Source organism: Dactylosporangium sp. NBC_01737, assembly GCF_035963215.1.
Lineage (GTDB): Bacteria > Actinomycetota > Actinomycetes > Mycobacteriales > Micromonosporaceae > Dactylosporangium.
In genome coordinates, this window is the sequence record NZ_CP109153.1 from 972,523 (window position 1) to 1,029,990 (window position 57,468).

At 72.4% G+C, this 57,468-nt stretch carries 50 protein-coding genes, 1 pseudogene and 1 riboswitch (2 of these 52 cut by a window edge); of the genes and pseudogenes, 20 read left to right on the forward strand and 31 right to left on the reverse strand.

From position 1 onward, the window contains the following. Positions 1-597, forward strand: the 3' portion of a protein-coding gene (gene sigJ, locus OHA72_RS04450) for an RNA polymerase sigma factor SigJ (RefSeq protein ID WP_327006576.1). It extends 303 nt beyond the left edge of the window; the window shows 597 of its 900 coding nt (coding positions 304-900); its start codon lies beyond the left edge, outside the window; the stop codon is at positions 595-597. Here the strand turns inward: sigJ and OHA72_RS04455 are convergent. Beyond that, the gene (locus OHA72_RS04455; RefSeq protein WP_327006577.1) at positions 580-1,074 is read right to left on the reverse strand and encodes a DUF402 domain-containing protein; all 495 of its coding nucleotides are present in this window, start codon (positions 1,072-1,074) and stop codon (positions 580-582) included. The two genes, sigJ and OHA72_RS04455, sit on opposite strands and share 18 nt — an antisense overlap. A gap of 130 nt (positions 1,075-1,204) precedes the next feature. Between OHA72_RS04455 and OHA72_RS04460 the strand changes: the two genes are divergently transcribed. Further along, on the forward strand, positions 1,205-3,190 hold the full coding sequence (locus tag OHA72_RS04460) for an ATP-dependent DNA helicase (protein ID WP_327011458.1): 1,986 nt from the start codon (positions 1,205-1,207) through the stop codon (positions 3,188-3,190). 1,326 nt (positions 3,191-4,516) lie between these two features. Here OHA72_RS04460 and OHA72_RS04465 read toward each other — a convergent pair. Next, positions 4,517-5,773 (reverse strand): AI-2E family transporter, encoded by a 1,257-nt coding sequence (locus OHA72_RS04465; RefSeq protein ID WP_327006578.1) that lies wholly within the window; start codon positions 5,771-5,773, stop codon positions 4,517-4,519. Between the two features lie 138 nt (positions 5,774-5,911). On the opposite strand from OHA72_RS04465, the gene OHA72_RS04470 reads away from it, so the two are divergent. After that, positions 5,912-6,241 carry a GroES family chaperonin gene (locus OHA72_RS04470; RefSeq protein ID WP_327011459.1) on the forward strand — a complete coding sequence of 110 codons (330 nt, stop codon included), beginning with the start codon at positions 5,912-5,914 and terminating at the stop codon, positions 6,239-6,241. Here the strand turns inward: OHA72_RS04470 and OHA72_RS04475 are convergent. Then, positions 6,232-7,878, reverse strand: coding sequence for a PrsW family intramembrane metalloprotease (locus tag OHA72_RS04475; RefSeq protein WP_327006579.1), 1,647 nt, complete (start codon positions 7,876-7,878; stop codon positions 6,232-6,234). The genes OHA72_RS04470 and OHA72_RS04475 overlap by 10 nt on opposite strands. 32 nt (positions 7,879-7,910) lie before the next feature. After that, positions 7,911-8,027, forward strand: a riboswitch (SAM riboswitch). A 12-nt stretch (positions 8,028-8,039) separates the two neighbouring features. Here OHA72_RS04475 and OHA72_RS04480 point away from each other — a divergent pair. Further along, a complete protein-coding gene (locus OHA72_RS04480) occupies positions 8,040-9,233 on the forward strand; it encodes an aminotransferase class V-fold PLP-dependent enzyme (protein ID WP_327006580.1) in 1,194 nt (397 codons plus the stop codon). A 127-nt stretch (positions 9,234-9,360) separates the two neighbouring features. On the opposite strand, the gene ligD (OHA72_RS04485) is transcribed toward OHA72_RS04480, so the two are convergent. Both ligD (OHA72_RS04485) and ligD (OHA72_RS04490) read right to left on the reverse strand, forming a co-directional pair. Beyond that, positions 9,361-10,224: a non-homologous end-joining DNA ligase gene (ligD, locus tag OHA72_RS04485; RefSeq protein ID WP_327006581.1), complete on the reverse strand. Its 864-nt coding sequence runs from the start codon at positions 10,222-10,224 to the stop codon at positions 9,361-9,363. After that, the gene (gene ligD, locus OHA72_RS04490; RefSeq protein ID WP_327006582.1) at positions 10,217-11,149 is read right to left on the reverse strand and encodes a non-homologous end-joining DNA ligase; all 933 of its coding nucleotides are present in this window, start codon (positions 11,147-11,149) and stop codon (positions 10,217-10,219) included. Before ligD (OHA72_RS04490) ends, ligD (OHA72_RS04485) begins: the two co-directional genes overlap by 8 nt. 97 nt (positions 11,150-11,246) lie before the next feature. Between ligD (OHA72_RS04490) and ku the strand changes: the two genes are divergently transcribed. Then, on the forward strand, positions 11,247-12,236 hold the full coding sequence (gene ku, locus OHA72_RS04495; protein ID WP_327006583.1) for a non-homologous end joining protein Ku: 990 nt from the start codon (positions 11,247-11,249) through the stop codon (positions 12,234-12,236). Here the strand turns inward: ku and OHA72_RS04500 are convergent. The 5 genes from OHA72_RS04500 to OHA72_RS04520 all read right to left on the reverse strand — a co-directional run bounded on the left by OHA72_RS04500 (position 12,233) and on the right by OHA72_RS04520 (position 16,979). After that, on the reverse strand, positions 12,233-12,700 hold the full coding sequence (locus OHA72_RS04500; protein ID WP_327006584.1) for a hypothetical protein: 468 nt from the start codon (positions 12,698-12,700) through the stop codon (positions 12,233-12,235). The genes ku and OHA72_RS04500 overlap by 4 nt on opposite strands. Continuing rightward, positions 12,697-14,340, reverse strand: coding sequence for a fatty acid--CoA ligase (locus OHA72_RS04505; RefSeq protein WP_327006585.1), 1,644 nt, complete (start codon positions 14,338-14,340; stop codon positions 12,697-12,699). Before OHA72_RS04505 ends, OHA72_RS04500 begins: the two co-directional genes overlap by 4 nt. An 80-nt stretch (positions 14,341-14,420) precedes the next feature. Next, positions 14,421-15,983, reverse strand: a complete 1,563-nt coding sequence (locus OHA72_RS04510) for an MDR family MFS transporter (protein WP_327006586.1) — start codon at positions 15,981-15,983, stop codon at positions 14,421-14,423. Next, positions 15,980-16,483, reverse strand: a complete 504-nt coding sequence (locus OHA72_RS04515) for a MarR family winged helix-turn-helix transcriptional regulator (RefSeq protein WP_327006587.1) — start codon at positions 16,481-16,483, stop codon at positions 15,980-15,982. Before OHA72_RS04515 ends, OHA72_RS04510 begins: the two co-directional genes overlap by 4 nt. A gap of 103 nt (positions 16,484-16,586) precedes the next feature. Continuing rightward, positions 16,587-16,979, reverse strand: a complete 393-nt coding sequence (locus OHA72_RS04520) for a GntR family transcriptional regulator (protein WP_327006588.1) — start codon at positions 16,977-16,979, stop codon at positions 16,587-16,589. A 213-nt stretch (positions 16,980-17,192) separates the two neighbouring features. On the opposite strand from OHA72_RS04520, the gene OHA72_RS04525 reads away from it, so the two are divergent. Continuing rightward, positions 17,193-17,429 carry a hypothetical protein gene (locus OHA72_RS04525; RefSeq protein WP_327006589.1) on the forward strand — a complete coding sequence of 79 codons (237 nt, stop codon included), beginning with the start codon at positions 17,193-17,195 and terminating at the stop codon, positions 17,427-17,429. Positions 17,430-18,040: 611 nt separating this feature from the next. On the opposite strand, the gene OHA72_RS04530 is transcribed toward OHA72_RS04525, so the two are convergent. After that, positions 18,041-19,162 carry a hypothetical protein gene (locus OHA72_RS04530; protein WP_327006590.1) on the reverse strand — a complete coding sequence of 374 codons (1,122 nt, stop codon included), beginning with the start codon at positions 19,160-19,162 and terminating at the stop codon, positions 18,041-18,043. Here OHA72_RS04530 and OHA72_RS04535 point away from each other — a divergent pair. Then, positions 19,161-19,532: a hypothetical protein gene (locus OHA72_RS04535; protein WP_327006591.1), complete on the forward strand. Its 372-nt coding sequence runs from the start codon at positions 19,161-19,163 to the stop codon at positions 19,530-19,532. The two genes, OHA72_RS04530 and OHA72_RS04535, sit on opposite strands and share 2 nt — an antisense overlap. 333 nt (positions 19,533-19,865) lie before the next feature. After that, positions 19,866-20,699: a PSP1 domain-containing protein gene (locus OHA72_RS04540; RefSeq protein ID WP_327006592.1), complete on the forward strand. Its 834-nt coding sequence runs from the start codon at positions 19,866-19,868 to the stop codon at positions 20,697-20,699. Here the strand turns inward: OHA72_RS04540 and OHA72_RS04545 are convergent. Further along, positions 20,696-20,917, reverse strand: a complete 222-nt coding sequence (locus tag OHA72_RS04545) for a molybdopterin-binding protein (protein WP_327006593.1) — start codon at positions 20,915-20,917, stop codon at positions 20,696-20,698. The two genes, OHA72_RS04540 and OHA72_RS04545, sit on opposite strands and share 4 nt — an antisense overlap. A 222-nt stretch (positions 20,918-21,139) precedes the next feature. On the opposite strand from OHA72_RS04545, the gene OHA72_RS04550 reads away from it, so the two are divergent. Next, complete coding sequence (locus OHA72_RS04550; RefSeq protein ID WP_327006594.1) at positions 21,140-21,373, forward strand: hypothetical protein; 234 nt, start codon at positions 21,140-21,142, stop codon at positions 21,371-21,373. Positions 21,374-21,476: 103 nt separating this feature from the next. On the opposite strand, the gene OHA72_RS04555 is transcribed toward OHA72_RS04550, so the two are convergent. The 3 genes and pseudogenes from OHA72_RS04555 to OHA72_RS04565 all read right to left on the reverse strand — a co-directional run. Continuing rightward, positions 21,477-21,632 carry a fasciclin domain-containing protein gene (locus OHA72_RS04555; RefSeq protein ID WP_327006595.1) on the reverse strand — a complete coding sequence of 52 codons (156 nt, stop codon included), beginning with the start codon at positions 21,630-21,632 and terminating at the stop codon, positions 21,477-21,479. A gap of 36 nt (positions 21,633-21,668) precedes the next feature. Then, entirely contained in the window at positions 21,669-22,235 is a 567-nt protein-coding gene (locus tag OHA72_RS04560; protein ID WP_442788695.1) for a cellulose binding domain-containing protein, read from the reverse strand. Then, positions 22,227-23,963, reverse strand: a pseudogene (locus OHA72_RS04565) (cellulase family glycosylhydrolase); the annotation flags it as partial. The gene OHA72_RS04560 and the pseudogene OHA72_RS04565, both read right to left, overlap by 9 nt. 203 nt (positions 23,964-24,166) lie before the next feature. On the opposite strand from OHA72_RS04565, the gene OHA72_RS04570 reads away from it, so the two are divergent. Both OHA72_RS04570 and OHA72_RS04575 read left to right on the forward strand, forming a co-directional pair. Then, on the forward strand, positions 24,167-24,772 hold the full coding sequence (locus OHA72_RS04570; protein ID WP_327006596.1) for a response regulator: 606 nt from the start codon (positions 24,167-24,169) through the stop codon (positions 24,770-24,772). Between the two features lie 130 nt (positions 24,773-24,902). Then, entirely contained in the window at positions 24,903-25,523 is a 621-nt protein-coding gene (locus OHA72_RS04575; RefSeq protein ID WP_327006597.1) for a LuxR C-terminal-related transcriptional regulator, read from the forward strand. Here OHA72_RS04575 and OHA72_RS04580 read toward each other — a convergent pair. The 3 genes from OHA72_RS04580 to OHA72_RS04590 all read right to left on the reverse strand — a co-directional run bounded on the left by OHA72_RS04580 (position 25,495) and on the right by OHA72_RS04590 (position 31,063). Then, positions 25,495-27,087, reverse strand: a complete 1,593-nt coding sequence (locus OHA72_RS04580) for a cellulose binding domain-containing protein (RefSeq protein WP_327006598.1) — start codon at positions 27,085-27,087, stop codon at positions 25,495-25,497. The two genes, OHA72_RS04575 and OHA72_RS04580, sit on opposite strands and share 29 nt — an antisense overlap. Before the next feature lie 39 nt (positions 27,088-27,126). Further along, entirely contained in the window at positions 27,127-29,481 is a 2,355-nt protein-coding gene (locus OHA72_RS04585) for a putative bifunctional diguanylate cyclase/phosphodiesterase (RefSeq protein ID WP_327006599.1), read from the reverse strand. 136 nt (positions 29,482-29,617) lie between these two features. Beyond that, positions 29,618-31,063 (reverse strand): family 43 glycosylhydrolase, encoded by a 1,446-nt coding sequence (locus OHA72_RS04590; protein WP_327006600.1) that lies wholly within the window; start codon positions 31,061-31,063, stop codon positions 29,618-29,620. 237 nt (positions 31,064-31,300) lie between these two features. Here OHA72_RS04590 and OHA72_RS04595 point away from each other — a divergent pair, with 237 nt between their 5' ends. The 4 genes from OHA72_RS04595 to OHA72_RS04610 all read left to right on the forward strand — a co-directional run bounded on the left by OHA72_RS04595 (position 31,301) and on the right by OHA72_RS04610 (position 35,505). Further along, the gene (locus tag OHA72_RS04595) at positions 31,301-31,558 is read left to right on the forward strand and encodes a hypothetical protein (RefSeq protein ID WP_327006601.1); all 258 of its coding nucleotides are present in this window, start codon (positions 31,301-31,303) and stop codon (positions 31,556-31,558) included. Next, positions 31,555-32,085, forward strand: coding sequence for a hypothetical protein (locus OHA72_RS04600; RefSeq protein ID WP_327006602.1), 531 nt, complete (start codon positions 31,555-31,557; stop codon positions 32,083-32,085). The genes OHA72_RS04595 and OHA72_RS04600 overlap by 4 nt, the downstream gene beginning before the upstream one ends. Positions 32,086-32,193: 108 nt before the next feature. Then, positions 32,194-32,502 carry a trypco2 family protein gene (locus tag OHA72_RS04605; RefSeq protein WP_327006603.1) on the forward strand — a complete coding sequence of 103 codons (309 nt, stop codon included), beginning with the start codon at positions 32,194-32,196 and terminating at the stop codon, positions 32,500-32,502. Positions 32,503-32,508: 6 nt separating this feature from the next. After that, positions 32,509-35,505, forward strand: a complete 2,997-nt coding sequence (locus tag OHA72_RS04610) for a tetratricopeptide repeat protein (protein ID WP_327006604.1) — start codon at positions 32,509-32,511, stop codon at positions 35,503-35,505. An 8-nt stretch (positions 35,506-35,513) separates the two neighbouring features. Here the strand turns inward: OHA72_RS04610 and OHA72_RS04615 are convergent, their stop codons facing one another. Continuing rightward, complete coding sequence (locus OHA72_RS04615; RefSeq protein WP_327011461.1) at positions 35,514-37,070, reverse strand: Rieske 2Fe-2S domain-containing protein; 1,557 nt, start codon at positions 37,068-37,070, stop codon at positions 35,514-35,516. Positions 37,071-37,237: 167 nt separating this feature from the next. On the opposite strand from OHA72_RS04615, the gene OHA72_RS04620 reads away from it, so the two are divergent. Together OHA72_RS04620 and OHA72_RS04625 are read left to right on the forward strand one after the other, a co-directional pair. Beyond that, the gene (locus tag OHA72_RS04620; protein WP_327006605.1) at positions 37,238-38,185 is read left to right on the forward strand and encodes a hypothetical protein; all 948 of its coding nucleotides are present in this window, start codon (positions 37,238-37,240) and stop codon (positions 38,183-38,185) included. Between the two features lie 109 nt (positions 38,186-38,294). Next, the gene (locus OHA72_RS04625) at positions 38,295-40,859 is read left to right on the forward strand and encodes a hypothetical protein (RefSeq protein ID WP_327006606.1); all 2,565 of its coding nucleotides are present in this window, start codon (positions 38,295-38,297) and stop codon (positions 40,857-40,859) included. Between the two features lie 7 nt (positions 40,860-40,866). Here the strand turns inward: OHA72_RS04625 and OHA72_RS04630 are convergent, their stop codons facing one another. The 10 genes from OHA72_RS04630 to OHA72_RS04675 all read right to left on the reverse strand — a co-directional run bounded on the left by OHA72_RS04630 (position 40,867) and on the right by OHA72_RS04675 (position 55,074). Further along, positions 40,867-41,880, reverse strand: coding sequence for a UDP-N-acetylmuramate dehydrogenase (locus tag OHA72_RS04630; RefSeq protein WP_327006607.1), 1,014 nt, complete (start codon positions 41,878-41,880; stop codon positions 40,867-40,869). 40 nt (positions 41,881-41,920) lie between these two features. Then, positions 41,921-42,286, reverse strand: a complete 366-nt coding sequence (locus OHA72_RS04635; protein ID WP_327006608.1) for a hypothetical protein — start codon at positions 42,284-42,286, stop codon at positions 41,921-41,923. Positions 42,287-42,448: 162 nt separating this feature from the next. Further along, complete coding sequence (locus tag OHA72_RS04640) at positions 42,449-43,699, reverse strand: hypothetical protein (protein WP_327006609.1); 1,251 nt, start codon at positions 43,697-43,699, stop codon at positions 42,449-42,451. Further along, positions 43,681-44,682, reverse strand: a complete 1,002-nt coding sequence (locus tag OHA72_RS04645) for a hypothetical protein (protein ID WP_327006610.1) — start codon at positions 44,680-44,682, stop codon at positions 43,681-43,683. Before OHA72_RS04645 ends, OHA72_RS04640 begins: the two co-directional genes overlap by 19 nt. After that, positions 44,679-46,709: a TRAFAC clade GTPase domain-containing protein gene (locus OHA72_RS04650; protein ID WP_327006611.1), complete on the reverse strand. Its 2,031-nt coding sequence runs from the start codon at positions 46,707-46,709 to the stop codon at positions 44,679-44,681. Before OHA72_RS04650 ends, OHA72_RS04645 begins: the two co-directional genes overlap by 4 nt. Next, positions 46,690-46,866 (reverse strand): hypothetical protein, encoded by a 177-nt coding sequence (locus tag OHA72_RS04655; RefSeq protein WP_327006612.1) that lies wholly within the window; start codon positions 46,864-46,866, stop codon positions 46,690-46,692. The genes OHA72_RS04650 and OHA72_RS04655 overlap by 20 nt, the downstream gene beginning before the upstream one ends. After that, positions 46,863-49,214 (reverse strand): hypothetical protein, encoded by a 2,352-nt coding sequence (locus OHA72_RS04660; RefSeq protein WP_327006613.1) that lies wholly within the window; start codon positions 49,212-49,214, stop codon positions 46,863-46,865. The genes OHA72_RS04655 and OHA72_RS04660 overlap by 4 nt, the downstream gene beginning before the upstream one ends. Continuing rightward, positions 49,211-52,396, reverse strand: a complete 3,186-nt coding sequence (locus OHA72_RS04665) for a tubulin-like doman-containing protein (protein WP_327006614.1) — start codon at positions 52,394-52,396, stop codon at positions 49,211-49,213. Before OHA72_RS04665 ends, OHA72_RS04660 begins: the two co-directional genes overlap by 4 nt. 8 nt (positions 52,397-52,404) lie before the next feature. Further along, entirely contained in the window at positions 52,405-54,645 is a 2,241-nt protein-coding gene (locus OHA72_RS04670; RefSeq protein ID WP_327006615.1) for a choice-of-anchor X domain-containing protein, read from the reverse strand. 240 nt (positions 54,646-54,885) lie between these two features. Beyond that, on the reverse strand, positions 54,886-55,074 hold the full coding sequence (locus OHA72_RS04675) for a hypothetical protein (RefSeq protein WP_327006616.1): 189 nt from the start codon (positions 55,072-55,074) through the stop codon (positions 54,886-54,888). A 55-nt stretch (positions 55,075-55,129) separates the two neighbouring features. Here OHA72_RS04675 and OHA72_RS04680 point away from each other — a divergent pair, with 55 nt between their 5' ends. Genes OHA72_RS04680 through OHA72_RS04690 form a run of 3 tightly spaced genes read left to right on the forward strand, consistent with a single transcriptional unit; the run spans position 55,130 to position 56,789 of the window. Beyond that, the gene (locus tag OHA72_RS04680; protein WP_327006617.1) at positions 55,130-55,561 is read left to right on the forward strand and encodes a hypothetical protein; all 432 of its coding nucleotides are present in this window, start codon (positions 55,130-55,132) and stop codon (positions 55,559-55,561) included. Then, entirely contained in the window at positions 55,537-56,004 is a 468-nt protein-coding gene (locus tag OHA72_RS04685; RefSeq protein ID WP_327006618.1) for a hypothetical protein, read from the forward strand. Before OHA72_RS04680 ends, OHA72_RS04685 begins: the two co-directional genes overlap by 25 nt. Further along, the gene (locus OHA72_RS04690; RefSeq protein WP_327006619.1) at positions 55,914-56,789 is read left to right on the forward strand and encodes a CHAT domain-containing protein; all 876 of its coding nucleotides are present in this window, start codon (positions 55,914-55,916) and stop codon (positions 56,787-56,789) included. Before OHA72_RS04685 ends, OHA72_RS04690 begins: the two co-directional genes overlap by 91 nt. A 1-nt stretch (position 56,790) precedes the next feature. Here the strand turns inward: OHA72_RS04690 and OHA72_RS04695 are convergent, their stop codons facing one another. Next, positions 56,791-57,273 (reverse strand): hypothetical protein, encoded by a 483-nt coding sequence (locus OHA72_RS04695; RefSeq protein ID WP_327006620.1) that lies wholly within the window; start codon positions 57,271-57,273, stop codon positions 56,791-56,793. Positions 57,274-57,286: 13 nt separating this feature from the next. Further along, positions 57,287-57,468, reverse strand: partial view of a CHAT domain-containing protein gene (locus OHA72_RS04700; protein WP_327006621.1) — the 3' portion only. Its footprint extends 1,537 nt past the window's final position; only the last 182 of its 1,719 coding nucleotides appear in the window; its start codon lies off the right edge, out of view; the stop codon is at positions 57,287-57,289.

Sequence of the window (57,468 nt, forward strand, 5' to 3'; positions counted from 1 at the left end):
GGCGAGCGGGTGTCGTTCCGCGACAGCGTCAGCACCGCGCTGCTGCTCGTCCTGGACGCGCTGACCCCGGAGCAGCGGGTCGCCTTCGTGCTGCACGACGTCTTCGCCGTGCCGTTCGCGGAGGTGGCGGCGACGCTCGGTACCACCACGGAGAACGCCCGGCAGCTGGCCTCCCGCGCCCGGCGGGCGGTCGCCGACGGTGAGCGCCGCCACACCACCGACCGGGTCAGGCAGCAGGAGGTGCTCGCCGCCTTCACCGCGGCGGCGGCCGGCGGCGACCTCGACGCGCTGCTCAAGGTCCTCGCCCCGGACGTCGTCGCGCTCGGCGACGGCAACGGCGCCGGCTCCGCGGCCCGGCGGCCGGTCGTCGGCGCCCTGGCCGTGGCCCGCTTCGTGATCGGCCTCTTCCGGCGGGCGCTGCGCGAGGGGTATGAGATGCGGACCGTCCTGGTCAACGGCGACCTCGGCCTGGTGGTGCGGATGCCGGGCACCGGCGAGACCGCGGTCGCCAGCCTGGCGATCGACCCGTCCGGGCTCGTCACCGGCGTCTACAACCAGCTCAACCCGGTGAAGATCGGGCTACTGGACGAGTTCTAGCCAGTCGAGGTACTTGCGGCCGAACGGCTCCGTGCGCTGCGTCACCGCGCCGAACAGCCAGTCGGCGCTGGCCTGGGCCTCGGCGATGACGTCGGCCGGGTAGGAATACTTCACCTGGTGCGCGGCGAACTCGTCCTCGTCGAGCAGCTCGATCGCGCCCGTCCGGCGCCGCCGCACGTCGAGATCCAGGTCGATCATCGTGACCTCGGTCTCCTCGATCCAGTGCGGCACCGTCGTGATGTCGCAGTAGATCTCGGTGCGGTGCGGCGCGGCGTTGAAACACGCCGTCCACCACGCCTGCCGCGGGAAGAGCAGCACGTGCGGCGCCTCGACCGGGCCGGTGCGCAGCGGGCCCCGGTGCACGATCGTGCCGCTGTCGGCGCCGACCCAGATGCCGTGGTCGTCCTCGCCGAGCAGTCTGGTCTCGTAGTTCCAGTGCAGCGATCCGTCGAACTTCCGGTAGACCACTTTTGGCATGCGCCCACAGTACTGATCGTGCTCTTGGTGGCGGGATTCTGTCGTACCGAGGCGGTAGCTTCTTCGGGTGACTGCCACGCTTCCCACTTCGAAACTGCTCTCCGCCGCCGTCGGCGCGGTGCCCGGCGGCATGGAGCGCCCCGGCCAGCAACAGATGGCCGAGGCGATCGCCGACGCGGCGAAGCGGGAGGAGCACCTGCTCGTGCAGGCCGGCACCGGCACCGGCAAGTCCCTGGCCTATCTCGTGCCGTCGCTGCTCATCGACGGCCCCGTCGTGGTGTCCACCGCCACACTGGCGCTGCAGTCGCAGCTGGTCGACCATGACCTGCCCAGGCTCGCCGACGCGGTCGAGCCGCTGCTGAAACGGCGCCCGACCTTCGCCGTGCTCAAGGGCCGGCACCACTATCTCTGCCTGGCCCGCCTGGAGGGCACGTCCGTCGACGAGCCCGAGGACGCGCTCTTCGACGTCGGCGAGGCCAAGCCGACCCGCTGGCTCGGCGAGGCCGGACGGCTCGGCAAGCACATCGAGCGGCTCCGCGACTGGGCGATGGAGACCGACACCGGCGACCGCGACGAGCTCGACCCGGGCGTCGACGACTCGGCCTGGAAGCTCGTCTCGATGCCCGCCCGCGAGTGCGTCGGCGCGGCCCGCTGCCCCTATGGCGCGGAGTGCTTCGCCGAGGCCTCCCGCGCCCGGGCCCGCGAGGCCGACATCGTCGTCACCAACCACAGCCTCCTCGCCGTCGACATGCTCAGCGGCCGCATGATCATCCCGCCGCACAAGCTCCTCGTCGTCGACGAGGCGCACGAGCTCGCCGACCGGGTCAGCTCCGCGTCGCAGGCCGAGCTCACCCCCGAGCTGCTGGAGCGCGCCGCCCGCCGCTGCCGCCCCTATGTCGACGACGACGTCGCCGACCGGCTCATGGAGGCCGGCGACACCCTCACCGTCGCGCTCGCCGACGCCCCTGCCGGCCGCATCACTGACGGCCTGCCCACCACGCTCGGCGAGGCCCTCACCCTGCTCGACGGCGGCGGCCGCAAGGCCGTCGAGGCCATCGGCGACGTGAAGGCCGACGACCCCGACCCGGTCCGCAAGCAGCAGGCCAAGACGATGGTCAGCGACCTCACGAAGATCGCCCAGCGCATCCTGTCGGGCTCCGAGCACGACGTCACCTGGATCGAGCGCGACGACCGGGGCCGCCGCGCGGTGGTCGTCGCCCCCCTCTCGGTCGCCGGCACCCTCAACACCCACCTGTTCCACGAGCGCACGGTCGTCGCCACGTCGGCGACCCTGGCCCTCGGCGGCCAGTTCGACACCGTCGCCCGCTCCCTCGGCCTGCCGGTCACCATCCCGTCGCCCGCCCTCGCCACCGGGGCGTCCCCGGCCGAGGCCGCCCGCGAGGCGGTCCTGCGCGCCGCCGCCAACCGCGACGAGGCCGACCTCGCGTGGAGCTCGCTCGACGTCGGCTCCCCCTTCGACTACGCCAAGCAGGGCATCCTCTACGTCGCCGCGCACCTGCCCCGGCCGCAGACCTCCGGCCTGTCCGAGCCCGCGGCCAACGAGATGGTCGAGCTCGTCCAGGCCCTCGGCGGCCGCACACTGGGCCTCTTCTCCTCCCGCAAGGCCGCGGAGCGCGCCGCCGAGGTCCTGCGGGCCCGCGCCCCCGGCATCACGATCCTCCTGCAGGGCGAGGAGTCCCTGCCGATCCTCGTGCGCAAGTTCCGCGAGGACCGCAACAGCTGCCTGCTCGGCGTCATGTCCCTCTGGCAGGGCGTCGACGTGCCCGGCGACGCCTGCCAGCTCGTCATCATCGACCGGCTCCCTTTCCCCCGCCCCGACGAGCCCCTCGCCGCCGCCCGCTCCGCCGCCGTCGACTCCTCCGGCGGCTCGGGCTTCGCCGCGGTCAGCGTGCCGATCGCGGCGGTCCGGCTCGCCCAGGGCGTCGGCCGCCTGATCCGCGCCGGCTCCGACAAGGGCGTCGTGGCGGTGCTGGACTCCCGCCTGGAGACCGCCCGCGGCTACGGCCCGTATCTGCGCGCCTCACTCCCCCCGTTCTGGTACACCACCAAGCCCGACCTGGTCCGCGGCGCCTTGCGCCGCCTCGCCTCCTCGTAGGTCCCGCGACCCTGCCCCGTCCACCCGGTGGTGCTTGCCTCCTGCGCCCGCATCGCCCGCATCGCCCGCAGCAGCCGCGGGCGCGGTGGAGGTGGCGAAGATTGGGATCCGCACCGGCCAGCCGGCGTTGCCCAGCACCGGCCAGATCAGCGCGCCGCGACGGCGACGGCCGGCAGTCGATCGCCGGCCTGGCCGGGTCTTCCGGCCCGCTGGCCTGGCCAGGTCTTCGTTCCGGCCCGCTGGCCTGGCCGGGACTTCGTTCCGGCTCACTGGCCTGGCCGGGACTTCGTTCCGGCTCACTGGCCTGGCCGGGACTTCGTTCCGGCTCACTGGCCTGGCCGGGACTTCGTTCCGGCCCACTGGCCTGGCCGGGACTTCGTTCCGGCCCACTGGCCTGGCCGGGACCTCCTTCCGGCCCACTGGCCTGGCCGGGACCTCCTTCCGGCCCACTGGCCTGGCCGGGACCTCCTTCCGGCCCACTGGCCTGGCCGGGACCTCCTTCCGGCCCACTGGCCTGGCCGGGACCTCCTTCCGGCCCACTGGCCTGGCCGGGACCTCCTTCCGGCCCACTGGCCTGGCCGGGACCTCCTTCCGGCCCACTGGCCTGGCCGGGACCTCCTTCCGGCCCACTGGCCTGGCCGGGACCTCCTTCCGGCCCACTGGCCTGGCCGGGACCTCCTTCCGGCCCGCCGGGCTGGCCGGCTTCCGGCCGCCGGGCTGGCCGGGACTTCCAGCTGGCCCGCCGGGCTGGCGACGCTCCTGCGCCCGCCCGGCGGACAGCGGCAATCGCCCCAGATCCATCCCTCGATCCCGAACGCCACCCCACCGATCCTGGGCTGCACCCACCTCGTGATCACGGAGCTTCGATGGCACCCGAGCCGTGAAGTTCCGCGATCAGGAGGCCATGGTCAGAGTCGACGGCCGAACCAGGAAGCCCACGCGTCGGAACGGCAATCTTCGGCACAGGACCGTGCCCGACTCGCACCTGGACGCGGGCACTGCGACCGGCCACATTGGGTGGAAGCATCCGCCAGCGGTGCGCCTGTCGTCGGTCGCTCTTCGAGCGCCCCCGGAGCGGGTCAGGATCGCAGTGCATACCTGCGCTTGCCTGTCGATGTCTAGATTTGGCCCTCTGCGATTCAGCCCCATCCCCGAGAGCAGATCTTGCGGCTTGATCGAAGTCGTCGGCTGGTCGCGCAGACGGCCAATGGGTGACTTCGATCACGGATCGCAAGATCGAATCTGGGTGGAGCGGTTGAAGGCCCGGATGGCGCACGCCCGTCTCCGGGATCGCGGTCCGGCGCGAGGCGGTTGTGCGGGTGGGGGTCAGTCGGCGGAGATGATGACGGAGTCGGGTGGGGGTTCGTGGCGGTGTTGGACGAGGTGGCGGATGCCGGTGTTCAGGACCGCGACCAACGGCACGGCCACCAGGGCGCCGATGATGCCGGCCAGGACCACGCCCGTTGAGATTGCCACGATGACGGCGAGTGGGTGGACGGAGACGGCGCGGCCCATGATCAAGGGCTGCAGGACGTGGCCTTCGAGTTGCTGGACGGCGATGACGCCGATGAGGACGACCAGGGCGCTGATGGGGCCTTCGTCGACGAGGGCGACCAGGACGGCGACGGCGCCGGAGACGGTGGCGCCGATGATGGGGACGAAGGCGGCCAGGAAGACCATGGTGGCCAGGGGGAACCAGAAGTCCACGTCGATGATGACCAGGAGCAGGCCGATGCCGAGGGCGTCGATGAAGGCGACGAGGACGGTCGCGCGGACGTAGGCGACCAGGGTGTGCCAGGCGGCCTCGCCGGCGCGGCGGATCGGGTCGCGGGCGGGGGTCGGCAGGACGCCGGTGAGGAACAGCCAGATCCGGTGGCCGTCGCGCATGAAGAAGAACGTGACGAAGAGCACCAGCAGGAGCAGCGCGAAGAACTCGATGGTGGCGGTGGCGGTGGAGACGGCGCTGTCGGTGAGGCTGCCCCGGTTGTCGTTGAGCCAGTTCGTCGCGGCGGCGAAGGTGGCGTCGAGCTGGCTGCCATTGAGGTGCAGCGGGCCGGTGGTGAGCCAGTCCTGGATCTGGTTGACGCCGTCGGAGGCCTTGTCGGCCAGGGCCGGGAAGCCGTCGACGAACTCGGTGATGACGAGGGTGAGCACGCCCGCGACGGCGGCGAGGCCCGTGATGAGGACCAGGAACGCGGCCAGCGACGGGGGCAGCTTCACCCGGCGGCGCAGAAAGCCCATCATGGGCGCAAGCAGGGCCGACAGCAGCAGCGCGATGCTCAGCGGGATGAGGACGGTCCTGAGCCGGCCGACCAGCCACAGCAGGACGGCGAGGGCGGCGACAAGGACGAGCAGCCGCCACGACCAGGCGGCGGTGAGACGCAGGCCACGCGGGATCTCGGCGTCGTCGCGGCTCATCGTCGAGGGATGGCGGGGGTCGAGGGGGGTCGGTGGCTCCACCACTGGCTCCTCTGGAGCGGCCTCGGCCTCGGCGGCGGCGGCCTCGCGGTCGAGGCGGGCCTTCTCCAGTCGCTGCTCGTACGCCCGCCGGAGGTTGACGCGCACCTGATCGAACCGGCCCACGGAACCCCCTTGATGTCGTGAGCGGACACTTCACCGTAGTCCGGGTCCCGCGGCGACCGCACGTACCCAGGCGGTAGCGTCGCAACCGTGACAGCCCAGCCAGCCGCCGGTTACCCGGCGGCCACCACCCCGCCCGCCGTGTCCGACGTGGACGGGGGCCTGCCGATCCGGTTGCTGCACGACCGGGTCCTCGTGCGGCTCGAAGGCGCCGAGGGTGAGCGCCGGCACGTGTCCGGCATCGTCATCCCGGCGACGGCGTCGGTGGGGCGGCGCCTGTCGTGGGCGACGGCCGTCGGGGTGGGGCCCAGCGTGCGTTCGATCGTGGCGGGCGACCGGGTGCTGTTCGACCCGGAGGACCGCTCCGAGGTGGAGTTGCAGGGCCGCGACTACGTGCTGCTGCGCGAGCGGGACGTGCACGCCGTCGCCGCCCGCCGGGTCGAGCCGGACTCCACGGGTCTTTATCTGTAGGGGTACGGGTAGCCCGCGTACATCGGGACCGGCGGCGGGGGCGGCGGCACGACGACCGGCACCGGCACGACCGGGGTCGGCGGGGCGGCGAGGACGCGGACCATCCCGTCGGGGAAGGTGATGTGGTAGCGGCTGCCGTCCCACACCGCGAGCGGCGCCTGCGGGTCACGGCCGACGAAGACCTGGCGGTACGCGGCGAGCGCGCTGAGCAGGTGCCGCTCCTCGGCGAGCGCCTCCATCCGGCGGGCCGGCGTGTTGTCGAGGCCACGATGCAGGCCGTCGCGGAGCAGGGCGAGCTTCGTCGCGTCGAACTGGAACGCCTTCATCGCCTTCGCGCCATGGTCTCCGGCGACCCGGCGCGCCCACCGGCGGGCGGACAGCCGCCGGCCGAGGGTGCCCAGCGCGGCGACCTCCGGCGGGGAGAACCAGCCGGCCCGGGCGTACTCGGTGAGCATCCGCTCGGTGAGCTTGCCCTCGTTGGACCGCTGCCACAGGGCGAAGCCGACCATGCACAGGAAGATCGGCATCATGACGGCGAAGTACCCGTACAGCAGCACCCACGCGCTTGCGGACGCCGTGACCGACATGAGGTTCCACGAACCGTGCAGCAGCATGGCGAGCAGCAGTCCGGCGATCGGGGCGAGCCACCGGACCGCCTTCGTCGAACTGCGGGACGCGATGCCCAGCCCGATGCCGGTCATCGACGTGAACAGCGGGTGCGCGAAGCCGGTCATCAGGATGCGCACCACGAAGATGGCGACCAGGGCGACCGCGCCGTTGACCGGGCCGGCATCCTCGGCCGTGTCGGCGTAGCCCTTGAATCCGAGGTACAGGATGTTCTCGACCATCGCGAAACCGGTCGCCGACAGTCCGCAGTAGACGATGCCGTCGATCAGGCCGGAGAACGCCCGTGGCCGGCGCCAGAAGAGCAGGATCGGCCCGAGCGCCTTCATGCTCTCTTCGATGACGGGCGCCACCAGGACCGCGACGATCGACTCCGACAGGCCGAGCCGGTCGGCGAGCACCCCGCCGGCCGTGTTGACCACCAGCGCGACGGCCGTCGCCACGCAGGCGCCCCAGCCGAAGACGAAGACCAGATATCTGACGGGCTCAGGCTCGTACCGGTCGAGCCAGAGGAAGCATGAGACCAGCACCGGCACCGGGATGACCGCGGCGGCGACGCCGATGACGAGGGCGGTCCAGCCGCCGCTGAACCCGAAGAACGCCAGCAGCGCCACGCCGCAGGCCGCGATGCCGCCCATGACGCCGATGAGCGTCCAGAGGCGGCGGCGGTCTGAGCGCTTGGCGGGCGGCGCGGCGGCCAGGGCGAGCGCGGCGGTCGGGTAGCGCTGCTCGCCGGTGTCGGGCGCGGACTCCTCGGTCACGTTGGGCACGACATCCGCACCGGCCGTGTTCCAGGCCTGCTGCTCGCCCGCGGCCTGCGAGTCGGGCTTGCTGAATGCGGCGGGGGCGGCCTGGTCTCCGAGCGGCGACGCCCACGGTGACCGCTCCGCAGGAGCCGGGGCCGGGGCCGGGACCGGGGCCGGGGCCGCAGGTGGCGACCACGCCGCGTCGCGCGGATCAGGGTCGTGGCGGCCGGGCTCCGATGGCGTCCCACTCGGCGGGAGTTCGGTCATGGAGCAACCTTATCCGCGCTACGGTGGGCGCAGGTCATGAGTGCCAGCGCACAGCCCCGGCTTGCTGGCCGGCAACCCTCGCGTTCGCGGCGGGGTGCCCCGGGTGATGACACGGTCCGGCACGCGGTGTGCCCGGGCAAGCGCGAGCGGAGGATTCTGCCATGTCCAAGATCCTGTCCCCCGGTGACGTGAAGCTGCGCGACGGCCGCAGTGTCGACTTCGCCAACCTCGACGTCGCCGCGACAGCACCGTGCCTGCGGGTCGTCGCCGACGCGGTCGCCGAGCTCCTGCCGTTCTACGGCAGCGTCCACCGCGGCGCCGGCGCGCTGTCGGAGCGGTGCACCCGGGAGTATGAGCAGGCCAGGGAGACCGTCGCGGACTTCCTCGGCTGCCGCGACGGCGACACCGTCGTGTTCACCCGCAACACCACCGACGCGCTCAACCTGCTGGCCAGGGCGCTGCCCGAGGACACGACGGTGCTCACGTTCGACGCGGAGCACCACGCCAACCTGCTGCCCTGGCGGCGCACGGTGCACCTGGACGCGCCGCGCTCGCCGCGGGAGGCCGTCGAAGCGCTCGAGCGGGCGCTCAGCCGGCAGCGCTGCGGCCTGGTGAGCGTGACGGCGGCGAGCAACGTGACGGGTGAGGTGTGGCCGGTGGCGGCCCTCGCCGAGGTGGCGCACCGCTTCGGCGCCCGCATCGCGGTCGACGCGGCGCAGCTGGCACCGCACGCCCCGGTCGACCTGACCGCGCTGGGTGCGGACTATGTCGCGTTCTCCGGGCACAAGGTGTACGCACCGTTCGGCGCCGGTGTGCTCGCCGGCCGGGCGGACTGGCTGGACGCCGCGGCGCCGTACCTGGCCGGCGGCGGGGCCAGCGCCGGCGTGGACGGCGACCTGGACGTGCAGTGGGCGACCGGACCGGCGAGGCACGAGGCGGGCACCCCCAACCTGCTCGGCGCGGTCGCCGTCGCCGCCGCGTGCCGGGAGCTCGACCACGCCGATCATTCGAGAGAGCAGGCGCTCGTCAACAGGCTGCGGGCCGGCCTGGCCGAGCTGCCGCACGTCGAGGAGCTGCGCCTCTTCGGCCCTGACGCGGAGCGGGTCGGCATCGTGTCGTTCGCGCTGCTCGGCGAGGACCCCGGCGAGCTGGCCACGGCGCTCGGCCGGGACCACGGGATCGGGGTGCGGACCGGGCTGTTCTGCGCCCATCCGCTGACCCGCCGGCTCCTGCGGGAGGCGACCGCCAGGCTCGACCCCGAAGCCCAGGCGCCGGCCCAGGCGGTGCGGGCCAGCTTCGGCCTCGGCACCACCGAGGAGCACATCGACCGCCTGATCAACGCACTGCGACGCTGAGCACCCGAAAAGGCGCTGAGCACCCGAACAAGCGCTGAGCACCCGAACAAGCGCTGAGCACCCGAACAAGCGCCGAGCACCCGAAAGGCGCTGGGCGCACGGAAAGCGCTGAGCACCCGGACAAGTGCTAAGCGTCGAACACCCGGGACAGCACGGCCGAAGGAGTGAGGTCGGCGATGGTCAACACGCCCTCGCCGACCTCGTCCCACGTCAGCGGCGCCGACACCGTCGGCATCGCGCCCGCGCGCAGCGAATAGGGCGCCACCGTCGTCTTGAACGCGTTGTTCTGGCTCCAGTCGATGAAGACCTTGCCGGGCCGCAGCTGCCGGGCCATCCGCGACACGATCAGGTCGGGCCGGAGGCGGGACAGTTCGTCGGCGACGTCCTTGACGTACGCGCTGATCTCGTCGGCCGTCTCGTCCCCGGACAGCTCCGCGACCAGCTGCATGCCCTTGCGCCCGGAGGTCTTCGGCAGCGACTCCAGCCCGTCCACGGCGAGCCGGTCGCGGACCAGCAGGGCCACCTCGAAGCACTCGGGCAGGCCGGCGGGCGCGCCGGGGTCGAGGTCGATGACGAGCAGGTCCGGGTCGAGCACGGCACCGTCGGCGGAGACCCGCCACTGCGGGGTGTGCAGCTCCAGCGCGGCGAGGTTCGCCAGCCAGACCAGGGTGGCGAGTTCTTCGACCACGATGAAGTCGATGGTCTCGCGGCCACGGCTGGAGCCGGGCACCGGCAGCCGGACCGTGCGCACCCAGTCGGGGGTACCGGCCGGCGCGTTCTTCTCGAAGAAGCTGTTGCCGTCGACGCCGTTCGGGTACCGGACCCGGGTCAGCGGCCGGCCGTCGAGGTGCGGCAGGAGGACCGGCGAGATGCGGGTGTAGTAGTCGATGACCTCACCCTTGGTGAAGCCGACCTGCGGGTAGAGCACCTTGTCCAGGTTGGTCAGGTCGAGGTGGCGGCCCTCGACGTCGACACGGATCTTGTCAGGCATCATGGACGTCCGCGGGGGTCAGGTCCGGCCGCATGCGCAGGAACCGGGGGAAGCGCAGCCGCCCGTCGCGCGTGCGGTGGCTGAACTTCACCTCCACGACGATCCGGGGCTCGACCCAGACCGCGCCGCGGGCGTCCTCGCGCGGCACCGCGCCGGCGAACGGCGACTGCGGCACCGAGAGGTCACGCAGCGCGTCGAGGAGCGCACGCTCGGCGGCGTTGGAGATCCCGCCACCGACCCGGCCGCGGAACGTGAGCCCGCCGGGGACGGGGACGCCGACCAGCAGGGCGCCGAGGGCGCGCTTGCCGGGCCGCCAGCCGCCGACGACGAACTCGCAGCTCTCCTCCAGTTTGACCTTCACCCAGTCCGGCGAGCGGAGGCCGGGCTGGTAGTGCGAGCCGGTCCGTTTGGCCACGACGCCTTCGAGGGCGTTGTCGCGGCTGGCGGTCACGGTCGCCGGACCGTCGTCGAACGTCGGCGGGATGACGGCCCGAGGGCCCAGCGACAGTCCTTCGAGCAGGCGGCGGCGGGTGGTGTACGGCGTTGCCAGCAGATCCCTGCCGCCGGCGCGCAGCACGTCGAAGGCGAGGTAGGAGACCGGCAGCGCGACGGCGAGGCGGGCGGCGCGGGCTGGCTCGCGCACGTGCATCCGCTCCGCGAGCAGCTGGAACGAGGGTCGCCCGGCCTCGTCCATGGTGACGACCTCGCCGTCCAGGACGGTGTCGTCGAGGCGGTCGCCGATGCGGGCGAGCTCCGGATAGGCGGCGGTCACCTCGACCCCGCTGCGCGCGTAGAAGCGGGTCGCGCCGGCAGTGACGACGGCAATTGCCCGGATCCCGTCCCATTTGAACTCATACGCCCAGCCCGGCCCTGACGGTAACGGGCCGGTCGAGGCGAGCATCGGTGCCGGCGGGCCGGTCCCCATCCCCTCACGATAGTTCGCCGCCGACTTCCTCGCGTGGAGGTCGAAACGATGCGATTCTGGTTGTCGGAGGTCAACACGCTGCGGAAAGGGATCCCCAATGCGCGCGATCTGGAAAGGCGCGGTCTCCTTCGGGCTCGTGTCGATCGCCGTCCGCCTGTATTCGGCGACGGAGGAGAAGGACATCCGCTTCCACCAGGTGCACCGCGACGACGGGGGACGGATCAAGTACAAGCGGGTCTGCTCGATCGACGGCGAGGAGGTCAGCTACGACGACATCGCCAAGGGCTACGACCTCGGCGGCGGCGAGATGGTGATCCTCACCGACGACGACTTCGCGGACCTGCCGCTGACCACCAGCCGGGCGATCGAGGTGCTGGAGTTCGTGCCGGCCGAGCAGGTCGACCCGATCCTCTACAACAAGGCGTACTACCTGGAGCCCGACAAGACCGCCGCGAAGCCCTACGCGCTGCTGCGCGACGCGCTCACGAACACGGAGCGGGTCGCGATCGTGAAGGTGGCGCTGCGGCAGCGCGAGCAGCTCGCGACGCTGCGGGTCCGCGAGGACGTGCTGGTCCTCAACACGATGCTGTGGCCGGACGAGATCCGGGCGGCGAAGTTCGACATCCTCGACGAGGACGTGTCGGCCCGTCCGGCGGAGCTGGCGATGGCGGGTTCGCTGATCGAGTCGATGGCGGCGGACTTCGACCCGGCGACGTACACGGACAACTACCGCGAGGCGCTGCAGGAGGTCATCGAGGCGAAAGTGGCGGGCCGGGAGGTCGTGCAGCCGGAGGAGACCGAGGAGGCGCCGGCCGCGGCGGTCGACCTGATGGCGGCGCTGCGGGCGTCGGTGGAGCGGGCCAAGGCCGCCCGCGGCGAGTCGGCGCCACCCGCTGCCGCGAAGAAGGCGGCAGCGAAGAAGGCCACGGCGGCGAAGCGCGACGACAGCGACGACAGCGACGACAGCGACACTGAGGGCGCGGCGACGCCGATCAAGCGGGCCGCCGCGAAGAAGACCACCACGGCGGCGAAGAAGGCGACCCCCGCGAAGAAGGCCGCCCCGGCCAAGGCCAGGAAGTCCGCTTAGTCCGTGGTGTGGGTGAAGTAGACCGTCGCCGACGCCTTGTCCAGCAGCAGATCGGTCCCGTCGACCTTGAGCCAGGCCGGGTCGGCGGGGGCGAAGGGGACCAGGTCCTCCGGCACCCGCGGAGCCGGCGCCGCCGTGGTCGCCGGCAGCGCCTGTACCCGCTCCGCGGTGATCACCGCAAAACCGTCCATGACGTAGTCCATCGGCCCGATCTCAGGGCAGGACCGCGCCCTGGCCTCGTGCTCCTGCCAGTGCACCTGCTGGATCGGCGCGAGCTGCGGCCACATCTGCTCGATGCGGATCTTCGAGGTGATGACGCCGTTCTTCGTCGGCTTGTCGGGGTCTTCGCACCCGGTGAGTCCCGGCACCCAGTCACGCAGCGCCAGGACCACACCACAGGAGGCGATCAGGCAGGCGAGCACCGCGCCCGAGACGAGCAGCGCGATCTTCGCCGTCCGGTTCACCCGTTGATCTGTACCACCTCGAGGCCCCCGCCCGCATAGTCGGCGCGGACGCGCTTCTTGTCGAACTTGCCGACGCTGGTCTTCGGCACCGCCTCGATGAACGACCAGCGCTCCGGCAGCTGCCACCTGGCCACCTTGTCGCCGAGGAACTCCCGCAGCTGCGCGGCGTCGGCGCTGGCACCTTCCCTGAGCACGATCGTCGCGAGGGGCCGTTCGCCCCATTTGTCATCCGGTACGCCCACGACACACGCTTCGAGGACGGCCGGGTGCGCCATCAGGGCGTTCTCCAGGTCGACGGAGCTGATCCACTCGCCACCGGACTTGATCACGTCCTTGGCGCGGTCGGTGAGGGTGAGGTACCCGTTGGGCGACAGCGTGCCGACGTCGCCGGTGCGCAGCCAGCCGTCCTCGAACTTCTCGGGGTCGGGGCCGTCCTCGCCGATGTACTGCGCGGTGATCCACGGGCCGCGGACCTGCAACTCCCCCACGGCCTTGCCGTCGCTGGGCATGACCTCGCCGGCGGGGCCCACGATCCGGCCCTCGACGCCGGCCGGGATGCGGCCCTGCGTGTACCGGTACGCCCAGGCCTCGGGCCCTTCGACGCCGACGGGTTCGCGGGCGACCGAGCCCAGCGGCGACATCTCCGTCATGCCCCAGGCGTGGATGACCTCGATGCCGTGGCGCTCGGAGAACGCGTGCATCAGCGCCGGCGGGCAGGCGGACCCGCCGATGACGACCTCCCTCAGCGAGGACGTGTCGGTCGGGTTGGCGTCCAGGTACGCGAGGAGGTCGGTGAAGATCGTCGGCACGGCGCCGGCGAACGTCGGCTTCTCCGCCGCGATCATCTGGGCGAGCGGCGCGGCCTGCAGGAACCGGTCCGGCATGATCAGCGAGGCGCCGCTCATGAGGGCCGCGTAGGGCAGGCCCCACGCCATCGCGTGGAACATCGGCACGATGCACAGATCCCGGACCTGCGGACCGAGGCCGAAGCTCTCCGCCATGCACACCTCCATCGAGTGGAGGTAGATCGAGCGGTGGGAGTACGCCACGCCCTTCGGGTTGCCGGTGGTGCCGCTGGTGTAGCACAGGGCGGCGGCGTCGTTCTCGTCGACGGCGGGCCAGTCGTACAGGTCCGACCTGCCTGCTAGCAGGGCGTCCCAGCGGTGGACGTCGACGCCGTCCTTCTGCAGCTTCGATGCGTCGCCGTCGCCGACGACGACGATGTGGCGGATCGTGCTCAGGTGCGGCAGGACGCCGGCGAGCAGCGGGATCAGGGTCGAGTCGACGATGACGACCCGGTCCTCGGCGTGGTTGGCGATGTAGATCAGCTGCTCCGGGAAGAGCCGCAGGTTGAGGGTGTGCAGCACGGCGCCCATGCTCGGCACGGCCAGGTAGGCGATCAGGTGCTCGGCGTTGTTCCACATCAGCGTGCCGACGCGCTCGTCGCCGGTGACGCCGAGGTCGTCGTGGAGGGCGTGGGCGAGCCGGGCCGCCTGGCGGCCGACCTCGGCATATGACGTATGTCTCGCACCAGCATCGGTCCCGGTCCAGGTGACGACCTCGGAATCGCCGTGGACCGTGGCTCCGTGCTGCAGAATTCGGGAGATCAGCAGGGGTGTCTGCATCATCGTGCTGCGCATGTACTGCACGCTAATGTGCCCTGGCTCACAAAGGAACCCCGGAGCTACTGGCGAGTAGCTCCGGGGTTCCTGAGTGTTCGTCAGAAGGCCGCGGCCTTGGCTTCCATCTCGGCGGCGGCGTCCTCCTCGGTTGCCACCTCGGCCGGGCCGCCGCCCTGCAGCGGCTTGTCCGGCAGCGCGAGCGTGATCACCGTGCCGACGAACGCGACGATCGCCGCGGCGAGGAACACCGGGTGCAGCGCGTTGACGAAGACGTGCTCGACCGCGTCGAGGACCGGCGCCGGCAGCTTCCGGACCTGCGCCGGCGAGTTGATCGACACGCCCTTCATGCCGTCGCCGGTCATCTGCTCGCTCAGCTTGCTGGTCATGAGCGCGCCGAGCGCCGCGACGCCGACCGAGCCGCCCAGCGACCGGAAGAACGTGGCCGCGCTGGTGCCCGCGCCCATGTCACGCAGTTCGAGCGCGTTCTGCACGGCGAGGATCAGCGGCTGCATCGCCATGCCGAGCCCGACACCGATCACGGTCATGTAGATGAACGCCTGCCACAGCGGCGTGTCGACCTTCAGCGTCGTGAACAGCAGCAGCCCGGAGCCCATGATCACGGTGCCGGCGACGGGGAACCACTTGTACCGGCCGATCTTGCTGATCGCCCGGCCGGCGACGATCGAGGTCACGATGACGCCCGCCATCATCGGCAGCATCAGCAGGCCGGACCGCGTCGGCGAGGCACCCTTGACGATCTGCAGGTACAGCGGGACGTAGATGATCGAGCCGAACATCGCGAAGCCCAGGATGAACGTGGCGGTGTTGGCCAGGGAGAACGTCGCCCGCTTGAACAGCCGCAGCGGCAGGATCGGCTCCTCGGCGCGGCCCTCCGCGACGATGAACAGCGCGGTCAGCACCGCCCCGCCGGCCAGCAGGCCCAGGATGGTGGCCGAGCCCCACGCGTACTCGTTGCCGCCCCACGACAGCGCGAGCAGCCACGAGCTGACCGCCGCGACCATGAGCGTCGCACCCAGGTAGTCGATCTTGTGGTCCCGGCGGGTGTGCGGGACGAGCCGGAGGACCCGGCTGCACACGTACAGCGCGAAGACGCCCAGCGGGATGTTGATGTAGAAGATCCAGCGCCAGTCGGTCTCGGCGAAGTAGCCACCGACGAGCGGCCCGGCCACCGAGGAGATGCCGAACACGGCGCCGAAGAGCCCCTGGTACCGGGCCCGCTCCCGCGGCGCGACGACGTCCGACACGATGGTGAAGGCGAGCGTCATGAGGCCACCGGCGCCGATGCCCTGCAGCGCACGCGTGGCGATCAGCTGGGTCATGTCCTGCGACAGACCGGCGAGCAGCGAGCCGACCAGGAACGTCGAGATCGCGAACAGCAGGACCGGACGGCGCCCGTACAGGTCGCTGATCTTGCCGTACAGCGGCGTCGAGGCGGTCGAGGCGAGCAGGTACGCCGTGACGACCCACGAGTAGTGGTCGAGCCCGCCGAGCTCACCGACGATCGTCGGCAGCGCGGTGCCCACGATGGTCTGGTCGAGCGCCGCGAGCAGCATCCCGGTCATGAGGCCACCCATCAGCAGCATGATCTGCCGGTGGGCGAGTTGCGGCCGGGCCTGTTCCGGCGGCGCGACAGTGGTCATCGAGCGTCCTTTTCCGAGATGGTTCCTGGCAACCGTTCGGTTCCTGGCAGCTTTTCGGCCAGCGACTGGTTGAGTTGCGTGAAGAGGGCAGCAAAGATCTGACGTTCCTCGGGGGACCAGCCGGCCAGCAGTTCCTGCCAGATGGCGATCCAGCGGGTCCGGTTCTCCTCGAACACGTCCCGCCCGAGGTCGGTGACCTCCACCAGGCTGGCCCGGCGGTCGGTCGGGTCGGTCGCGCGGCGCACCAGCCCCGCTGTCTCCAGCGCGCCCACCTGCCGGCTGACCGTGGAGAGGTCCAGCGCGACGTCGGTGGCCAGCGCCGACAGCCGGAACGGCCCGTCGACCGCGATCCGGCTCAGCAGCATGTAGGCGGGGCGCTCCAGGCCGCGGCCTGCGTCGCTCCACTTGAGCGTGGCGAACAACCGCTCCGAGAGCCGAATGAACCGCCCCACCTGCCGCCCGATGGCGGCGTAGTCGGCGTGCTCGGTGTTCTCGTCCACGGATCCTCGTCCCTGCGTCCAGATACTTGCTTGCCACAAGCATCGGTTCTCAGGGCAGCGTTCACCAACCTATTTACGGGTGATCCGCGTTACTGCGCTTTCCCTACTCGTCGCGGCCGAACTCGAAGCGGTCCGCGGGATACGTCTTGTCGCCGACCACCAGGACGGGCACGCCGTCGCCGAGGCCGTGCTCCTTCTTCTCCTGCGGCGTGGGCATCCGGGCCCAGACAACCTCGCCCTGGTGCAGCCAGATCCGCTCGCGCGGCGCGTTGGCCCGCACCCGGCTGCGATAACCCCGCTTGCTCTCGACGAGCCCCTCGCCGCGCAGGTATGCCATGGCGTCGCGGATCGTGTCCCGCCCGACGTCATACTCCTCGGCCAGATACTTCTCCGAGGGCAACAGGCTCCCCGGAGCCATCTCGCCACTGATGATCTTCTGCCGGATCGCGTCCGCGACCTGCAGGTAGAGTGCCAGGCCCGAACTCCGGGAGATCATGACCGCGACCATATGAAGGTCTATCGGCAAGAGATATTGTGGCCTTATGGCTACTAGGCTAAAGTTACCACAGGCGCGGGACCGGGCTGGGCGGTCCGGTTTCGCGCCACCCAGTCCGGGGTGCGGCGCCGTTCCACGACGCTGCGAGCCGCGCGGCGCCGCACCCCACCCTTCCTTGTTGTTCCTTGTCGCGACGGCCGATCGGAGCCACCCATGGACGACGAACTCTTCCCCATCGTCACCCTCGACCTCCGCGCCATCCGCACCGTCATCACCGAAGACGAAGGCGACCCGATCCTCCTGGTCGACGACGGCGACGTGCAGATCGAGTTCGGCTCCGGCCTGTGCGGCACCTGGGAGCAGGCAATCCTGGGCGCAGAGCGAATCGCCTCCGCCGCCGAACAGTTCGCCGCCACCCTGCGCCACCAGCACATGACCCTGGCCGCCTGACCGCCCCGCACCTCTTCACCCGCCGCCCCGGCCTCCGCCGCACTGGCTGCGTTTCACCGGCCTGCCGCGCCCGCCGTCCCGCCTCGGCCGCCGCCGCACCCCGCCTCTGCCCTGCCACACCGCCAGCTCCGCCCGCCCCCCGCCGGGTCCGCCGTCGCCGCGTCCTCCGCCCGCGCGCCACCCGCCGGCCCGCTCCACCCTGCTTCCACCGCGCTGGCCTCGCCGCCCCACCGCCGCGCTCCCGGCTCGCCTCCGCAGCCCGCGCGCGCATCCGCTCCGCCACCCTGCGCCGCCTTGCCCACGCCACCACGCGACGTCGCCGCCATTCCGGCCCACGCCACTCCGGCGCCGTGCAGCTCGGCCGTCCGGTGAAGTTCCGAGATCACGGTTCGGCTGAGGTGGAGGTGTCGGTGCGGCGGGCGTTTGGCGGCTTGCCTCTGGCGGTTGTCCACAGGTTGGTGGGCGGGTTGGCGGGGTGGTATGCACCGTGATCACGGAACTTTGGTGGGTGCGGGACGCCAGGAAGGTTCGGCGATCAACGGGGAGGAGAAACAGCGCCGCCCGGGCAGCGCACCTGGGATAGGGCGCTGCACGGGCGGCGAAGGGGTCTCTCAGGCGGTCCTGCGGCGGGCCAGGATCTGCAGGAGGCGGCCGGCCACGACGAGCAGGACGCCGCCGCCGAGCATCAGGGCCACGTTGTTGCCGGTGACCGGGAGGCCGCCCCCGCCGCCGGTGCCGCCGCCGGTGCCGCCCGTGCCGCCGCCGTGGTGGCCGTAGCCGCCGCCGTCGGAGTCGTCGTCGGGGCCGTAGCCGCCGTCGGAGTCGTCGTCGGGGGCGGTGGTGGAGCCGGGGGCGGCGGGTGCCTTCGGGGCCGCGGCGGCGGTTTCCAGGGTGCAGATGCCCAGGTCGATCAGCGAGGTGTTGTCGGCCGGGCCGGAGCCACCGTGGCCGTAGCCGCCGGTGGACTTCCACGTGTTGCGGGAGATGAGCTTGACGCGCACCGAGGCGGCCTTCGCGTAGACGCCGGTGGAGCTGAACTGCTTCTCGACCGCGCCGAGCTCGACGCGCAGGACGACCACGCGGGCCGGGGCCGAAGCGCTCTCCTGAGAAGGCGACGACGAGGAAGGCGTACCCCCGGAGCCGAGCAGGCCACCGACGGCCGGCAGGCCCGGCAGCGCGCCGAGCAGGCTGTTGAGGTCGGCGCCCGGAACGATCGCGGTGGCGCCGCCGACGACGCCGGAGACCGCGCTGGTGATGCCGGTCAGCAGGTCGATGAGCGGCAGGCCGCCGAGGAGCGGGAGGTTCTCGGTGCGGGCGAGGTCGGTGGCGGCCTCGGTGCTCGCGGCGTCGACGGGCACGACCACGTCGACGTGGGAGCCGGCCGAGGACACGCGGATCGGCGCCTTGCCGGGGATGGTGATCTCCAGGACGGGGGCGGTGTAGTCGACGGTCTTCGTGGTGCCGGCGAGCACGCTCAGCGACGGCGGGCTGATCACCCGGACCCCGATGGCGGAGGGGCCGTTGTCGAGGAGCTTGAAGTCGGCGATGGCACCGGTCGCGGCGGCGGTCGCGGCGGGGCGGCCGCCGGCCGAGCCGACGCCGGTGACGGTGGCGCTCTCGACGGCGTTGATGCGCAGCAGCGCGCGGCCGTTGCGGCCGGGCAGGACGGTGATGCCGGCGAGCGTCGCGGGACGCGGCCCGGGGGCCGTCGGCGGTGGTGCAGCGGCCGGCATGCTTCCACGACGCCTGGGCGCGCAGGCCGCCGGTGCCCAGGCGCAGCGCGCCGAGGTCGACGCCGGCGACGTTCACCACGTCGGGCTGGTCGTGTGCGGGTGGCGCCTGCTGGTACGCCCGCGGGCCGAGCACCCCGGCCGGGAGGTCGCCGCTGCTGCGCAGGTAGCGGGCGTCGGCGGCGGCGCGCAGGGTGCCTCCGGCGACGCCGGAGTGGGTGGTGGCGACCCGCAGTTCGGGCAGGACGGCGTTGGACAGGCCGGTGGCGCGCAGGTCGATGCGGCCCAGCGCAAGGGTGTTACTGGCGGCGGTGGCACCGAAGCCCTCTGGGCAGGCCGCGTCGGCCGGTGCCGCTGCCGCGGGCACCGCTGACGCGACCGGGCTCAGCGCTCCGACGATCGCCGTTGCGGCGAGGGCGGCGAGGGTCCGGGCCGTTTTTGGGCGTGCGGAAGCAACAGGAGACGTCATGCTTGAGGTCCTCCGAGACCGGGAGTACGGGGGTAGCTCGCCGGGGGGCGTGCCACTGCTGCCCCCAACGAGCCCTTTCCGGCCGGAGTTACGGCCCACGTAGCGGGCTCATCCGCACTAGTAACGACGAAGTAGTTGGAATAGCTACGGGCCACCCGAAAGACGTCAAAATGGACTTTCAACACCAATAGCCGCAGGCAATATGGAACTGCCAGTGACCCGCGTTACTGTGCACCCATGGGCATGCTGTGCGCGGTGAGCTTCAATCGCTACGGGCGGCTGTTCTACTTCGACCCCGGCGAGTTTCGCCCGGGAGTGGGCGATCGAGTGCTGGTCCCGACCGACGACGGGCCTGAGGTCGCCGAGTGCGTCTGGGCCGCGCAGTGGGTCAGCGAGGAGACCGAGGGCTTCCCGCGCCTGGTCGCCATGGCCGCCGACGACGACCTGCGCCGCGACGAGCTGCTGCGCAAGCGCAAGGCCGAGGCCAAGGTCGCCGCGAAGAAGCTGATCCGCGATCACGAGCTGCCGATGAAGGTCGTCGCAGTGGACCATGTGCTGGACGGATCGGGCGGTCAGGGCGCGCGGACCACGATCTATTTCACCGCACCCCATCGGGTGGACTTCCGGTCCCTGGTGCGGGATCTGGGCGCCACGCTGCACTGCCGGGTGGAGCTGCGCCAGCTGTCCGCGAGGGACTCGGCCCGCGTCCAGGGCGGCATCGGCTCGTGCGGGCGGGACCTGTGCTGCGCGACGTTCCTCAACGACTTCGAGCCGGTCACCATCCGCATGGCGAAGGACCAGGACCTGCCGCTCAACCCGCTGCGCATCTCCGGTGCGTGCGGCCGGTTGATGTGCTGCCTGAAGTACGAACATCCTCTGTACCAGCAGTTCCAGGCCACCGCGCCGGCGGTCGGCACCCGCGTGTCCACACCGGAGGGCGAGGGCCGGGTCGTCGGGCACAGCGTGCCGCGCGACTCCGTCACCGTCCGGATGGACGCCGACGGGTCGCGCTGCTCGTGCAGCCGCGCGTCAGTGTGCGGCTCGCGCCAGGCCTATGAGGAGCGGTACTAGACCACCGTCACGGTGACGGAGTGCCAGCCGGTCGCCCCGTCCGGGAACGGGGTGACGCGCTGCTCGGTCTGCAGTGCGCCGGTCTTGTCGGTGGCGCGGACCCGCAGCAGGTGGCTGCCCGCCGCGGCGGCCCAGTCCAGGCGCCACTGCACCCAGGTGTCGTTCGTCGGTGACGGGAGCAGGGTCGCGGCCCGCCACGGCCCGTCGCCGACCTGCACCTCGACCGACGCGATGCCACGCCCCTGAGCCCACGCCGCGCCGGCGATGCCGACCGTGCCGGCGGCCAGGCGGGCGATCCAGCAACCGGGCGGGCCGCCGGGTCACGCCGTCGACCAGGGCGCCGCCGCCCGGCTCGGCAAGCGTGGCGGCAAGGGAGGACAGCAGCAGGAGCAGCACGCCGGCCGCCGCCGCGCCGCCGATCAGGGACGGCAGACCGTCCAGTGGACCCGCCGCGGGCAGCCGGCGAGCCCGAGGAGCGCCGCGCCGGCGGGTCGCAGACCCGCCGGCGCAGTCCGAGCAGGCCCACCACCGCGGCGAAGACGACCAGCCCGGCCGCGATCCCGGTCAGGAGCAGCGGCTTGTCATTGGTGCCGAAGGTGCGCACCGCCCACTCCTTCACCGGGGTCGGCGTGGCGTCGATGATGACGCCGCCGACGCCGACGCCGCCGACCTGACCGGCCGCGGGGACGACCAGCGCGGCGAACAGCTCACCGCCGGCGATCCCCGCGCCGGCGGCAAGGATGCCGGCGAGGGCCGCGAAGGTCTTCATGGCGAGGATCAGGCCTTCGGCATGAGGACGGTGTCCACGATGTACACGATGGCGTTGGCGGTCTGCACGTTGCCGCAGATGACCATCGACGCACCGTTGACGGTGAAGCTGGTGCGGATGTACACCATGTCTTCGGAGCCCTCGGACGGACGGATGGGTGCCACCTCGGCAGGTGACACCCATCCGTGGAAGCGGACGTGCTAGGCGGGCACGACGCCCCAGGCGAGCGAGCCGCCGACGAACGCCGGCACGGCAGGAGCGTCCGCAAGCGACGTCCCCGCGCCGCGGCTGTAGTCGTTGGTCTCGTTGACCGGCTGCCAGTCGGTCCGGCTGACCCGCAGCTGGATCTCGCCGCTGCTGCCACCGGGTGCCACGGTGCCCCCGGTGAAGGTGACCTCGATGTACGCGTCGGCGCCGTTGACCGCGGAAGGCAGGTTCACGACCCGGGTCGCGAGGTTGCCGCAGCCGGCGAGGGCCCAGTCGCACCAGATCGCGTACGAGCCCCCGTCGCGGGTGAAGTAGTACCGGACCGCGACGGTGTTCAGCGCGAGCGGCGCGGTGCCGCCGTTGACGACCTGGAGGCCGGGCTTGATCTCCTGGTCGCCGGTCGGGACGCTGTTGTTGCGGTACTGCACCCGCACGACCCCGGTGGGCGTGGCCTGCGTCCTGGCGGTCACCGCGGCGCACAGCGCCGAGGCGTTGCCGGCCGCGTCGATGGCCCGTACCGCGTAGCTGAACGCGGTGTCGGCGGGCAGCCCGGTGTCCACATAGGTCGGTGCGGTGGTGGTGGCGACCTTCACGCCGTTGCGGAAGACGTCGTAGCCGGCGACGCTGCCGCTGTTGTCGGTCGAGGCGTTCCACCGCAGTGAGACGCTGCCGGTCGTGGTGCCGGTCACCGAAAGGCCCGACGGCACCGACGGCGCGACGGTGTCCGCCGGCGCGGTCGTGGTGGCGGCGGTGCGCGCCGCGGAGGCCGCGGAGACGTTGCCGGCGGCGTCGAACGCGCGGACCGTGTAGCTGTAGGTGGTGCCGGCCGCCAGCCCGGTGTCCACAAAGGACGCGGTCGCCGAGGTGCCGACCTTCGTGGTGCCGCGGTAGACGTCGTACCCGGCGACGGTGCCGCTGTTGTCGGTCGACGCGGTCCAGGTCAGCGAGACGCTGCTGGACGTGGTGCCGGAGACCAGCAGCGCCGACGGGACCGACGGTGCGACCGTGTCGCTCGTGCCGCCGTAGCGGTCGTTGAGGCTCAGGCCGTTCGCGCCGAGCTTCACCTGGTGGTCCAGGCCGACGAACCTGTTCTGGTAGGACCACAGGGCCGGCTTCAGCATCGCGTACTTGGCCTCGTCCCAGGTCTTCCAGTCGTCCAGCAGCAGCCCGCCGGTGTCACCGGAGTTGGGGTTGAGCACCCAGAACGTCTGGCTGATGCGCTTGTCGATGATGGTGTCGCGCAGGGCGTACATCCACCGGTCCTGCCGCGCGTCCTGCCCGAGCCGGCCGCCCCATTCGCCGACGAGCAGCGGCGCGATGTTGTCGTCGTGGATGTAGAGCCAGTTCGGCGTCCACACGTCGGCGGTCAGCGTCGCCTTGTCGAAGGGCTTGGAGAACCACGGCTGCTCGTAGACGAGCGGGCCGTAGTCGTGCGGCGAGTAGACGATGTGGTTGCCCAGGTTCACCGGGAAGTTCCGCACGCCGCGCAGGTTGCCGCCCCACCAGTTGCCGTAGTAGTCGGCCTCGGCGGTCGAGGACCAGTTGGTGCCGTTCTTCGGGAAGATCTCGATGCCCTCGCAGAGGATGAGCATGTTGGGGTTCTTCGCGAGGATGCGGTTGCCGGCGACCTGGCAGGTGTTGCGGAAGTTGTCCTGATCCGTGGAGTTGTCCCACTTGGCCCGCGGGGACTCCGACCACTTGCCGTGCGGCTCGTTCTTGATGTCGGCCGCGACCAGCGTGTCGTTCGTCCTGTACCGGTCGATCACCCACTCCCACGCCTGGTAGAACAGCTCGGGCGTGATCGAGCCCTTCCACCACACCGGGTGGATGTGCCCGGAGTTGTCGGCCTCGGCGGAGTGCACGTCGAGCATCACCTTGATGCCGAACTGCGCGCAGAGCCCCAGCCAGTAGTCGAAGACCTGCAGGGTGGTCTTGCCGAGCAGCTCCGGGTTGGCGTACGTGTTGACGCCGCTGGGCACGGCGGCCTGCCCGGCCTTCCACTCCAGCAGCAGCTGGGTCGAGATCGGCACTCGGACGATGTTGATCCCGCGGTCGGCCATCGACCTGGTGATCTCGGTGACGTTGCCGCTCCACAGGCCGTGGAAGACCCGCTCGGTGGCGTTGAAGCCGAACCAGTTGGTGCCGGTCAGCCAGACCTCGTTGCCCTGGCTGTCGACGATCTTGTTGCCGGCGGTGTGCAGCCAGTCGGCGCTGTCGGCGGCGGCGGCCGGGGCGGACGAGACGAACGGGGCCAGCGGGACGAGCAGCATGGCCGCGGCGGCGGCCATGAGTTTCGGCGGAGACGCATGAACGGTCCTTCCAGATGGCGGTCCAGACAGGCAAGGGAGCGCCCCCGAGCGGTGGCGGCCGCGTGGGAGCGCTCCCGGTGACGGGTAGCGTAAGCACGCGGACAGCACCGCGAAACAATGGCGAACATCGTTGGCACCTTTGTCCCGCGGCAGGCCGGGACCCACGCAGGGAGGTCCCGGCAGTGACCACAGTCCTCGTCGCCGACGACAACAGCGTGGTCCGGGCGGTCGTGCGCGACATGCTGGACGGCGCCGGCGACCTGTCCGTCATCGGCGAGGCGGCCAACGGCGCCGAGGCCCTCCAGCTCGCCCGGCTGCACCGCCCGGACGTGACGCTGCTGGATCACCGCATGCCGGTCCGCGACGGGCTGTCCGTCGTCGGGGCGATCAGCGTGCACAGCAGAGTGCTGATGCTGACCCGCAGCGCCGATGACCGCACCGTCCTGGACGCCGTGCGCTCCGGCGCGATCGGGTTCCTGGTGCACGGCCAGTTCGGCCCGGCGGAGCTGCTGCACGCGGTCCGCGCGGTCGCCGGCGGCGAGGCGCACCTGTCGCCGAGCGCGGCGCGGGTGCTGGTCTCCGCCGTGCGGGCCGCACCGCCGAGGCTCGGGCTGTCGCAGCGGGAGGCCGAGGTGATGGACCTGATCGCCCGTGGACTGTCCAATGGGGACATCGCCGCGACCCTGGTCCTTTCATCGAAGACGGTGGAGAACCACGTGAACCGGATCTTCGCCAAACTCGGCGTGACGGGCCGGGCCGACGCAATCCGCCGGTGGCGGCACACCTGAATCGCGGGGGCGCCGCACCCAACTTCACTGGGTGCCGCCCGCGCGGCGACGCGGCGGCGGGCGCCGAAAGCACCCAGCGCAAGTTTCGAGAAGCGTTGCCATCCGCGCGGCCCCGTGGTGTCGTGGCGGCATGCGCGTCCTGGTCATCAGCACCACCGGCAACAGCCTCGCCGAGTTGCTGCGCTCCTGCGCCGGCGCGCTGGAGGTACGCCCGCTGCTGCACGTGCTCAACGGCGGGCGGATCGACGCCGATCTCGTCGTGCTGCACACCCACGCGCCGATCCGCGAACTGGCCGCGCTCGCCACGCTGCCGCCGCCGCGGCCGCCGGTGCTGGTCGTCGCGCACACGGTGGTGCCCGGCGACGTGGTGCCGATGCTGCGCGCCGGCGCGCGCAGCCTGCTGGTCGAGGGCCAGTACACCCGGGCGGACCTGCTGGAAGCGACCCGCGCCACCGCCGACGGCCACAGCCGGCTCTCGCCGCTGCCACTGTCCATCGTGGTCGATCACGTCCAGCACCGCACGGCCGACCGGGCGCCGGCGCTGCTGCATCAGCCGCTGACCCGCCGCGAGCACGAGATCATGGAGCTGATCGCGGCCGGCGAACCCAACGCGGCGATCGCCGACCGCCTCGACCTGGCCGAGAAGACCGTCCGCAACCGGGTCAGCCAGATCTACCTGAAGCTGCGCGTCAACAACCGCACCGAGGCGATCGTGCAGTGGCTCAGCCGCACCGAACGCCGTTCAGGGTGAACGCAGTCGGCGCCGGGTTGGCACCCTGCCAGGTGCCCTGCAGCCCGAAGGTGAGCGTCCCGTTCGGCGCCAGCTTCGGCGTGACCCCGCCGTCCTCGACGACGACCGCCGCGCCCGTCTGCGTCACGATCGCGCCCCAGTAGCTGATCACCTTCTGCCCGGACGAGAACTCGAACCGCAGCGACCAGCCGTCGATCGCCTTCGTGCCGGCGTTGGTCAGGACCACGTCGGCGACAAAGCCCGGATCCCACTCGTTGCGCTTCGAATAGCGCACTTTGCAGGCATTTGCAGCGTTGGTACCGGGAGACCCTCCGGCGCCGGTGCCGCCTCCGGCGGCGGGCGCCGGGCTGGACGTGACGGACGCGGGGCTCTTCGGCGGCTTCGTGACGGCCGGTGCGACGCTCGGCCCCGACGCCGCCGGCGACCCGGCAGGCGCGGCGCCGGACGGCTGTCCGGGCAGCAGCGACGGGCCGGCGCCGGCAGGCGGCGCGGCGATCCGGTCGCGGGGCGGGTCCCCGGCACCGCTGAACGGCAGGATCAGCGCCACCGGCAGGGCGGCCGCGGCCGCGCCGACGAGCAGCCGCAGCCGCCGCGACGGCGGCGCGCCGACCGGCGCCGGCTCGGCCGGGACGACCGCGGTGACCCGGGTGCCGCCGCCTGGACGGGACCACACGGTCAGCGTCCCGCCGCACACCCGGGCCCGCTCGTCCATCCCGACGAGGCCGTGGCTGCCGGCGCGCTGCAGGAGGCTCAGGTCGCCGGGCACGGTGAAGCCGGCGCCATCGTCGCGGACCTCGAGGGTCACCGCGCCGCCGGCCCGGGTCAGCGTCACCGCGACCAGCCCGGCGCGGGCGTGCGCGGCGACGTTGCGCAGCGCCTCGCGCAGGATCCAGCACAGCTCGATGCCGGTCCCGGGCGCGGTGTCGACCTTGGGCTCGATGTCGGCGTCGGCGTTGTGCAGGATGACCCCGACGCCGCTGGTCACCGACCACTCCCGGCCGATCGCGGCGACGAGGTCGGACAGCGGGGCGTCGGCCGGGTTGGAGCGCAGCTCGTCGATGAGCACCCGGGCGTCGCGGGCCGCGTCGAGGGTCCCGTCGCGCAGGGTCGCCGCGAGCCGGCTGGCCCGGTCCGGCTCGGCGAGCGTGCCCGGCAGGGCCGCCGCGCCGAGGGCGATCGCGTCGAGGGTCTTGCTGAGCGAGTCGTGCATCTCCCGGGCGAGCCTGGCCCGCTCCGCGGCCGCGGCGGCGGCCCGGGCCTCGACCCGCATCCGCTCGCCCCGTGTCGTCCACGCCCGCCGGACCCGCATCGCCAGCACCGGCAGCAGCCCGGCCGCGGCGACGACCCCGAAGGCGACGAGGGGGTGCGGGCCGGCCGCCGGGTGCAGCCACCACAGCAGCGCCGCCGCCGGCAGCCAGATCGCCGCGGCGGCGGACCCGAGCAGGGTGCCCGCGAGGGCGGCCGCGGCCACGAGAGGGATCACCGCGAACGTGCCGGTCAACCCCGCCCCGGCGATGGTCGCTCCCGTGACGGCCAGGAGCGGGACGACCGCACGAAGACGCACAGAGTCACGCATGGTGCGACGAGTATTCCCTGCGGCGCCTCAGCCCGCCACTGTGCCGGCGGGTAGCTGGCGCTCCAGGTCGCCGGCCAGCACCGGCCCGGAGAAGTACCGCCCCTGCGCCTTCTCGCAGCCCAGCAGCGTCAGCTCGCGCGCCTGCGCCTCGCCCTCGACGCCCTCGGCGACGGTGTCCAGGTGCAGCATCTGCCCGAGGCGCAGCACCGCCTGAGCGACCGCCGAGCCCTTCGAGGTGCCGTCGAGCTCGGCGACGAAGCAGCTGTCGAGCTTGAGCGCGTCGACCGGCAGGCGGGTCAGGTAGCGCAGCGACGAGTACCCGGTGCCGAAGTCGTCCAGGGCGATGCGGATCCCGGCGGTGCTCAGCGCCTCCAGCTGCGCGATCGGGTCGGCCTCGCCGATGACCGCGCTCTCGGGCACCTCCAGCACCAGGTGCCCGGCGAAGAACCCGGCCCGGTCCAGGATCTCCAGCACCTGCCCGGTGAAGCCCTGGTTGTCCAGCTGCCGGGGCGAGATGTTGACGTTGAGCTGGAGCGACGGCACCCGCCGCTGCCACGCCTTGGCCTGCGCGCAGGCCTGCTCCAGCACCCAGCGGCCCAGGTCCTCGATCAGCTCTGCGCGTTCGGCGAGCGGGACGAACTGCTCCGGCAGGAGCAGCCCGTGCCGCGGATGCTCCCACCGCACGAGGGCCTCGACCCCGGTCAGCTCGCGGCTCGGCAGGGCGACGATCGGCTGGTACAGCAGGCGCAGCTGACCCTCGGCGATCGCGCCGCGCAGCTCCTGCTCCAGCGACAGCTCCGCCTCGTCGGTCAGGCTGCGGTCCCAGCAGTGCCAGCGGGTGCCGCCGGTGCGCCGCTTCGCCTGATACATGGCGAGGTCGGCACGGTGCAGCAGTTCGTCGGTGGTGCACTCGCCGGGGCCGCCGACCGCGACGCCGATGCTCGCCGACGCGCGCAGCGTCTGGTCGCCGAACGGGATCGGCTGCTGCGTCGCGAGCACGATCCGCTTGGCGACGGCCACCGCGTGATCGACCCGGCCGATGTCGTGCAGGACCACCGCGAACTCGTCGCCGCCGAGCCGGCCGACCAGGTCGCCGCCGAGCACGCTGCGGCGCATCATCTCGCCGAACTCGACCAGCAGCCGGTCCCCGGCCTCGTGCCCGAGGGAGTCGTTGACCTGTTTGAAGCCGTTCATGTCGATGAGCAGCACGGCGGTGCTGCGCCCCGAGCGCTCGCCGCGGGCGAGGGCCCGGGCGAGCACCTCGTGCACCCGGGAGCGGTTCGCCAGGCCGGTGAGCCCGTCGGTGACCGCCATCTCGCGGCTCTCCTGCTGCACCAGCACCTGGCGCAGCACGACCAGCCCGGTGATGCCGAACGCGCCGACGACCAGCCCGGCCCACGGGTACGCCTGCTCCTGCCGCACCGCGGCGAGGATCATCAGCGCGTAGCCGACGCCGATGCCCGCGTAGGGCAGCTTCCCGGCCAGTCCCCGGCCGGTGACGCGTGACCCGGGCCGCTCGTCACCCCGGCGGCTCGCCTGCCGGTCCTGCCCGGCGGCCGCCTGCCGGTCCTGCTCGGCGCCGGCCTGCCGGTTCTGCTCGACGGCGGCCTGCCGGTTCTGCTCGGCCGCGGCCTGCCGGTTCTGCTCGACGGCGGCGACCGCGAGCAGGAAGTGCGCCGTGGTCCAGCAGACGAACTGCCAGGCGGTGCGCTCGACATGGTCGGCGTGCGCCTGCATGTAGCCGAGGTAGCCGTCGCCGACGGTGAAGACGACCATCCCGGCGGCCACGATGCCCAGGGGCCGGCGTGAGGCCGGGTCGGCGCCGCGCAGCAGGACCTTGGCGATGCCGAACAGCAGGGCGAGGTCGGCGGCCGGGTAGGCGGCCGCGGCCACGACGGTGCCGACCGAGGCGCCCTTCGCCAGGATGTACGGGCCGACCACGAAGTACCACATCATCATCGCCGCGCCGGCCAGCACGGTCGCGGCGTCGAGGAGATGCTTGTGGCGCTCGTTGCGGGTCGCCGCGTGCAGCGGGAACGTCTGCACCGCGAACAGCAGCACCAGCACGAACGCCAGGTGCGGCACGTCGCCGGGCGACGGGAAGGGCCGCGGGCCGGTGACGGTGAAGACGCACGGCACGCTGAGCGCCAGGGCGTACCCGAGCGCCATGAACCACCAGGAGCGGCGGGTCCGCTCGTCCAGCCCGCCGTGCCGGGCCGCGCACACGGCGCCGAACAGTCCAACGGCACCGGACGCGAGCGCCCCGGCGCCGGCGGGCGCGTGGATCGGGGCGGCCCCGGTGGCGACCGCGGCGAGGATGCCGGCCAGCGCGAGCCCGTACACGCCGCCGAGCGCGTAGAGCGTGGCGGTCCACCGCCTCACCCGCCGGTCGTCTCCCACCGCGATAGCAACCCACTCCCCGAACCGCTTCCCCTTGTCGATCGTCCATTCGGCGGCGACCGGGTGCGGTTGAGTGAAAGGCGCCCGCCCGTGCCGGACGGGCGCCGATCGCAGCGGGTCAGCCGCGGCGCCACAGTTGTGCGCCGAGGCCGTTGCAGGGGTACAGCGAGAGCCGGGCCCCGTTGGCGGCGTTCCAGTTGTAGTCGTCCAGGCACATGTTGCCGGCGACGTTGCGCAGCGAGAACCAGCCGCTGCCACGGTCCTGGATCTCCCACCGCTGCGCCGTGGAGCCGTTGCACGCATACAGGCCCACGTCGGCGTTCGACGCGGTGCTGGAGTTCAGGTCGTCCAGGCAGGTGCCCGTGTTGCGGTTGCGGATCTCGTACCAGCTGACGCCCTTGTAGTTGAACTCCCATTCCTGGGCGGCGTTGCCGCTGCAGTCGTAGAGCCGCACGAGCGCGCCGGGCGTGGTGTCGAAGTTGTAGTTGTCGACGCAACGGTTGCTGTACTGGCCGCGGATGCCGGGCGCGGTCACGGTGCTCGGGATCGGCTGGCCGAAGAACGGGTCGCCGTTGTCGCGGAAGTACAGCTGCTGCATCCGGGTGTGCCGGTTGGGGTCGGTGAGCGCGTCGGGCGTCGGGGTGGCGTAGTCGCGGGCGTGGTAGACCAGCATGTCGGTCGTGTTGTCCTCGGCCACCGTGAAACTTCCATGGCCGGGGCCGTAGACGCCGTTCGCGGTCTGGAAGACCGGGTTCGGGTGCTTGTACCACGACGCGGGGTTGAGCAGGTCCACGTTGTCCCACGAGGACAGCAGGCCGAGCTTGTAGCGGGAGTCGGTCGCCGACGCCGAGTACGCGATGTACACCCGGCCGTTCTTCACCAGCGGCGAGGGGCCCTCCACGACCCCGGCGACGCCTTCCTTCTCCCAGTTGAAGGTCGGCCGCGCGATCTCGGTGACCGTGCCGGTGATGCCGGTCGCCCCGTTCATCCGGGCGATGTACATGTGGCTGTTGAAGTTGGTGTCCGGGCTGTCCTGCGCCCACACGAAGTAGCGCACGCCGCGGTTGACGAACGACGCCGGATCCAGCTGGAAGGACTCCCAGCCGGTGGTGAACCGCTGCGGCGCGCTCCACGCGCACGACATCGGATTGGCGCAGGTGTTGCGGATCCAGTACAGGCGCTGGTCGAACCGGGCGGTGCCCGGCGACGCCGAGAAGTACATGTACCAGGCGCCGTCGTAGAAGCGGATGTCGGGCGCCCAGATCCACCCGCTCAGCGCCCCGCTCGACGGTGCGACGAACGCGTTGGCGGTGGCGGCGGAGCGCAGGCCCTGCAGCGTGGTGGCGCGCCGCAGCTCGACCCGCTTGTAGTCCGGCACGGAGGCCGTCATGTAGTAGTAGCCGTCGGTGTGCTTGTAGATCGCGGTGTCGGCGCGCTGGCTGATCACGGGATTGCTGACCGTGACGAACTGCGCGGGCGCCGCCTGGGCGGAGGCGGCCAGCAGACCGGCGACGGCCGTCAGGACGACCGCGGTTCGCAGCCGGATGCGGGTTGACCATGCCATGGGGGCGACTCCTCATGAGTCCGTGGGGTGGCGGGCCGCGAGGACGAGGGCGGACGGCATCGTGGCCGAACGGGGGCGGGGTGTGCTGTGGCGGCACGGGATCGGCGGTCCCATGACGCGGTCGCGTGCGGGTCACGTTAGCCACCGCGACCGTCGTTGCCAACCCTTCGATCGTCAAGAATGTGAGCGCAACCATCCCCTGCCACCCGCGCTCAGACGATCATCGTGCGTCCTCTTGTGAGCGATAACAGAGACCCGCCGCAGACCGGCAGACGCCGCAGCGCCGGGCACGCCGCAGCCCTTCGCACCGCCGGGCCCGCACCGCTGTGGGCGGGAGCCGCGGCCGCCGTGACCGCGCTCGCGCTGCACAGCGCCTTTGACTTCCTGTGGGAACTGGCGGTCGTCCCGCTGCTCCTCGGTGTCCTGGTGGGCATCGCGGGGCCGCCCCACGGCGAAGAGTCCGCACCAACACCCAACGGGGAGGAATCATCGTGAAACTCACGAAGTCGAAGCTCGGTGTGGCCGCGCTCGCGGTCGGCGGGGTGCTCGCGTTCGCGGTGCCGGCCGGCGCCACGGTCAACCTGCAGTCGGAGTCGCCGGGCTCGCCCATCGTCAAAATCACCAAGAACGCGAAGCTCAAGGCCAACGGCGCCGCCACGATCGTGACGCTGACCGTCACCTGCCCCGCCGGCTGGTACTTCACCGCGCAGGCGAGCGTCACCCAGACCGTCGGCAGCATCACCACCGGCGGGCAGAACCATACCTCGGAGCTGGTCTGCACCGGCGCGGCGCAGAAAAGTGAAGATCCCGGTGACGGCGTCGCCGGCGCCGTTCCATGCCGGTGTCGCCTACGCCCTGGGCGACCTGTCGGTGCGCAGCCCCAACTATTTCTACACGTACGTGAACACCGGCCGCGAGATCGTCAACGTCGAGTCCTGACGGCCACGGGCGCGCCGGCCGGGAAGGCCGGCGCGCCCCCTTCCGTGTCGATCGGCCGTTCGGCGGCGGCCGCACCCGGATGAGCGAAAACCCCTCGGCCTGGCGGGTCGTTGTGCGCCCGCCCGGTGGTGCGCCAGGGGGCCGCCTGCATACGCTACGCAGCGACATCGATGCGATGAGGTGGTTGCCCTGTGGAAGACATCGGACTTGCCGAAGCGGTCGAGGCGCTGCGCAGGGAGCTGGCGGCCGCGAAGGCGCTGGCCGCGGGCGACCCGCTGCTCTTCGAGGTCGGGCCAGTCGAGGTCGAGTTCGCGGTCGTCGCCAAGCGGACGGGCGGCGCCAAGGGCGGCGTCACGTTCGGTGTGGTGACGTTCGGCGCCGAGGGAAGCATCGGGCGGGACGAGACCCACCGCGTCAAGGTGACGCTGACACCGAAGGAACGCGCCACCGGCCGGCCCACGGAGATCAACGACCAGATCGACCGCATCCCGGATCGCTGATCGCCGGTGCCGGTCAGCGAGCGACTCTGCGAGGTCTACGGGTCTCGGCCCGGCAAGGGACTGGCCTGCGGCTCCGGCACGTTGCTCTCGAACGGCCTGGTGCTCACCGCGGCGCACGTGGTCGCCGGTGACGGCGTCGCGGTCAGTGTCCGGCGGTTCGGTGACCGGACGCTGTACCCCGCCGAGGTGGTGTGGCAGCGGTGGGACGAGGCCGCCGACGTCGCGCTGGTGCGGGTCGAGGACACCGTGATCGACCCGGGCGACCTGCCCCCGCTCTCCTGGGGGCGGCTGGTGTGCGACGCACCGGACGCCCCGGTCGAGGCGGTCGGCTTCCCCCGGTTCCGGGTCAGCGGGCCGGGGGACGTGCGGGAGACCGACCACCTCGTCGGCAGGACCCGCCCGCTGGGGCTGGCGAAGTCCGGCTGGCTGGACGTGGCGGTCGACTCGGCACCGAAGCCGACCGCCACGTCGAAGGACTCGCCGTGGGGCGGGATGTCCGGCGCGGCCCTGTTCTGCAACCAGCTGCTCGTCGGGGTCATCGCCCACGACCAGGAGGGCTTCGCCGCCGACCGGGTGAGCGCGGTGGACACCGGCGCGTTCGCCGACGATCCGCAGTTCGCCGCGCTCGTCTGGCCGGGCGACCCGCAGACGCGGCCGGGGCTGGGGCCCGCCGAGCTGACCGCGCTGCAGCAGGACCCCGAAGAACCGCAGTCGCCCGCGATGCTGCTGCGCGCCGACGCGGCCGTCGTGCCGTTCGAGGGCCGCGAAGCCACGCTGCAACAGCTGGACGCGTGGTGCGGGAAGGACGGGAGCCGGTCGGCGTGGCTGCTGACCGGCGAGGGGGGACAGGGCAAGACGCGCCTCGCACGGCACTTCGCCGGCCGGATGCGACGCAAGGGCTGGGCCACCGTCGTCCTCGCCAGGCGCGACGGCGCCGGCACCATGCAGCACGAGACGGTGCGGTGGCTGTCGGCTGTGCGCATCCCTCTGCTACTGGTCATCGACTACGCCGAGGAACGCTTCGACCAGCTCGAGCTGCTCGGCGCGGCGCTCACCAACCGCCGCCAGCGGGCACCCTTGCGCGTGCTCCTCCTGGCCCGCAGCGACGGCGAGTGGCGCCAGCATCTGCCCCTCGGCTGGGACTTCGCGACCGACGGCGTCGTCGAGGAGCAGCTCCGGCCGCTGACCGCGGATCCTGGGGCGTTCGACCGGGCCGTGACGGCGTTCGCCGACAGGCTGGCTCGCCTCTCAGGCTTCCAACGGCGCGCCGGCTACTGGACCGAGCAGGCCACCAAGGTGCACCCGCCGGCGAGCCTGCCGACAACGACGCTCGGCGTGCAACTGGCGGCACTGGTCGCCCTGCTGCGCACCGACCACCCCGCGACCGGCGCCGGCGTCACACCCGAACGCAACGCAATGGACTTTCTGTTGAACCGGCACGAGAGCGTCTACTGGAGACGCCTGGCCGTCTCGTCCCGCATCAGTCTGGAAAGTCCGGAGCAGCGGGCGGCGGTCGCCGCGGCATGTCTGGTGCCCGCGGCGAACGAAGACGAGGCTCTGGCCGTGCTGCGACGCGTCCCCGGAATCCAGGCGGACGAGCTGCAGCGAACCGCCCGATGGCTCCAGAAGCTCTACCCGCACCGCAAGGACCACTGGGGCACCCTCCAGCCGGATCTTCTCGCCGAGCACCTGGTGGCGACGGCGGTCCAGAAGAACCAGGGGCTGCTGCCCTCCCTGCTCGACGGCGTGGACCAGCGGCAGGCGCAGCAGGCGATGACCGTGCTCGCCCGAGCCAGCGTGCACACCGGGCTCGGTCCGGACATCGAGGCCGTGGTGTCGGCGCACCCGCAGACGTTGGCGCCGGTCGCGGTCCGGGTCGCGGTCGAGACCGCCGAACCCGCCGTGCTGATCAATGCGCTGCGCACGGTCGTCGCCGACCGCCCGGATGACCTCGACCTGTTGTGGACGATCTACCGGTCGATCCCTCACCCCACCCGCGTGCACGTGGCGTTCGCCGCCGAGGTCGCGGAGCGGCTCGTGGCGGCCACCCGCTCGGCGGCACCGCACCGGGATCTGGGCCAGGCCCTGAACAACCTCGCGGTGCGGCTGCGCGCGCTCGGCCGCACGGAGGAGGCGCTGGAGGCGGCGCAGGAGGCCGTGGACATCCGGCAGCAGCTCGCCGCGGACGGCACCGAGCAGACGCTCACCGACCTTGCCACGTCCCTGAACAACCTCTCCAACTGCCTCGGCGAGCTGGGACGCAGGGAGGAAGGGCTCACCGTCCGCCGCCAGGCCGTCGGGGCCTGCCGGCAGCTGCCCGCAGCGCACCAGGCCGACCTCGCGACGGCGCTCAACAACCTCTCCACCGACCTGGCGGGGCTGTCCACCGACACCGCCCGGACGGAGTGCCACGACGCGGCCGACGAGGCGGTGCGCATCCGCCGGGGCCTCGCCGGCACCGACGCGTCCTTCGGCCCCGAGCTGGCCGGTTCGCTCAACACCCTGTCGTCCAGCCTGAGCGGGCTGGGCCGGTTCCCGGACGCCGTCGGGGCGGCGCGCGAGGCCGTCGAGCTGTACCAGACCCTGGCGAAGGACCGGCCCGACGCGCATCTGCCGGGGCTCGCCGCCTCGCTGAACAACCTCACCCGGGGGCTCGTCGAGCTGGGTGAGGTCGACGAGTCCCTGCGGCACAGCGAGGAGGCGGTCCGCCTCTACCGCCAGCTGAACAACCCGGGCGGCAGCGACGCCCACCGGGCCGACCTCGCCCGGGCCCTGCACACCCGCGCCGACTGCCTGGCGCTGCAACGCCGGCACAACCGGGCGATCTTCGACCTCAAGGCCGCCGCCCAGCTGTACCGGCCGCTCGCCAGGAACCGGCCGGAGGTCTACCGGCCGGACCTGCTGCGGGTGCTGCGCTCCCTGACGGACCGCCTCGCCGAGGTCCACCGCAGCGACGAGGCAGACGAGGTCGAGGAGGAGATCCGGTCCCTGGAGGAGACCTGACGGTCCGCTCAGGTCTGCTGGGACGGCTCCTCGCGCTTGGCGCGCAGCGGGTGCCCTGCGCTGGTCAGGCAGCGCCCGCTCGCCAGGTCGAACTTCCAGCCGTGCAGCTGGCAGGTCAGCACCCCGTCGTCGATCTTGCCGAAGCGGGTCAGGTCCGCTTTCAGGTGCGGGCAGCGCCGCTGCACCTGCCAGCCCTCCATGACGATGTCCTCGGCGTCGGTCTGCCGCTGGTGCTCGTCATACCAGCCCTCCGCATACTGCAGGCGCTCCTCGGACAGGCACTTGAAGAACGAGTAGATGAACTCGTTGTACTGCCCGATCCGGGTCGCCGTGAAGCGGCACGACAGGAACAGCGAGTTGACCCAGTCGCCCTCGTCGATGAAGAAGAGGTGCTCGATCAGCGCGCGCTCGGTGCGGAAGCGATACCGGACCTTCTCGTCGGCATACTCGCGGACCTGCTTGCCGGGGAAGTCGACCACGATCGACTCGACGCTCTCGCCGTCATACCCGACGAGGTCGAACCGGACCGGCCCGCCGATCCCGTCGGCCATGTAGATCGACTCCTCGAGCAGCGGCTCGATCCGGTCCTTCATCGCCTGCAGGACGTCGATCTCCGGGTGCCGCCACGTCGCCTTCTCCGCGTCGATGAGCGGCTGCTTGCGCGCCTTCATCTCCTTGAGGTAGATCGGCTTGGCCGCGAAGAACTCCCGGACGTCCGGCACCGGGTGCGTGGTGCTGCAGTCGTCGGCCGTCAGCGTCGACACGCTGCCCGGCAGCAGGATCACCTCGTTGGTCCGGCCCAGCTCCCGATACTGGTCGGAGAACCACTGCTGGTCCGGAAAGATGTTGCCCTCGTCGCCGAAGATGTCGTTGAACTGCCACAGGGCGTCGTCGAGGAAGCACGGCGGGCCGGCGATCGGGAACACCCACGACGCGTTGAGGTCGTCGATGTAGCGGATCGTGCGGTCCAGCTGCCGGTCACGCTTCTGCTTGCCGAACGCGCGCTTCGCCGGCTCCGACATGTCGTAGACCATCGGATACCAGATCGCGCCGGAGAACTGCAGCATGTGCGCGTGCACGTGCCCGAGCTCGGTGAAACGGGACAGGTCCGACGGCCGGGCGTCGTTCTGGTTGAGCACGCGGATGCCGTCATACTCGACCCACAGCGAAGAGTCGCCGATCGGCCCGTCGGTCGGCGAGATCAGCGACTGCACCATGATCTTGAGGCCGCCGTCGAGCTCGTGGACCTCGTCGTTGCGGGTGCGCAGGAAGCTGGTGAACCCGAGGTCGCGCAGCTCGTCCTCGAGCTGGCTGGTCGGATACTCCGGCAGCAGGACCGTGGCCTTCTTCGAGACGAACCGCCGCAGGTGCGCGGCGTCGAAGTGGTCCCGGTGCAGGTGCGACACGTACAGATAGTCGACCTGGCCAAGGCTCTCCCAGTCGAGCTCCGCGTTGTCCGGGAACGGAAACCAGGAGGCGAAATATGCCGGATTCACCCATGGGTCGCACAGAATACTTCCCGCGGCGGTGTCGATCCTGAGGCTTGCGTGCCCTGTACCTGTCAGTCGCACCCGCGCGTCCCTTCCTGAGGCTGCATCCGGCCCCACGCTACCGGAGGATGCACAGCGCCTCTTTCGCTGATCAGCCGTACCGGGGTCACCGGTCGGACGAACGGTACAATCCCGGAGGCTCATGATCGATCCGTCAGGCCCAAGTGAGCGGAGCATCGGCTGTGTACGTCCCGGTCGCGTTGCCGTCCTGGCCCGCTGGTGGTGGGCAGCCCGGCGTCCTCACGACGCAGATCGAGAGCTGGGTCACCTCGCCACCGATGCGGGACCTGGTCGCCGCCTGCGGTGAGCGGTTTCCGTCGGGCGGCCTCGGCGAGCTGCTCGCCGGCCTCGACGAGATCTCCGGCCGCAGGTGGGACTTCCGCGCGGGAACGTTGACCCGGGCCCAGGCGCGGGTGAAGCACGGCGGCACCTGGTTCCCTCCGCAGCTGCGGGCACAGGTCCTGGCCAGCGCCACCGCGCTCGGTCTGGTCGAGCAGGCCGGCCCCCAGCTGACGGCCTACGACCACGTGCTGGTCCTCGGCAGCTACCTGGACGCCTGCCTCATCCGGGCGCTGCGGGCGGCGGAGCTGCTGGCCGGCGGGGTGCGGACCGGTGACGTCTGCGGGCTGACCAGCTTCCGGCCGATCGAGGACTTCGATCGCCAGGCCGCCGAGCGGCTCGGCGTCCCCGCCGGCGAGCACGAGGTCGACGGCATGGACCTGGCGCTGCGGCGGGCCTTCGCCCTCGACGCCCCCCTGCGGGAGCAGCACGAGCCGTCGGTGCGGCTGCACCGGCGGTACCGGACCGCGGCGGGCGTGCCCGTGTCGGTGATCGCGGCCGCGTCCTCGACGAACGGCCGCGCGAACACCGTCGACACCTACCGCGAGTGGGAGTCGACCGAGGTGGCGGACGGCGACCGCCTCCTGCTGGTGACGACCACCTATTTCGTCCCGTTCCAGCACTGCGACGCGATCCGGGTCTTCGGGCTCGGCCGGCACCGGTGCGGCATCGACACGATCGGCGTGGCACCGGAGTACGCACTGACCACGACGGATCACCTCATGGAGATCCGCTCCGCGGTCCGTTCCATGCGCGCGCTGCACACGGCACTTGCCGGGGTAGCCCAGTAGCGGTCCGCCGAGTCGGTGGCCTGTCGACCGGAAGGCACGATGAGCCGAGCGTTGCGGCGTGTGACACTGAGCTGCGGGTCGATGTCATGCTCATCGGCGAGGAGGTCCGGTGGGAGCCAGCAGCACCTCGGAACGCGTCGCAGTGCTCCGGGCGGCGCTGCGCCTCTGGGACCACCTCTTCCACGGCCGTGACGGCCGGGCCGTCGCCGCCGAGGAGCTGGCCCTGCTCGGCGCGGCGGTCGGCGGTCACCTGCTCGACGACGACGGGTTGCGGCGCGCGGACACCCTCCGTGCGCTGCTGCGCGCCTGGCTCCGGCCCGGGCGGCAGGCGGCCGGCTTCCAACAGTTCCTCGTCTCCTGGGGACTCTCCGCGCACGCCGAGGCCGTCAAGCAGTGGCAGCGGGACGGCGCACCGCGCCGGATCGACCCGGCCCCGCATCTGGCCCGGGCCGTCGGATGGGACAAGGACCGGCCGGGCGTCATCGATCCGGGCACCTACCGGTATCTGTCGCACGGCGACCTGTATCCGGACCGGGGCGCCGGGGAGCTCGTGGACGCCGGGGTACGCCGGCTGCTGAACTCCGGTGTCCCGTTGCTGGCACCCAAGCACGGCCGCCTGGCCGCGGACATGCGGCAGCGGCTGACCCCGGCCCACGCGGACCGGCTCGGGCTCTTCGGCAGCGACCGCGACGGGCCGGACGCAACCCCGACGACCGAGGTGACGCGGCTCGCGTTCACCCTGATGGTCGCCGGATCGCTGGAGCGTTACGTCAGCCTGTACAACGATCCGCTGAGCGAGGCGGACGACGCGCTGCAGGCGCTGGCCGCCGATGTGCTGCCGTACTGGTCGGAGCCGCCGGAGCGCCTCGCGCTGCGCCGGCTGAGCATCGACCCGACGATCCCGCACCGCCTGACCGGGGCCGGGGAAGGGCCGAGCCCGGAGTTCATCGACCTGCAGGCCATGTTCCGCTCGTTCACCGAGCGGGCCCGCGACTTCCACGGCTCCGGGCGGTCCGCGGAGCGCCCGCGGCCCGACGACGCCGGCGCCGTGGCGTTCCGGCGGCTCGCGTTCCTGCTGGAACTGGCCATCAACGACGTCATCGAGTACCGCTCCGACGGCGCCGTCCGCATCGACGACAGGATCGCCGGACTCATCACCGAGGTGCTCGACGCCCAGCAGCATCAGCACGACACCCACGTGATGCTCGACCTGCAGCGGCGGCTGCACGTGCCGCCGCGGCAGCGGACCCGTGAACGCACCGACGGGCGGTCCTTCACCTTCCTCGACCGGGTGCTGCACCGGCTCGCCGATCGCAACCGGCTGGGCGACGCGGTCCTGCCCCGCGCCGACGACGCCGCGAACGTCGACGAGGTGGAGACGCTCGTGCAGCACGCGCAGCAGTTCCTGACCAGCGGCCGCGGCGGCCCGGAGTCGATCCTGAGGCGGTTCGCGGAGGACCTGCCGGCCGCCGTCACCGCCCTGACCCGGGGCAACGGCAGCGCCCTGGGCCTCAAGTCCGCGGCGGACGCCCGCTGGGCGCTGCTGAGCGCGAGTGGCCGGGCGCTGGCGCTGCGACCCGACACGACGGAGAGCGTGACCGTGGCGGGCTCGTTCGCCGAGCTCGGCTGGGTCGTCGCCAACGAGCGCGCGCCGGCGGACATGCGCGCCGTCAACGACCAGGTCTACCGAGAGCTGAGCGGGATCAAGGCCGGCCCGATGCAGGCCAGGCTCGCCGTGCCGCTCATCCGCATCTCGCGGGTCCGGCCGCTGGCCGACAGCAAGAAGGCCAACTTCGGGGTGGCGCAGCAGGCCGCTCACGAGTCGGTGATCTTCGGTAGCCAGGCGCTGGACAGTGCCATGCGGGATCCCGAGGCGACCGTGCGCCAGATCGTCGGCGCCCTGACCGGCCTGCAGCTGTCCCTGCTGCAGGCGGGCGGCGTCTTCATCCGCAGCGCCGAGACCGAGCTCATCTTCTCGATCCGGTACGACAACCCCGCCCAGCGCGCGGGTCACGCCGACTACATCCGCGGGCTGATCGCGACGTCGTACACGTACACCAACCTGGCCGTCGCCCGGCTCCACGACCTTCGCGACGTCGAGCGTTCGGGCCTGGTGTCGTCGGCCGACCTCAACTACCCGTCCACCGCCGCGGCGTCCACGGGGATGATGGGGATGCGGTCGCTGCTGCTGTGGGCCAACATCCACATCGCCTACCGGACCGAGTTGGCGAAGCAGGTGCGGACGCTCATTCCGAGCATCCCCGGCCAGTTCTGCGGCATGCTCAAGCTCAAGCACCTGAGCCGGCTCAACTTCGCCGACATGACGCGCATCGCGATGCACCACGCGTTTCTCAGCGGCGACTTCACGCATCCGGCCCGGGGTGCCAAGAGCTGGCACCCGGACACACCGGAGCATCTGCGGCCCAGCGCCGGCAGCACGCTCGACCTGGACGCCTGCGGGCGGTACCTGGTGGCGAACGGGTTCGACACGGGCATCCTGGACGTCATCCAGCTCGGAGCGGTCCGCCAGGCGCTCGACGAGACCAGCGACGGTCGCTTCACCGAATGGCGCGACGGCTACTTCAACCCGACGAAACGCAGCCTCGTGCGCTTCAACCGCGGCGACCTCGCCTATGCGTCGATCCGCTTCCGGGACGCGACCGTCGGCACGTGACCGGCGCTCAGAACGAGCAGTTGACCAGGTCGCACTCCGGGCCGAGCCGGATGTCGAAGCGGGCCTCGACCTTCTCCTGCACGTGCGCGGCGAACTTCATGATGTCCGCCGTCGTGGCGCCGCCCCGGTTCGTGACGGCAAGGGCGTGCCGGCTGGACAGCGCGACCGTCCCGTTGCCCCAGTCGAGGCCGTAGCCCGGGGGGCATCCCGCGTTGTGGATCAGCCAGGCGGCGGAGAGCTTGGTGCCTTTGATGTCGAAATACTGCGGGCACTCGCTGGCCCGCGGCGGCACCTCGGGCAGCACCGGGTTGATGAAGAACGAGCCGACGCTCCACGTGTCGTGGTCGTCCGGGTCGAGCACCATGCGCTTGTTGCGGCGCAGCGTCAGCACCGCCTGCCGGACGTCGGCGATGGGCGCGGTGCCACCGATCGGGATGTCGAGGGTGCGTGCCAGCTCCGCATACTCGATCGGCTTGGACTGCCCGGTGCGCTTGAGCCGATAGGTCACGTCGATGACCACCCAGCGGTCGCTGTGCTTGAACACCGACTGCCGGTGGCTGCCGAAGCCGCACCGGTCGGGCGTCCAGCGCTCCAGCTTGCCGGCCTCTCGGTCGTAGACCGTGATGAACTCGAGCAGTTCGGACGTGAGGGTCCCGAACGCGCCGACATTCTGCACCGGCGTGCCGCCGACCGAGCCGGGCACGCCGGACAGCGCCTCCAGGCCGGCGAGCCCCTCGGCCAGCGTCGCGCGGACCAGCAGGTCCCAGTCGACGCCCGCGTCGGCGTGCACCAGGTCACCTTCGATGTCGAACGCGGGCGAGGCCATCTTGACGACCGTCCCGTCCCAACCCACGTCGCCGACGACGAGGTTGGACCCGCCACCGATGACCAGCAGCGCGTCGCCGGCGACGTCGGCTTCGCGCACCAGCTCGACGGCCTGGTCGGCCGTCTGCGCGAGCTCGAACCGCCGCACCGGCCCGCCGACGCGCATGGTGGTGAGTTCAGCGAAAGTGATCGTCACGGGGCTTAGCTTAACGAGGCCCGACCAGCCCGCGACCCGGTCACCCCAGTGCGAGCGGCGAGGAGTCCCGGATGTAGCCGGTCGCGGTCCGGACCGCCCGCACGTTGATCGTGCTGCGGTCGTCCGCCGGGATCCGGTGGCGGCTCAGGTCCGCCAGGATGTTGGCCGGCCACGCCTCGATGTCATCCGGCTGACGGCCATGCACCTCGAAGAACAGCTCCACGTCCTCGGCGTTCGAGTGCTGCTCCAGATACTCCTGCACGACGACGACGAGCGCGTTCGCCAGCGCGCGGACCGCGATCAGCTCGTCGGCGCCCTTGGGCGCACGGCCCGCGGCGGCGAGGATCTCGGACTCCAGCCGGGCGGCATCGGCGGCTGACTGCGCGATCAACTCGTTGTCAATCATGCTCGACCACCTTCCGCGGCACCGGTCTCCACCGTAGCGCAGACGATCGATCCCGACGCCGCCGATTCTGCCGATCGGGGTCAGCCCTAAGGACACTTCGCGGGTGGGCACCCGCGGGCCACACGGCCGGGGCCGGCGCGTGGGTCAGCCGAGGCGCGGCGCTCACCCGGCGGTGCTGCCGTCCGGGTGCTGGGCGGCCGCGAACGTCATGCCCAGCGCGGCGAAGGTGAGGACGAAGCTCGCGCCGTCGCCCGCGAACGGCAGCGCGGTGAGGGTCGAGGGCCCCGGCAGCCGGAACGCCTCGATCAGCAGCGGGGCAAGCAGCGACACGAGCACCTGCCCTCCGAGCGCCACGGCCCAGACCTGCTGGAAAGCCCGCGTCCCCGTGCGCCGGTCGTCAGGGCGCAGCGCCCGGGCCACCAGCAGGCTCACCTGCCCGGCGAACACCACGACCAGCAGCGTGAGCACCGCCGCGGCACCCCGCCCGCCGACCGCGGTCAACGGCACCGCCCCCTCGGCCTGCCAGACCCCGATGAGGTCCCGCTCGGGCGGGACCGGCGGGACGCTGAAGATGCGCTCCGGGTCGATCAGCCGCAGGACCGTCGCGACCGCCGCGGTCGCGGTCACTCCCGTGGCGAGCGGCCGCAGGGTCGCCGGCCAGGTCATGCCCCACACCAGGCGGCCGGCGGCGAACACCACGCCAGCGGTGGCCCCGCACATGAGGACGGCGGCGCCGGGGTCGCGGGTGAACGCGTACACGGCCAGCGGCGGCACCGCGACGACATGCGCGCGGATCGCCTCCCGCCTGAACCCCTCGGGGCGCCACACGAAGCAGAGGGCGATCGCCCCGGCCAGGGCGGCGGCGAGCACGGCCGCCGGCATGGTCTGCTGCCAGTACAGGCGCGGCCCCTGCGGGATGTGCGGGTGCGGGGTGTGCGGGGTCAGGATGACCGCGGCGGTCGCCCCGGCGAACAGCACACCCACGACGACCGCCCACACCCTGATCGGCACCGCGCGGCGGCCCGCCTCGTGGGCGGCCAGGAACAGCAGCGCCGCGAGCAGGAAGACCGCCCACTCCAGTCCGGCCACCCACGGCTCCCGCGAGCTGAGCCGCAGCACGAACCCGACCTGGGCCAGCAGCATCGCCACCAGGAGCAGGCCGCGCAGCTCGGCACCGTCGACGGCGGCGAGCTGGGCGGAGCGGGCCGCGCTGATCAGGAACAGCCAGCTGCAGAGGCCGGCGCCCACGAACACGGTCCAGGCGACCGGCGGCGGCTGGACCGTGTTCGTGCCCGCCCAGGCCACCGTCAACGTCAGCGCGGCGAGCGCCAGCAGCCCGGCGCCGAGCACGTCGTGATACCAGCGGGGGTCCCGCCGGATCGCGTCGACGGGGCTCACCACGAGCCCGCCCACATCAGCAGCAGCACGAACAGCGCCGAGGAGAACGTCAGGCAGAGCACGAACAGCGCGTATTCGGCGCGCTCGGGCTGCGCGGGCGGCCTGGCACGGACCTGTGAACGCGGCTGCGGCACCGGCTGCAGGGCGGACCGGTGGCTGGGCGGCGCGCTCACGGGCGCGCTCACCTGCTGCATCGGGGACCGTGGTGGCAATGGGGGCGCGAGCCGGCCCGGGGCCGCCCTGCGGGACGGCCCGGCCGTGCTGCGCAGGGCGTCGAACAGGAACTCCTCGGCCTGCTGGCGCCTCGCCGGCTCGACGAGCTCGGGCTGGGTGACGTCGATCCAGGACCGGTTGTGGTCCCAGCTGCTGCGGGACGACGCCGCCGCCGGGACGAACACGATGCGGGGCAGGTCATGGTCGGCCAGGCTCGCCTCCGCCGTCGAGAAGGTCCACGGTGGACACTCACCCGGCCCGAAGCACCGCTGCGCGCCCCAGAGCAGCGCACGCCGGTGCGCCTGCGGTGCCACCACCGCGAAGCGTCCGCCGGCGCCGGAGGACAGCAGCCCGGCGACGAAGGTGGTCAGTTCGCCTTCGCACGCCTCGATCGCCGCGCGGAACGTGGCCTCGTCGTCACTCGCGTCCAGCCAGCCCTGCGGCATCGCCTGGAACGGGCCGTCGCCGTCCGGTTCGACGCCGGGACGCACGGCGACGGCCCTGGCGAACGTGAGCAGGTCGGGCGGCCCGAGCAGGGCCCGGGTGCGGGTGGAGTCGCGGTGGTGGCCGTCCTTGGCGGGCCAGCGGTGCAGCAGCGCCATGACGTCGTCGTACTGCAGGTAGCAGGTGCTGCCGGTGTCGTGCTGGTCGGGCGGCAGCGACAGCCGGGGCAGCAGCCGGTCGAACCACAGGTCCTGGTGCTGCTCCGGCAGCGACGTCCGCACGATCGCGGCGCCCTTCGACGGCGACCACTGGAAGAGCATCGTGTGCAGCGGGCCGGTCACTCTGCCCTCCTCGTGGTGTCGGTGGGCAGCACGTCCAGCTGGTGCAGCAGGGCGAGCAGGGGTTCGAGGCAGCGCTGCGGCCGGGCGCCGCGCGGGAAGCTGCCGTCGGCGGCGGCGCGCCCGCCGGTCGCCGAGGCGAAGTGCAGCGTGCAGTCGCGGAACCGGGAGAACGGCGCGACCAGCGCGGTGCGGCCGCGGCCGTGCAGGTACGCGAACGCGTCCCGGCTCTCCTCGACGACCCGGTCCCAGTCCAGCGGCGGCCGGGCCGTCGAGCGGGCGCGGATCCACCGGTCCACCGGCTCCTCGAACCGGCTCAGGTCGCTCTTCGTCACGACGATCGCGGCGGGCAGGTCGAGCTTGCCGTCGGCGCCCTGGCGGGCGGCGAGCCGGCCGACCACCGCGCCGAACGTCGCGTCGACGGTGTCGTTGTCCGGGTCGGCGACGAACAGCAGCGCGTCGACGGCGGACAGGAACTGCGCCGCCCGGGTGCGCTGCTGGCGCGGCTGCAGGGTCTCCCCGGCCACGTCGAAGAACATCAGCGGCCGCGACCGGCCGTTGACGGTCAGCACGAGCCCGTCGGTGTACTCGACGTCGGCCACCGCACCGGTGTGCGGGAGCATGGTGCCTTCGTCGTACAGGCGCGTGACGTGCTGTTCCAAAAACGCGTCGTGGCCGGCCATGTCCACCGCCCTGGTCAGGACGTCGAAGTTGCTCAGCGCATCGGCGTCGATGTCCCGCACGATGCCGGTGAGCAGGTGGGTCTTGCCCGCGCCGGACCTGCCGATCACGGCGATGTTGATCGGTGTGCCGCTGCGCAGGTACCCGGCCGGCAGGTAGTGCTCGGTGCTGTCACCGGTTCCGCCGCCCGGACAGCGCTGGAACGCGTGCAGCAGCAGCGACTCGCGTTTCGCCTCGGACGCGTCGGCCGGCAGCTCCAGCGGCCGGTACCTGCCGTCGACCCAGAGGCGCAGGTTGGTCCCGGTCCACTGCACGTCGGCCAGGCACAGGTAGCACCGCCGGGGTGGGTACACCTCCTCGACCTTGGCCTGCGCGGCCGGCCGCGACCAGAAGTGCTTGCGCCGGACCTCCTGCTGGACCGGCACGGTGGCATGAGCGGCGCCGCGGCCGTTTCCCGGCGTCCGGCCGGATCGCAGCTCGTCGAAGCGGCGCCGACCGGCCGCCAGCCGGTCGTCGTGGTCCAGCGGCCGGCTGACCGGGGACGCGATCGACAGCCGCCCGAGCGCCTCGACCGCGGTCGGCCGGCGGGCGGCGACCTGGTCCAGCAGGTCGCCGAGGAGCGCACCGAACCGGGGCCCGAGGTTCGCGACCCGGGGCACGGCGGCCGGCGACCCGGACACGATCCGCCCGAGCAGCACCCCGACGCTCCAGAGGTCGTCGCGCGGGTCGGTGTTGCCTTCGCCGGCGCGCTGCTCCGGCGAGCTCCACGGGGCCTCGCCGACGGGTTCGCGGGGTTCCCCGGCGAGCGCCGCCGACCCGAACCCGTCCAGGTAGGCGTGGTGGCGGTCCCAGCGCACGGTGGCGGGGCTGATCGCCCGGTGCACCACGCCGACCGAGTCGAGGCGGGCCAGCGCGGTGAGCACGTCCACGAGCACCCGGTCGATGTCCTCGTTGAGCAACCCGCCGAGGAGGCCGGTCAGCGGCTCGCCGGGCGGCGGCTGCCAGAGGATGAACGGCTCGTCCACGTCGACCTTGTAGCCGACGACCCGCGGCAGGAGCAGCTGCGGGTCCCGGTCGCCGAAGCGCCGGTGCACCCGCAGGGCGGCGCAGATCTCGCCGTCGAGCCGGCGCTCCCAGACGTCGCGTTCCTCGGGTGTACCGGTGCCGACCAGCCGGCGTTGCAGGACCTGGTATCCGTTACCCGCGGCGAGGTAGCGCGTGCGGAACCGGAAGCCGCCGCCGTCATTGCGGCCGTCCGGGTCGTCGGGGTCACCCAGGACCGACCAGGAGACCTCGTCGCCGCCCGGCGTGGTGAAGGCCAGGATCTCGTCACAGATTGCGCCGGACATCCCGGGCGCCCCCTTCCTCGTCGGCGATGCCGTCCTCGTCCGCGATCCCCGCCTCGCCGGCGTGCCTGGTGAGCCCGTCGAGGGTCGACCAGCCGGCGTACACCCCGATGACCGCGAGCACGGTGCACACCAGCACCTGCAGCGTCGTCAGGCTCATGCGGTCGCCTCCAACTGCTCGAACTCGACCCGGGCCCGCAGCGGCACCAGGTGCAGCAACCCCGCCGAATTGCCGGCGGTCGTCCAGATCAGCTCGAAGGTCCGCGGGTCGTGACCGCCGTCCAGCCCGTCGGCGGCGTCGGCGATCGCGGCCTTGGCGCTGCCCGGCGCGAACGCCACGACGACCGCGCCGGCCGGGTCCCGGCCGATCAGCTGGAGCTGGTCGTCGGCGCACAGCTGCTGCACCGGACCGTCGTCGAGGGCCGCGCGGTGGAAGTCGTCCAGCCCCCGCCACCAGGTGAGGACGAGCTGGTCCCGGGCGGCGCGCACGGGCCAGCGGGGCGGTGGGTGCTGGATGCCGTCGTGCCGCACGTACCGGTCGTAGCCCACGGCGAGGTCGCGGGCGTGCTGCGCGGCCCGTTCGGGCACGCCGTCGCGTTCGCCGCGCCGGATCTCCGCGGCGCCGCGCTCCACGCACTCGGCGGTGAGGGCGACGAGGTCGTGCCGGACGATCGCGTTGACCGCACCGGCGGTCGTCGCGGGCGTGTACGGCGCCGGGTCGCCCGGCAGGCCGGTGTCCAGCGCGATCGCGTGCGCCGCGAGCTCGTTGCCGAGCGAGTCCAGCGTGCTGCCGAGGGTCCGCACGGCGTCGGAGGCGCGGGTCCGCGCGTCGGTGAGCGTCCACTCCGCGGTCGCCTCGTCGTAGACGCTGTCGAGCGCACGGACGAACCGGTCCGGCTGGCCGGCGGGCAGCAGGTGCCGCCACGCCCGGATCAGCAGGCTCCACCACAGGCAGATCGTGGCGACGGCGAGCAGCGCCCCGGCGCCGGCACAGGCCCAGGCGAACTGCGCCGGCACCGGCGGCACTTCACCGTCGCCGGGTTCGCCGCCGACCAGCCGGGCGGTGAGCACCGCGGGCAGCACCGCGCTGATCACCAGTACCGACGCCACCATGGCGACGTCGCGGACCGCGGAGCGGCGGACCAGCCCGAGCCGGTTGCGGCGGCCACGCAGCAGTGCGGCGCCGAGGACGAGCAGCACCACCACGGCCGCGCCGAGGCCGACGGCGGTGGTCCGGCTCAGCGGCGACCAGAGCGCGGGCGCGAGCGCGAGCAGCGGCGCCAGCGCGAGCAGCAGCGGCACGAACGGGCCGCCGAACCCGCCCGGCATCCCCGGGACGGTGGTGAGGTCGTCGAGACGCTGATCGGGGCAGGCCTGGTCGACGGCCGGTGCCCGCACCGCGCTGCCGGCCGGGCGCAACGCGCTGGCGGTCTCGAAGATCTCGGTGACCAGCTGCCGCAGCGGCCGCCCCATCTCGATCCCGGCGAGCGTCGCCTGACGGACCTTGTCGACCGCGGCCGGCTGGTCGGTGGCGTTCCCACGGGGCGGTGGCGGCAGCGTGACCCCCTCGGCCTGCAGCCGGGCCCGGCGCTGCTCGTCGGGGCCCTGGTCGCCGGCGAGCAGCAGCTGCCGCAGCGCCTCACGGTAGGTCCGCAGCGCCTCCGCGGACCGGCGGAACAGGTGCGGGATCCCCGGCCCTTGCTGTGCCAGCAGCTGCCAGGGGCGCCCGGCGGCGGCCGCGCCGACCGTCCGGGCGGCCCGGTCGGCCTCGGCGCGGGTCTGCCCGAACGCGCCGCCGGGTTCGGTCCGGTCAGGGTGGCCGAACTGGCGGGCGAGCTCGTCGCCGAGGGCCGCCGGGTCCTGCCCGGCCGGCTGCACCGGGATCACCCGGTCGGCGCCGTCGACGATCGCGTCGACGGCGCGCCGCTGTGCGGCCACGAGCACGTCGTCGGCGACGCGGTTGGACACGACCCGCACCCCCGGGACGGTGACCCGCGACGGCATGCCGGCCGCGCGGACGGTCACCTCGTCGAACAGCTCCTTGGCGGTCAGCGCCTCCAGCAGGTCACCGAGGTGGTTGTACCGGGCCCCGGACGGGACGAGGACCACCGTCGGCGCCGGTCCGTGGCCGGGGTTCCAGGTGATGCCGTACTCGTCGCCGACCCACAGGACGGTCGTGAGCTCGTTGCGCAGGATGGTCGGCAGCCGGACCGGCACGCCGGCGGCGTCGTCGGCCATCCCGACGGCGACGCAGACGACGTGCCGCACGGCACCGGCGTTGCGCACGACGGTCAGCGCGTCGCTGTGCGCGAGCAGGTCGGCGGCCCGGTCGACGATGACCACCCGGCTCAGGTCGACCTCCCGGACGGCGCCGTCCGGGCCGGGGCCCCGCTGCCGCACGTACTCGTTGAAGGTGCGGCACGCAGCCAGCGCGGCGTGGTCGGTGCGCAGGTCGACCAGGAGCGTGCGGTTCTCGGGTGCCTGCGTCGCGTACGCGGTCGTGGTCATCGCTTCATTCCGGGCATCGGGTCGTTGCGGGTCTGGACGGTGTGTTCCAGCTCCTCGAACGTGTTGCCGCTGGGTGCGTTGCCGAGGAACGTGCGGCGCCGGGCGGCGGTGAACGTGTCCCGCCAGAACCCGAGCAGTTGCTTGCAGTACGGCTGGGTGCCGGCCGGCAGGCGCTCCATCATGTCCGTGAGGACTCTGATCTCCCGCTCGACGACCTTCTCGACCACGTGGGCGTACAGCGGATCCGGGTCCTCGACCGTCGTGGCGAGCCCGTTCGGGGCGGTCTCCATGAGCTTCTCGCAGAAGTTCAGCCGGATCACGTTGCTGTCGGTGAGCGTCCACTCCTCGTACGCGCGCAGCAGGCTGCCCCACGAGGAGGCCGCGCCGAACGGCTGCAGCTCCAGGACCATCCCGCTGGAGGCGGGCGCACCCCGGCGGGTGGTGACCTGGATCGCGGTCGGCGAGTCCTGGTCCCCGGCGACGGTGACCTGGCCGTTCCAGAGCGCGGCGAGGAACCGCTGCAGGATCTCCACCCGGTGCCGTTCGGTGGTGGCGAGCCAGTCCTGGTCGTAGCCGAGCCGCTGCCGCCACGGCAGGTAGTGCTGGGGTTTCGGTGCCTTCGCCGCCTGGGACCAGTCCAGCAGGACCTGCCGCACCTCGGCGACCTCGGTGACGCCCATGCCGCCGCGGGCGTACACGACCGTGATCAGCTCGGTGTCGACGGCGCGGAACTCCGGTGCCGCGACCATGTGCCCGTGCGGCAGCTTCAGCGTGTCCTTCAGGAACCGCTCGACGTCGCTGTCGGGCGCGCTCGCCGGGTACACCACGAGGGTGTCCAGCTTGCCGGTGCCCTCCGGGACGAACGCCGCCGGCAGCATGCCGGCGAGGGCCGAGACGAACCACTGCACGTCGTTGTGCGCGACGGCCGCCTCGTCCCGGGTCGCCGCCGCCCGCAGCAGCTGGCTCATGTGCGGCAGCAGCGGCGCCTCCTCGTGCTGCTGCTCGCCGCCGCGCAGGATCTGCACCACCTGCTGCTTGAGCGTGCCGAGCAGGATCTGCAGGCCGTGCTCCGGTCCCCGGCCGGGGGTCAGGCTCTCCGTCAGCGCCGACCTCCAGCCGTCGGGGCCGAGGACGGCCGCGATGATCTCGCCCTCGGTGGCGTGGGCGCGGATCTTCTTGGCCGCGTACCGGTCGGACAGCCGGCGCAGCATCCGCTCGTAGGTCAGCTCCAGCTCGGTGCGCAGCGGCAGCAGGTACGTGACGCCGACCCGGGAGCGGTACAGCTCGTCGGCGCGGCGGTTGAAGTCCTCCTCGCTCTTGCCGGCATGGGTCGCCAGCGCGTCCACGAGCGCCCGCAGCTTCTGGCTGAACCGATCGATCCGCGGGTGCCACAGGCCGCGGTGGTCGTTCCAGGCCGTGTGCCAGCAGCGGTTGGTGCGGTACCGGTACCAGGCGTCCTGGTTCTCGATGCTCTTGCGGACGGCGGGGTCGGCGACGGTCACCCGCCGCATCCCGCCGAGGCTGTTCTTGATCGCGGCGGGCCGGGGCGGGTGGACGCGCCACTCCTGCGACGGCGGCTCCGGCGTCTGCCGGCGGTTCTCCAGCACCCCTTCGACGCCCAGCTTGTCGATCTGCTCGGCGAGCGCCGAGTCGCCGCAGACGACCCGCTTCAGCCGCAGCAGGTCGATCTCGTTGAGGACGGCCAGCCCGCCCTCGACCGGGTTGAAGTCCCGCGCCAGCTCCGGCGAACGCCGCGCCAGCGACTGGTCGAGGGCGTCCAGCCCACCCTCCATCCGCTTGATCCGGGTGCGCAGCATGTTGACGACGTCGGTGGCGCCCCGTACCGCGGCCGGCTCCTGGAACGACTGCTCCTCCCGCGCCCACACGGCGCCGATACCGGAGGCCTTGAAGAAGTCGCGGATGTGATCGAGGTTCGCCTCCGCCCGCCCCGGCGGCGCCGGCAGCAGCTCCCGCACGCCCCTGGCCAGCATCCGGCCGGCGAACATGTCGGCGAGGTCGTCGAACGGCACCGTCAGCGACCCGACCAGGCTGGTGGAGACGCTGCGCTGCCCGATGCCGGTCTTGGAGACCAGTTGCCGCTCGTGGCTGCCGTTGATGAACGTCGCGGCGAACGACTGCTGCCCGTCGGTCCCGCCGATGGCCTGCTTCGGCTGCTCCAGGCCGACCAGCGACAGGATCAGCGCGACGATCGAGCGGTGCAGGTCCTCCCGGTCGATGCCGGCGGTCTTGCTGAACAGGAACGCGGTCTGCGCCGCGCCCAGCCGCATCTTCACGTCGCCCTCGGTCGGGTACGTCACGTGCAGGCCGCGGCTTTTCAGCTCGGCGCTGAGCGCGCCGTGGTTGCGGTTGTCCTGGTTGAGGTCGTCGATGAGACGGAACAGGTCCAGCAGCGACCGGCCGGCGTTGAGCGAGGCGGGCATCCCGCCGCCGCGGCCCTCGTCGAACGCCGACGGCATCAAGATCAGCGGGTAGATGTTCGCCGTGACGTTCGCGCGGGCGAACGCCGAGTCGATGATGTGCAGGTAGTCATAGAAGATGCCGGCGCCGGTGCCGCCCGCGACCGAGAACGCCACGAAGACGTCCACCGGCTGCATGGCGGTCTCCCCGTCGCGGTTGAGCACCCGCAGGTCGCCCGCTGAGGTGTTGATCGCCCCGATCGCGGTCGTGATCGGGTGCCGGACCGCGTCGATGTTCTGCGAGATGGTCTCGAAGATCGCCGCCCGCCCGACCGTCGGCAGCTGCCCGGCGCCCAGCCCGAGCGGCACCACCATCGGCTCCCGCTCGGGGGCCGGCAGCCAGCTGTCCACGAAGTCAGGGGCCTGGATCCGCAGGTTCCGGGCCACCTGGGGAAAGCTCTCGAACGGCGGCAGCAGGTCGTAGGCGTACGCGGCGGTCTTGCCGGCCACGTCCGCGTAGGACTCGTTGGGCACCGAACGGCGCCGCAGCCGGCTGAGCTCCTCCTGGCTCAGGTCCGCGTAGATGAACTGCAGGCAGTGCGGCAGCTCGTACGGCTGCAGGTGCTGCAGGTTGTAGTCGGGGCCCCGCAGCTTCATGCCGTCGGCGCCGCACAGCTCCTCACGGAGCCGACGCTCCAGCTCGGCGCCGACCCGGCAACCAGTGCCACCGAGGCCGACGAACATGACCGGGTGATAAATATGCATGTGGTCCCCTAGAGATTGAGGTCGGCACTGCGGGCAGTGACGGGAATCGGGTCGATCGGGTCGTCGTCCCTTTGTTTCGGAATCCGCCCGTTGTCCTGCACCCCGATGGAGTAGTCGGGCAGGTGGGGCAGCTCGACCTGCTGGCCATTGGTGACGATCTTGAGCGGCTCACCGCCCCCGGGATGCTCCAGTACCACCCCGTCCCGGCCCGCGCGGCGCGCGACGTAGCGGCCCTCGCCCGGGTCGGCGGCCTGCAGGGTCGCCTCGTTGCGGCCGTCCAGGCTGACCGGGATGTTGAAGTCGAACCTGTTCGAGCGGTGCTCGGCCTCGGGCGCCAGCACCGGCCGCTGCGCCGTGCCGTTGCGGTACAGCGTGAACTGCAGGCCCCTGACGTCCTGCGCGCGCACCCGCGCGACGAGCAGCGCGACCCCGGTGACGACAGCGCCGGCAAGCAGGACCGCGGCGACCACCAGCCACCAGAAGTACGTCTCGACAAAGCCCGGGGGCTCCTCGATCGTCACGCCGAGCGGGGTGTTCGTCACCACGTCGCCGCTCGCGGCGTCAATCAGTTGCAGCGAGCCGCCGGACGGGCCACGGGCGTCGGAGGCGAACGCCAGGCTGAACGTGAACGTGCTGTCGCCGGGTGCCGCCATCGCCGTCGCCGGGGACACCGACACCGAATCGCTCGCGCTGGGGCCCTTGACCAGCAGGCGCACCTCATGCGGGGCGGTGTCGTCGTTCTTCACCCGCACGACACCCGACCTGGTGGTCCCGGCGTCGACGGGGCCGCGATCGAACTCGATCTGCGCGCTGATCACCTGGGGCCTGCCCGGTTCGAAGGTCAGGGAGTGCTCGTCGGCGGCGACACCGGTCCCGGTGGCAACGCCGCGGACCGTGTAGCTGCCGCTCGCGTTCGCCGGCAGCTGGAACGAGGCGCTGTAGAGCGCGTCGTTCGCCTTCGCGTCGGGGCCCTTGCCGTCGTCGAGCAGCGCCACGCTGGTGTCGGCGCCGGCTCCGGTGAGCCGGGCCGAGAACGAGAGGCCGGCCAGCACCTTCGGGTCGGTGATCTCGATCGAGCGGGTGTGCGGGCGCATGACCACGGTGAAGGTCTGCCCGGGCGCCGGGCTCGGCGGGTCGAGGAAGAACACGGAGCGCAGCACGCCCTGCCACAGCGCGCTCGCGGTGACCAGCTGCTTGGAGAGCCCGGCCGGCGCGACGACCTTGACGGTCCAGTCCCCCGGCTTCGGGTTGCGGATCCGCAGCGCCTCGACCGTGCCGCTGTTGCCGGCCAGCTCGAACTTCGAGCCGTCCACCTCGCCGCTGCTCGGGGCCTTGTGGCCGTCCGGGTCGGTGAAGGTGACCGTCACGTTGGGGTCGGCCTTGTAGACGGTGATGGTGCCGTCGGTCGCGACGGCGGGGATCGCCACCTTCAGCGTGACCTCGCCGCCACCGTCGATCGACACCGGCGGCGCGAACGAGCTGCCGCCGCACCGCGCGCTGGCGAACGCCTCCTGCATCGACTGGAGCAGCCGCGCCCCGCCCGTGTCACGCACCACCGTGGCCTTGGGCGTGACCTCCCGGCCGTCGCACTGCGCCCGGCCGCCGTTGGCCGCGAAGTACTCCAGCATGCCCTGGTCGATGTCGCCGCCGAAGCCGAGCGGCCACACCTGGATCCCGCGCTCCTTGGCCTTCGGCAGGACCTGCCGCTTCAGCAGGTCCTCGGCGTGCTGCTGCTGCGCGTTCTCGTCCGGCCCGTAGGAGGTGTCGCCACGCACGTCGAGCCGGCCGTCGGTGAGCAGGAACAGCACCTTCGGCCGGTCGCCGGTGCCGAGGTCGGAGATGCCCTGGTTGAGCGCGGAGACGAAGTCGGTGTCGTCGCCTTCGCCGCTGTTGCGGCGGTTGATGTTCTGCTGGATGCACTGGCTCATCGCCTCGCGTCCGGCGGCGCCGGCACCCGGCTCCAGCACGCACGGCGGGGACTCGACGGCCGGTTTCGCGCCCTTGCTGGCGAAGCCGAACACGATGACCCGGGACTGCGCCGACAGCTCGCCGAGGGCGATCGTCGCCGCGGCCGCCTTCTCCTGCGCGACGTCGTCCGGTGAGAGACTTCCCGACTCGTCGACCGCCACGACGAGGTCGATGGGCTTGACCTCGCCCTCCTCCGCGGCCGCCGGTCCGGCGCCCGCGAAAACACCGGCACAGATGGCCAGCGCGACCAGCGCCACCTGTGCAGAAACGCCTCGCGTCACGGTTTGCCGTCCTCTCTGCGTTCAAACCCCGATCCCGTTCGCTGCACCCCTGACGGACAGCACGCGCGGCGTCACAGTTGAGAACGGTCAACCGGGGGTTGAGCAGGATCGACACGCGGCGGCGACGCCCCGGAACCCGGGCAGGTCGCTCCGCCGTCCGTCAGGCATGCCCCGTGGAGGACGGCTCACAGTCGGGGCTTCGCGCGAACGCGGGTGGATCGGGTCTGCCGGACCGCGCGGTCAGGACCGCTCGTCGCCCGGGGCCGCGCCGTCGGGAGTGTCGGATTCCAGCGCGCGACGGCGGGCGTCCACGGTCTCGGTCACCGCGTCGGCGTCCGTGCCGGACGTGGCGGCGGCGTCCCGCAGCGTGCCGAGCTCGGCCTGCAGGAGACGGGCAAGCCGGTCGCGCTGCTGAGGTGACAGTTCCATGGCACACCGAGGTTAACAGTCCGCCTTCACACCGCACCCGGGAAAGCGAGCCGACATGAGCCAGGGACGCGACCAGCGGATCGAGCGGCTGCGGGCCGGCTACGACGCGGTGCCGCCGGGAGGACCGGCCGCCGCCCGTACCGCGAACGCGCTGGGCCGGCAGCTGGCGGTGCGGTTCTTCGAGGCGGGCGCGCCGCAGGACCGCGACGTCGCGATCACGCTGCTGGACGAGGCGCTGCTCGCGCCGCACGACGACGCCACGGTGACCCACGCCGCGCTGGGCATGCTGCTGTTCTTCCGGGCGATGCCGATCCCGCTCGGCGCGGACCCGGACGGCAGCGCGGCGATCGCGCTCGGGATGGCGCTGATGACCGGTGCGCTCAACCAGCCGGAGCGGCTCGCCGGGAACGGGCGCTGGGGCACCTGCGGTGGATCGTCGCGAACGAGCCGCCGGACGCCCCTGTGCGCCGCCACGCCACGGCGCTGATCGCCGCGCTGCGGTTCGTGGGCGCCTCCGGCCCCGCCGAGATGGCGGCCGCGTTCGGCCCGCTGATGGAGGTCGCCGGCGGCCTCGGCGACCGGGAGCAGGCGCTGGCCGGGCTGCTGGACGCCGTGATGCGCGACGACCCGCCGGAGGTGCTGCGCACCAGGTACGAGGACGTCCTGCGGCAGCTGCCGGCGGGGCACCGCCTGCGCCCGCTCGTCATGGCGGAGGTCGCCGCCGTGCTGGCCGACCGCGGTCACCTCGCGGGACTGCCGGACGACCGGTCGCCGCCACCCGCGACCTCGCCGTCCCCGAACCGGTCGCGGGGCCGCACTGGCAGGAGCGGCTGCGATCGGTGTGCGGGTGGGCGTGGCCGGCGCTCATCGAGCCGCTGCTGGAGATGCTCGGCGAGGCCGGGCCGGCGGACCCGCACCGGGTCGTGCTGATCGCCGGCGACAGCCTCGGCTACGTGCCCTGGCACGCCGCCCGGTCCTCCGACGGCACGCGGGTCGCCTGTGAGACCTTCGCGTTCTCCTACGCGGCCTCCGCCCGGCAGCTCGCCGCCGTGGCCGGCCGGGCACGCACGGGGGCCGGCGGCGCGGTCGCCCTGGTCGCCGACCCGACCGAGGACCTGCCGATGGCCCGCGAAGAGGCCGAGGCGCTGCGGCGTGAGCTGTACGGCGACGCCGAGGTGCTCGACCGGTCGACGGCCACCCCCGAGGCGGTGCTGCGGCACCTGCGCGCCGAGCCCGGGCTCGCGCTGCTGCACCTGGCCTGCCACGCGACGGCGGCCGGCGACCCGGACGCCTCCCACCTGCTCCTGGCCGGCTGGGCGGCGCTGCCGGTGAGCCGGATCCTCGACGTCGCGCGGACCCGCCCGGCCGGCGCCGCCGGTGGCACCGTGGTGCTCTCGGCGTGCTCGACCGATCTGGCCGGCTCCGTGTTCGACGAGGCGCTGACGCTGTCGACCGCGTTCCTGGCGGCCGGGGCGGTGAGCGTCGTCGGGTCGCGCTGGCCGGTCGACGACCGCATCACCGCCTGCCTGATGGTGAGGTTCCACCTGTACCGCGCCGGCGGGCTCGACGACCGTGACGCGCTGCGGGCCGCTCAGCTGTGGATGCTCGACCCGGACCGGGCGGTGCCGCCGGCGGTCGCCGCCCTGCTGCCCCGCGATCCGGCCGTCCTCGCCGAACCGTCGTCATGGGCGCCGTTCGCGCACCACGGTCGCTGACCTACCAGCCTTCGGTGAACGCCGGCAGCGCGGCGCGGACGGTGGCGCCGGCGGGATGACCGGCGGGCAGCAGGCGCGCCGCGGTCAGCAGGTGCTCGGCGGCGGCGTCCCGGTCGGCGTCCTGCTGTGCGCCGGGCTGCAGCCGGGCGCGCAGCAGGTGGGCGACGGCCAGGACGAACCGGTTGACGCCCGCCGACGCGGGGTCGGTGTCGCCGCCGCCGTAGACGATGGTGGTGGCCAGGCCGATGAGCTCGTCGACGGCTCCGGCCGCGGCGGGCGGCGCGTCCGGGCTGGCCAGCGCGGCGGCGAGCAGGTGCAGCGCCGCCGGGCTCTGCTCCCGGTCGCTGTGGTCGCCGGTGGCCCGCGCCGCCAGCGCCGACACGATGTCCAGCAGCACGAACCGCAGCGCGGCGAGGTCCGGTGCGGCGGCGACCCGCGCCGCCGGCCGGGCCCGCACCGCGAACATGCCGGTCGAAGTGTTCACCGCGCCACCCCCGTTACTGTCCACTGTGGATGAATCCGGACCAGGCCACGACCCGCGCCGGGTCCGTGCCGGACAGCTGACGGACCAGCCCGGCCGGCATGTCCGCCGGCACGGCGCGGTCCGGGTCGATCATCCAGAGCTGCGCGCGGCGCAGTGCGTCCCAGGCGGGGCGGCGCTCGGTCATGAGGTAGTGGT

Excerpts from the sequence above, each read along its gene's own strand:
- OHA72_RS04455 (WP_327006577.1), bottom strand. The coding sequence starts at position 1,074 with ATGCCAAAAGTGGTCTACCGGAAGTTCGACGGATCGCTGCACTGGAAC.
- OHA72_RS04460 (WP_327011458.1), top strand. The coding sequence starts at position 1,205 with ATGGAGCGCCCCGGCCAGCAACAGATGGCCGAGGCGATCGCCGACGCG.
- OHA72_RS04475 (WP_327006579.1), bottom strand. The coding sequence starts at position 7,878 with ATGACCGAACTCCCGCCGAGTGGGACGCCATCGGAGCCCGGCCGCCAC.
- OHA72_RS04480 (WP_327006580.1), top strand. The coding sequence starts at position 8,040 with ATGTCCAAGATCCTGTCCCCCGGTGACGTGAAGCTGCGCGACGGCCGC.
- ligD (WP_327006581.1), bottom strand. The coding sequence starts at position 10,224 with ATGCCTGACAAGATCCGTGTCGACGTCGAGGGCCGCCACCTCGACCTG.
- ligD (WP_327006582.1), bottom strand. The coding sequence starts at position 11,149 with ATGGGGACCGGCCCGCCGGCACCGATGCTCGCCTCGACCGGCCCGTTA.
- ku (WP_327006583.1), top strand. The coding sequence starts at position 11,247 with ATGCGCGCGATCTGGAAAGGCGCGGTCTCCTTCGGGCTCGTGTCGATC.
- OHA72_RS04505 (WP_327006585.1), bottom strand. The coding sequence starts at position 14,340 with ATGCGCAGCACGATGATGCAGACACCCCTGCTGATCTCCCGAATTCTG.
- OHA72_RS04510 (WP_327006586.1), bottom strand. The coding sequence starts at position 15,983 with ATGACCACTGTCGCGCCGCCGGAACAGGCCCGGCCGCAACTCGCCCAC.
- OHA72_RS04520 (WP_327006588.1), bottom strand. The coding sequence starts at position 16,979 with ATGATCTCCCGGAGTTCGGGCCTGGCACTCTACCTGCAGGTCGCGGAC.
- OHA72_RS04525 (WP_327006589.1), top strand. The coding sequence starts at position 17,193 with ATGGACGACGAACTCTTCCCCATCGTCACCCTCGACCTCCGCGCCATC.
- OHA72_RS04535 (WP_327006591.1), top strand. The coding sequence starts at position 19,161 with ATGCTTCCACGACGCCTGGGCGCGCAGGCCGCCGGTGCCCAGGCGCAG.
- OHA72_RS04530 (WP_327006590.1), bottom strand. The coding sequence starts at position 19,162 with ATGCCGGCCGCTGCACCACCGCCGACGGCCCCCGGGCCGCGTCCCGCG.
- OHA72_RS04540 (WP_327006592.1), top strand. The coding sequence starts at position 19,866 with ATGGGCATGCTGTGCGCGGTGAGCTTCAATCGCTACGGGCGGCTGTTC.
- OHA72_RS04575 (WP_327006597.1), top strand. The coding sequence starts at position 24,903 with ATGCGCGTCCTGGTCATCAGCACCACCGGCAACAGCCTCGCCGAGTTG.
- OHA72_RS04590 (WP_327006600.1), bottom strand. The coding sequence starts at position 31,063 with ATGGCATGGTCAACCCGCATCCGGCTGCGAACCGCGGTCGTCCTGACG.
- OHA72_RS04635 (WP_327006608.1), bottom strand. The coding sequence starts at position 42,286 with ATGATTGACAACGAGTTGATCGCGCAGTCAGCCGCCGATGCCGCCCGG.
- OHA72_RS04650 (WP_327006611.1), bottom strand. The coding sequence starts at position 46,709 with ATGTCCGGCGCAATCTGTGACGAGATCCTGGCCTTCACCACGCCGGGC.
- OHA72_RS04655 (WP_327006612.1), bottom strand. The coding sequence starts at position 46,866 with ATGAGCCTGACGACGCTGCAGGTGCTGGTGTGCACCGTGCTCGCGGTC.
- OHA72_RS04660 (WP_327006613.1), bottom strand. The coding sequence starts at position 49,214 with ATGACCACGACCGCGTACGCGACGCAGGCACCCGAGAACCGCACGCTC.
- OHA72_RS04665 (WP_327006614.1), bottom strand. The coding sequence starts at position 52,396 with ATGCATATTTATCACCCGGTCATGTTCGTCGGCCTCGGTGGCACTGGT.
- OHA72_RS04675 (WP_327006616.1), bottom strand. The coding sequence starts at position 55,074 with ATGGAACTGTCACCTCAGCAGCGCGACCGGCTTGCCCGTCTCCTGCAG.
- OHA72_RS04680 (WP_327006617.1), top strand. The coding sequence starts at position 55,130 with ATGAGCCAGGGACGCGACCAGCGGATCGAGCGGCTGCGGGCCGGCTAC.